Origin of the sequence: Streptohalobacillus salinus (assembly GCF_003201605.1) — a bacterium.
In the GTDB taxonomy this organism is placed as follows: domain Bacteria; phylum Bacillota; class Bacilli; order Bacillales; family Amphibacillaceae; genus Streptohalobacillus; species Streptohalobacillus salinus.
In genome coordinates this window covers 1-56,659 of the sequence record NZ_QJJR01000016.1, presented here as the reverse complement: position 1 = coordinate 56,659, position 56,659 = coordinate 1, and the positions used below count along the sequence as shown (strand labels likewise).

General features: G+C 40.7%; 50 protein-coding genes. 27 read left to right on the top strand and 23 right to left on the bottom strand.

Annotated features, from left to right (window positions below):
- The 5 genes from DES38_RS10805 to DES38_RS10785 form a co-directional block, all read left to right on the top strand.
- Nucleotides 1-474 (top strand): HAD-IC family P-type ATPase (locus tag DES38_RS10805; RefSeq protein WP_146206379.1); only part of this gene is annotated, 474 nt, incomplete at its 5' end.
- Between the two features lie 273 nt (nt 475-747).
- Nucleotides 748-1,446: a response regulator transcription factor gene (locus DES38_RS10800; RefSeq protein ID WP_110252121.1), complete on the top strand. Its 699-nt coding sequence runs from the start codon at nt 748-750 to the stop codon at nt 1,444-1,446.
- Between the two features lie 2 nt (nt 1,447-1,448).
- Nucleotides 1,449-2,450 carry a sensor histidine kinase gene (locus DES38_RS10795; RefSeq protein ID WP_110252120.1) on the top strand — a complete coding sequence of 334 codons (1,002 nt, stop codon included), beginning with the start codon at nt 1,449-1,451 and terminating at the stop codon, nt 2,448-2,450.
- Nucleotides 2,451-2,541: 91 nt separating this feature from the next.
- Nucleotides 2,542-3,309, top strand: a complete 768-nt coding sequence (locus DES38_RS10790) for an ABC transporter ATP-binding protein (RefSeq protein ID WP_110252119.1) — start codon at nt 2,542-2,544, stop codon at nt 3,307-3,309.
- Nucleotides 3,281-5,167 (top strand): ABC transporter permease, encoded by a 1,887-nt coding sequence (locus DES38_RS10785; RefSeq protein ID WP_110252118.1) that lies wholly within the window; start codon nt 3,281-3,283, stop codon nt 5,165-5,167. Before DES38_RS10790 ends, DES38_RS10785 begins: the two co-directional genes overlap by 29 nt.
- Nucleotides 5,168-5,265: 98 nt before the next feature.
- Here DES38_RS10785 and DES38_RS10780 read toward each other — a convergent pair whose 3' ends face one another.
- Complete coding sequence (locus DES38_RS10780; RefSeq protein WP_110252117.1) at nt 5,266-5,607, bottom strand: nucleotide pyrophosphohydrolase; 342 nt, start codon at nt 5,605-5,607, stop codon at nt 5,266-5,268.
- Nucleotides 5,604-7,250, bottom strand: coding sequence for a DUF2075 domain-containing protein (locus DES38_RS10775; protein ID WP_110252116.1), 1,647 nt, complete (start codon nt 7,248-7,250; stop codon nt 5,604-5,606). The genes DES38_RS10780 and DES38_RS10775 overlap by 4 nt, the downstream gene beginning before the upstream one ends.
- Before the next feature lie 236 nt (nt 7,251-7,486).
- Here DES38_RS10775 and DES38_RS10770 point away from each other — a divergent pair, with 236 nt between their 5' ends.
- Nucleotides 7,487-8,230, top strand: coding sequence for a sulfite exporter TauE/SafE family protein (locus DES38_RS10770; protein ID WP_110252115.1), 744 nt, complete (start codon nt 7,487-7,489; stop codon nt 8,228-8,230).
- 189 nt (nt 8,231-8,419) lie between these two features.
- Nucleotides 8,420-8,551, top strand: a complete 132-nt coding sequence (locus DES38_RS12200) for a hypothetical protein (protein WP_281267689.1) — start codon at nt 8,420-8,422, stop codon at nt 8,549-8,551.
- Nucleotides 8,552-8,731: 180 nt separating this feature from the next.
- Here the strand turns inward: DES38_RS12200 and DES38_RS10765 are convergent, their stop codons facing one another.
- Genes DES38_RS10765 through DES38_RS10755 form a run of 3 tightly spaced genes read right to left on the bottom strand, consistent with a single transcriptional unit; the run spans nt 8,732 to nt 13,477 of the window.
- Nucleotides 8,732-10,528: an ABC transporter substrate-binding protein gene (locus DES38_RS10765; protein ID WP_110252114.1), complete on the bottom strand. Its 1,797-nt coding sequence runs from the start codon at nt 10,526-10,528 to the stop codon at nt 8,732-8,734.
- A gap of 41 nt (nt 10,529-10,569) precedes the next feature.
- Nucleotides 10,570-12,048, bottom strand: coding sequence for an ABC transporter permease (locus tag DES38_RS10760; protein ID WP_245882010.1), 1,479 nt, complete (start codon nt 12,046-12,048; stop codon nt 10,570-10,572).
- A gap of 16 nt (nt 12,049-12,064) precedes the next feature.
- The gene (locus DES38_RS10755) at nt 12,065-13,477 is read right to left on the bottom strand and encodes an ABC transporter permease (protein WP_245882009.1); all 1,413 of its coding nucleotides are present in this window, start codon (nt 13,475-13,477) and stop codon (nt 12,065-12,067) included.
- 124 nt (nt 13,478-13,601) lie between these two features.
- On the opposite strand from DES38_RS10755, the gene DES38_RS10750 reads away from it, so the two are divergent.
- Entirely contained in the window at nt 13,602-15,308 is a 1,707-nt protein-coding gene (locus tag DES38_RS10750) for an ABC transporter ATP-binding protein (protein ID WP_110252111.1), read from the top strand.
- Between the two features lie 81 nt (nt 15,309-15,389).
- Nucleotides 15,390-16,064 carry an NAD(P)H-dependent oxidoreductase gene (locus tag DES38_RS10745; RefSeq protein ID WP_110252110.1) on the top strand — a complete coding sequence of 225 codons (675 nt, stop codon included), beginning with the start codon at nt 15,390-15,392 and terminating at the stop codon, nt 16,062-16,064.
- Nucleotides 16,065-16,235: 171 nt separating this feature from the next.
- On the opposite strand, the gene DES38_RS10740 is transcribed toward DES38_RS10745, so the two are convergent.
- The 4 genes from DES38_RS10740 to DES38_RS10725 all read right to left on the bottom strand — a co-directional run bounded on the left by DES38_RS10740 (nt 16,236) and on the right by DES38_RS10725 (nt 21,791).
- Nucleotides 16,236-17,705, bottom strand: a complete 1,470-nt coding sequence (locus tag DES38_RS10740; RefSeq protein WP_110252109.1) for a methyl-accepting chemotaxis protein — start codon at nt 17,703-17,705, stop codon at nt 16,236-16,238.
- Nucleotides 17,706-18,093: 388 nt separating this feature from the next.
- On the bottom strand, nt 18,094-19,905 hold the full coding sequence (locus DES38_RS10735) for a M3 family oligoendopeptidase (RefSeq protein WP_110252108.1): 1,812 nt from the start codon (nt 19,903-19,905) through the stop codon (nt 18,094-18,096).
- Between the two features lie 54 nt (nt 19,906-19,959).
- Nucleotides 19,960-20,682, bottom strand: coding sequence for a YebC/PmpR family DNA-binding transcriptional regulator (locus DES38_RS10730; protein ID WP_110252107.1), 723 nt, complete (start codon nt 20,680-20,682; stop codon nt 19,960-19,962).
- An 800-nt stretch (nt 20,683-21,482) separates the two neighbouring features.
- Nucleotides 21,483-21,791 carry a hypothetical protein gene (locus DES38_RS10725; protein ID WP_110252106.1) on the bottom strand — a complete coding sequence of 103 codons (309 nt, stop codon included), beginning with the start codon at nt 21,789-21,791 and terminating at the stop codon, nt 21,483-21,485.
- A 478-nt stretch (nt 21,792-22,269) separates the two neighbouring features.
- Here DES38_RS10725 and DES38_RS10720 point away from each other — a divergent pair, with 478 nt between their 5' ends.
- Nucleotides 22,270-23,457: an IS110 family RNA-guided transposase gene (locus DES38_RS10720; protein WP_245882011.1), complete on the top strand. Its 1,188-nt coding sequence runs from the start codon at nt 22,270-22,272 to the stop codon at nt 23,455-23,457.
- A 56-nt stretch (nt 23,458-23,513) separates the two neighbouring features.
- On the opposite strand, the gene DES38_RS10715 is transcribed toward DES38_RS10720, so the two are convergent.
- The gene (locus DES38_RS10715) at nt 23,514-24,371 is read right to left on the bottom strand and encodes an alpha/beta hydrolase (protein ID WP_110252104.1); all 858 of its coding nucleotides are present in this window, start codon (nt 24,369-24,371) and stop codon (nt 23,514-23,516) included.
- A gap of 306 nt (nt 24,372-24,677) precedes the next feature.
- Here DES38_RS10715 and DES38_RS10710 point away from each other — a divergent pair, with 306 nt between their 5' ends.
- Nucleotides 24,678-25,577, top strand: coding sequence for a glycine betaine ABC transporter substrate-binding protein (locus DES38_RS10710; RefSeq protein WP_110252103.1), 900 nt, complete (start codon nt 24,678-24,680; stop codon nt 25,575-25,577).
- Between the two features lie 309 nt (nt 25,578-25,886).
- Here DES38_RS10710 and DES38_RS10705 read toward each other — a convergent pair whose 3' ends face one another.
- A complete protein-coding gene (locus DES38_RS10705) occupies nt 25,887-26,309 on the bottom strand; it encodes an organic hydroperoxide resistance protein (protein WP_110252102.1) in 423 nt (140 codons plus the stop codon).
- A gap of 106 nt (nt 26,310-26,415) precedes the next feature.
- Here DES38_RS10705 and DES38_RS10700 point away from each other — a divergent pair, with 106 nt between their 5' ends.
- The 3 genes from DES38_RS10700 (at nt 26,416) to solA (ending at nt 28,594) form a co-directional block, all read left to right on the top strand.
- The gene (locus DES38_RS10700) at nt 26,416-26,868 is read left to right on the top strand and encodes a MarR family winged helix-turn-helix transcriptional regulator (RefSeq protein ID WP_110252101.1); all 453 of its coding nucleotides are present in this window, start codon (nt 26,416-26,418) and stop codon (nt 26,866-26,868) included.
- A gap of 35 nt (nt 26,869-26,903) precedes the next feature.
- Nucleotides 26,904-27,356 (top strand): ASCH domain-containing protein, encoded by a 453-nt coding sequence (locus tag DES38_RS10695; protein ID WP_110252100.1) that lies wholly within the window; start codon nt 26,904-26,906, stop codon nt 27,354-27,356.
- Nucleotides 27,357-27,451: 95 nt separating this feature from the next.
- The gene (gene solA, locus DES38_RS10690) at nt 27,452-28,594 is read left to right on the top strand and encodes an N-methyl-L-tryptophan oxidase (RefSeq protein WP_110252099.1); all 1,143 of its coding nucleotides are present in this window, start codon (nt 27,452-27,454) and stop codon (nt 28,592-28,594) included.
- Nucleotides 28,595-28,744: 150 nt separating this feature from the next.
- Here solA and DES38_RS10685 read toward each other — a convergent pair whose 3' ends face one another.
- Nucleotides 28,745-30,172 (bottom strand): MATE family efflux transporter, encoded by a 1,428-nt coding sequence (locus DES38_RS10685; RefSeq protein ID WP_245882008.1) that lies wholly within the window; start codon nt 30,170-30,172, stop codon nt 28,745-28,747.
- A gap of 435 nt (nt 30,173-30,607) precedes the next feature.
- Between DES38_RS10685 and DES38_RS10680 the strand changes: the two genes are divergently transcribed.
- Both DES38_RS10680 and DES38_RS10675 read left to right on the top strand, forming a co-directional pair.
- Entirely contained in the window at nt 30,608-31,165 is a 558-nt protein-coding gene (locus DES38_RS10680) for a LemA family protein (protein ID WP_211305863.1), read from the top strand.
- A 5-nt stretch (nt 31,166-31,170) separates the two neighbouring features.
- Nucleotides 31,171-32,871 (top strand): DUF2207 family protein, encoded by a 1,701-nt coding sequence (locus DES38_RS10675; RefSeq protein ID WP_110252098.1) that lies wholly within the window; start codon nt 31,171-31,173, stop codon nt 32,869-32,871.
- A 137-nt stretch (nt 32,872-33,008) separates the two neighbouring features.
- Here the strand turns inward: DES38_RS10675 and DES38_RS10670 are convergent, their stop codons facing one another.
- Nucleotides 33,009-34,019, bottom strand: coding sequence for a hypothetical protein (locus tag DES38_RS10670; RefSeq protein ID WP_110252097.1), 1,011 nt, complete (start codon nt 34,017-34,019; stop codon nt 33,009-33,011).
- A gap of 327 nt (nt 34,020-34,346) precedes the next feature.
- On the opposite strand from DES38_RS10670, the gene ald reads away from it, so the two are divergent.
- The 3 genes from ald to DES38_RS10655 all read left to right on the top strand — a co-directional run bounded on the left by ald (nt 34,347) and on the right by DES38_RS10655 (nt 37,238).
- The gene (ald, locus tag DES38_RS10665; protein ID WP_110252096.1) at nt 34,347-35,468 is read left to right on the top strand and encodes an alanine dehydrogenase; all 1,122 of its coding nucleotides are present in this window, start codon (nt 34,347-34,349) and stop codon (nt 35,466-35,468) included.
- A 291-nt stretch (nt 35,469-35,759) separates the two neighbouring features.
- Nucleotides 35,760-36,230, top strand: coding sequence for an LURP-one-related/scramblase family protein (locus DES38_RS10660; protein WP_110252095.1), 471 nt, complete (start codon nt 35,760-35,762; stop codon nt 36,228-36,230).
- Between the two features lie 162 nt (nt 36,231-36,392).
- Nucleotides 36,393-37,238 (top strand): VOC family protein, encoded by an 846-nt coding sequence (locus tag DES38_RS10655; protein ID WP_170114391.1) that lies wholly within the window; start codon nt 36,393-36,395, stop codon nt 37,236-37,238.
- Nucleotides 37,239-37,287: 49 nt separating this feature from the next.
- Here the strand turns inward: DES38_RS10655 and DES38_RS10650 are convergent, their stop codons facing one another.
- On the bottom strand, nt 37,288-38,544 hold the full coding sequence (locus tag DES38_RS10650) for a DUF4317 family protein (protein ID WP_110252093.1): 1,257 nt from the start codon (nt 38,542-38,544) through the stop codon (nt 37,288-37,290).
- A 38-nt stretch (nt 38,545-38,582) separates the two neighbouring features.
- Nucleotides 38,583-39,308, bottom strand: a complete 726-nt coding sequence (locus DES38_RS10645) for a MurR/RpiR family transcriptional regulator (protein WP_110252092.1) — start codon at nt 39,306-39,308, stop codon at nt 38,583-38,585.
- A 231-nt stretch (nt 39,309-39,539) separates the two neighbouring features.
- Between DES38_RS10645 and DES38_RS10640 the strand changes: the two genes are divergently transcribed.
- Nucleotides 39,540-40,967, top strand: a complete 1,428-nt coding sequence (locus DES38_RS10640; RefSeq protein WP_110252091.1) for a 6-phospho-beta-glucosidase — start codon at nt 39,540-39,542, stop codon at nt 40,965-40,967.
- 86 nt (nt 40,968-41,053) lie between these two features.
- Here DES38_RS10640 and DES38_RS10635 read toward each other — a convergent pair whose 3' ends face one another.
- From DES38_RS10635 to DES38_RS10625, 3 genes are read right to left on the bottom strand one after another with little or no spacing between them, the layout of a single operon-like run.
- Nucleotides 41,054-41,758: a hypothetical protein gene (locus DES38_RS10635; protein WP_110252090.1), complete on the bottom strand. Its 705-nt coding sequence runs from the start codon at nt 41,756-41,758 to the stop codon at nt 41,054-41,056.
- Entirely contained in the window at nt 41,751-42,629 is an 879-nt protein-coding gene (locus DES38_RS10630; RefSeq protein ID WP_342767381.1) for an ABC transporter ATP-binding protein, read from the bottom strand. Before DES38_RS10630 ends, DES38_RS10635 begins: the two co-directional genes overlap by 8 nt.
- Complete coding sequence (locus DES38_RS10625) at nt 42,626-42,991, bottom strand: GntR family transcriptional regulator (protein ID WP_110252089.1); 366 nt, start codon at nt 42,989-42,991, stop codon at nt 42,626-42,628. Before DES38_RS10625 ends, DES38_RS10630 begins: the two co-directional genes overlap by 4 nt.
- Before the next feature lie 253 nt (nt 42,992-43,244).
- On the opposite strand from DES38_RS10625, the gene DES38_RS10620 reads away from it, so the two are divergent.
- The 3 genes from DES38_RS10620 (at nt 43,245) to DES38_RS10610 (ending at nt 45,820) form a co-directional block, all read left to right on the top strand.
- The gene (locus tag DES38_RS10620) at nt 43,245-43,796 is read left to right on the top strand and encodes a glutathione peroxidase (protein ID WP_110252088.1); all 552 of its coding nucleotides are present in this window, start codon (nt 43,245-43,247) and stop codon (nt 43,794-43,796) included.
- 102 nt (nt 43,797-43,898) lie between these two features.
- Nucleotides 43,899-45,056: a YibE/F family protein gene (locus DES38_RS10615; RefSeq protein WP_110252087.1), complete on the top strand. Its 1,158-nt coding sequence runs from the start codon at nt 43,899-43,901 to the stop codon at nt 45,054-45,056.
- A complete protein-coding gene (locus tag DES38_RS10610) occupies nt 45,044-45,820 on the top strand; it encodes a YibE/F family protein (RefSeq protein ID WP_110252086.1) in 777 nt (258 codons plus the stop codon). The genes DES38_RS10615 and DES38_RS10610 overlap by 13 nt, the downstream gene beginning before the upstream one ends.
- A 57-nt stretch (nt 45,821-45,877) precedes the next feature.
- On the opposite strand, the gene DES38_RS10605 is transcribed toward DES38_RS10610, so the two are convergent.
- The 4 genes from DES38_RS10605 to DES38_RS10590 all read right to left on the bottom strand — a co-directional run bounded on the left by DES38_RS10605 (nt 45,878) and on the right by DES38_RS10590 (nt 50,495).
- Nucleotides 45,878-46,480 carry a hypothetical protein gene (locus DES38_RS10605; protein ID WP_110252085.1) on the bottom strand — a complete coding sequence of 201 codons (603 nt, stop codon included), beginning with the start codon at nt 46,478-46,480 and terminating at the stop codon, nt 45,878-45,880.
- Between the two features lie 298 nt (nt 46,481-46,778).
- Nucleotides 46,779-48,305, bottom strand: coding sequence for an alkyl hydroperoxide reductase subunit F (ahpF, locus tag DES38_RS10600; protein ID WP_110252084.1), 1,527 nt, complete (start codon nt 48,303-48,305; stop codon nt 46,779-46,781).
- A gap of 14 nt (nt 48,306-48,319) precedes the next feature.
- Complete coding sequence (gene ahpC, locus DES38_RS10595) at nt 48,320-48,886, bottom strand: alkyl hydroperoxide reductase subunit C (RefSeq protein WP_110252083.1); 567 nt, start codon at nt 48,884-48,886, stop codon at nt 48,320-48,322.
- A 724-nt stretch (nt 48,887-49,610) separates the two neighbouring features.
- On the bottom strand, nt 49,611-50,495 hold the full coding sequence (locus tag DES38_RS10590) for a DUF1002 domain-containing protein (protein WP_425450542.1): 885 nt from the start codon (nt 50,493-50,495) through the stop codon (nt 49,611-49,613).
- 196 nt (nt 50,496-50,691) lie between these two features.
- Here DES38_RS10590 and DES38_RS10585 point away from each other — a divergent pair, with 196 nt between their 5' ends.
- Both DES38_RS10585 and DES38_RS10580 read left to right on the top strand, forming a co-directional pair.
- A complete protein-coding gene (locus DES38_RS10585) occupies nt 50,692-51,330 on the top strand; it encodes a cyclase family protein (RefSeq protein WP_110252082.1) in 639 nt (212 codons plus the stop codon).
- A gap of 54 nt (nt 51,331-51,384) precedes the next feature.
- Complete coding sequence (locus tag DES38_RS10580; RefSeq protein WP_110252081.1) at nt 51,385-53,172, top strand: DUF4153 domain-containing protein; 1,788 nt, start codon at nt 51,385-51,387, stop codon at nt 53,170-53,172.
- 128 nt (nt 53,173-53,300) lie between these two features.
- Here the strand turns inward: DES38_RS10580 and DES38_RS10575 are convergent, their stop codons facing one another.
- Entirely contained in the window at nt 53,301-54,479 is a 1,179-nt protein-coding gene (locus tag DES38_RS10575; protein ID WP_110252080.1) for a pyridoxal phosphate-dependent aminotransferase, read from the bottom strand.
- 185 nt (nt 54,480-54,664) lie between these two features.
- Between DES38_RS10575 and DES38_RS10570 the strand changes: the two genes are divergently transcribed.
- On the top strand, nt 54,665-55,750 hold the full coding sequence (locus DES38_RS10570; RefSeq protein WP_170114390.1) for an iron-containing alcohol dehydrogenase family protein: 1,086 nt from the start codon (nt 54,665-54,667) through the stop codon (nt 55,748-55,750).
- 14 nt (nt 55,751-55,764) lie between these two features.
- A complete protein-coding gene (locus DES38_RS10565; protein ID WP_110252078.1) occupies nt 55,765-56,538 on the top strand; it encodes a carbon-nitrogen family hydrolase in 774 nt (257 codons plus the stop codon).
- Nucleotides 56,539-56,659: the final 121 nt, after the last annotated feature.

Genomic DNA, 56,659 nt, shown 5'->3' with positions numbered 1-56,659 from the left:
CTGACTGGTGATAACCAACAAGTTGCCGATTGGGTAGCTGAACAGTTAGGTTTAGATGACGTCTTTGCGGAAGTGTTACCGCACGAAAAAGCAGAAAAAATTAAAGCGATCAAACAACAAGGCTTGAAGGTCGCCATGACTGGCGATGGTGTCAATGATGCCCCAGCGCTCGCCAATGCGGATTTAGGGATTGCGATTGGTGCCGGGACTGACGTTGCGATGGAAACGGCTGATGTTGTCTTAGTCAAAAGTGATCCCAACGATGTTGTTTCGATCTTGTCACTATCAAAAGCAACCTACCGGAAAATGATTCAAAACCTGTGGTGGGCAGCGGGTTACAATATTGTAGCCTTACCGTTAGCGGCCGGGGTGCTTGCGCCCATCGGCATTATCCTAAGTCCAGCCGTAGGCGCGGTCTTAATGTCCTTAAGTACAGTCATTGTCGCGGTTAACGCACGGCTGTTAAAAGCATAATCCAATTAGAAGTACATCCAGAAGTTTAGTGGATGTGCTTCTTTTTTTTCTGTGTGAGCAATTGTTATGCGTGGGTATTAAACATAGCGTTCACTTGGTTGAATATAGCTATGAAGGTGTCGTTATACAATGCATGCGGTCATTGCCTTTAAAAAACATCAGCGGATTGAGAAAGGTAGACAAATGAAGCAGAAGATAATCACAAAGCTTAATGCAGTATGATAAGATGAAAGGAAGAGAGGTACCAAAAAATGAGTCAAGAGGATGACTAAAATGAAGAAAATTATGATTGTAGAAGATGATGAAAAAATCGCGAATTATTTACGAACGTGTATTGAAAAATATAATTATCAGGTAATTGTTCAGAAGAACTTTGACGATGTATTGACTACGTTTAATAGCGCAATGCCTGACCTGGTAATATTAGATATTAATTTACCTCAATATGATGGTTTTTATTGGTGCCGCCAGATTCGCAAAACCTCGATTTGTCCTGTATTATTTCTGTCAGCACGTACAGGAGAGATGGATCAGGTGATGGCGCTTGAGAATGGAGGGGATGATTACATTACCAAACCCTTTCATCCTGATGTGGTCATCGCTAAAATTCGTTCCCATCTGCGTCGCGCTTATGGGGAATATGCCTTGAGTGGGAAGGAACGTGAGGTTAGCATTTCAGGACTTGTCTTATTTCCTGAACGTTTTGAAGTGAGGTTCGGTGGTGAGACAATTCACGTTACACAGAAAGAATCTGCCATTATTGAAGCGTTGATTGAGCGTTATCCGCGGGTGAAAAGTCGCCAAGATTTACTTGAGAAATTATGGGATGATGAAACGTATGTAGATGAGAACACATTAAACGTAAATGTGACCCGCGTGCGAAAAAAACTTCAACATTTGGGATTGAATGATGTTATTGAAACAATTCGTGGAAGTGGTTACCGACTTGTTGTAAATTGGAAGGATGATTAACGATGGCAATATTCTTTAGAGAACATCTCGGATTTGTTTGCTTTCAGTTGTTGCAGCACGTGACGTTATCAAGTTTACTGCTATTAGCTGGGTTTGATAATACGGGGGTCTTGCTTTATATTAATTTGCTGCTGTTAGTCTTTTTCACTGCTTTTATAGTTTATCGCTATTTCAGTCGAAAACAGTTGTATCATCAACTTTCTGTGCCACTTAAACAGTTGGAGGAGGTACTTGAACCAACAGGATTTACGCCATTAGCTTTAAGTATAAATCAACTGTTAGTGTCCCAATACCGCATCTATCAAGCAGAAATCGCTGATTTAGAAACGCAACAAATGGAACACTTGCTATTTATCGATCGCTGGGTTCATCAAATGAAAACACCGTTATCGGTATTAACTTTAGCGGCAGAAGAACTTGACGAACCTGAGTCATCAAGTATTCGGGAAGAAGTTGACCGCATGCGTCAAGGGTTATCAACCGTTTTATATTCAGCAAGGTTACGAACAATCGAAGAAGATTTTCAAATTGAGTCAGTCAACTTAATCGCTATGGTTCATGCGGTTAATAAGGAACACCGACGGTATTATATACGTCACCGGATTTACCCGAAACTTACGGCAGATAAACAAGCATTTAAGGTGACCACCGATAAGAAGTGGTTGTTTTTTATTTTGTCACAGCTTATATTGAATGCGGTGAAATATTCAGCTAATCATCATGATACGATTGAGATTAACATCGAAGAGCAGCATCACGAAGTACACCTTCGTGTTCGTGATTACGGGGTAGGTATCCCTGTCTCAGATCAAAAACGTGTCTTTGATAAGTTTTTCACCGGTGAAAACGGGCGGATTTTTAAAGAATCCACGGGTATGGGATTGTATCTCGTAAAAGAAGTGGCTGAAAGACTTGAGCACGGTGTTCGCCTGACTTCTGAAGTAGGTAAAGGTACAATGGTCACGTTAATCTTCTCAGAAACGCAAAACCTTACACAAGTGTAAGGTCCTTGAAAGCTATTTCGATGGTTTGTTTAGTTAGCGTTTCGTATACTTAAATGAGTAACCAATCGAAAGTTATAAAGGAGAAGGTATGATGTTGACGTTGAATAAAGTAAGTAAAATATATGAAGGAAAAGTACAGTACCGCGCCTTAACAGATATTGACCTGGAAGTAGAGAGCGGAGAGTTTGTAGCGATTATGGGCCCATCTGGGAGCGGAAAGACGACACTGTTGAATCTTATTTCAACAAACGACCACCCAACGACTGGAAAGATCTATCTAGACGATAAAGAGCCCCATAGCTTAAGTAAGCATGAATTAGCTACCTTTAGGCGAACGGCGTTAGGCTTTGTTTTTCAAGACTTTAACTTACTACACACCTTGACGGTTGAAGAGAATATTGTTTTACCGCTCACTTTAGAAGGGACGCCGGTAAGAGAAATGAAAGAGAAAGCGGCAGCGATTGCGAAACGCCTTGGCATCAGTGAAATGATGACGAAACGAACTTATGAAATCTCCGGCGGCCAAGCGCAACGGGTTGCAATTGCTAGAGCAATGATTCATGATCCCTCTCTCTTACTTGCTGATGAACCAACAGGTAATTTAGATTCAAAAGCCTCAAAAGATGTTATGGAACTCTTAATGGACCTAAATAAAGAGGAGAAAACAAGCTTATTGATGGTGACGCACGACCCGCAAGCAGCAAGCTATTCTAATCGCGTCGTTTTTATTCGTGATGGTAAATTCCATGCTGAAATTAACCGTGGAGATAATCGCCAAGCTTTCTTTCAGAAAATCATCGATATGCTGTCATTGATGGGGGGCGACGCAAATGAGCTTTCGTCGATTCGCCTACCTTAATGTAATGCGGAATAAACGGTTGTATATTGCTTATTTCTTAAGCAGTATGTTTACCGTGATGGTTTTTTTCACTTTTTTGCTCTTTGCTTTTCATCCTGCATTTACAGGGATTAACCCAAATGTGATTACGGGTATTCTAACTGCGGGCGCGATTATTTATGTGTTTTCCTTTTTCTGTATTTTATATTCGATGAGTAGCTTCTTGCAATCACGGAAGAGAGAGTTCGGTCTTTTAATGATGCTGGGTGCATCGAATCGACAAATTAAAGCGATGGTTTTTTTTGAAAATATAATCATTGGTGTCTTTTCAACTATAGGTGGAATTAGTTTAGGCCTGTTATTTGCTAAAGCAATATTATTAGTGGCAGAAAACGTTTTAATCATTGAGGAGTCTTTGTATTTCTACTTCCCAATACAAGCAATTCTAATAACACTAGCAAGTTTTACGTTGTTATTTCTATTCATTTCATTATTTGTTGCGTTTATTCTTCGGACCACAAAGCTGGTCGATTTATTAAAAGGCAATGTGCGCTCTAAAGGTGAACCAAAATCAAATTGGATATTATCACTTCTAGGAGCAATATTATTAATCACTGGTTATATAATAGCTCTGATGGTAAGAGGGACTGAGGTTATTATTGCCCTTGTCCCTGTGGTGATTATCGTGATGATTGGCACTTACTTTTTCTATACGCAACTTAGTGTGTATGTTGTACGCTTATTAAAGAAAAACCGGTTTATCTTTTGGCGAAAAACAAATCTGTTGTTGTTTTCGGACTTATCATACCGGTTAAAAGATAATGCACGAACTTTTTTCATGGTAGCAATGATTTCTACGGTCGCCTTTAGCGCGATAGGCTCGCTATTTGGCTTCCATTCGTTTATAACGAAAGGCGTAAATGACTCGAGTCCATATGCTATGAATTATTTGCCGCATCGCGGGGATGAACCCGAAGCCGTTAGTCAAGATATTGAGAACATTAACACCTTATTTGCAGATGAAGGCTTGGATGTTGAACACGAAGTTGTGGATTTAGCATATGTAAATATTGGAAGTGACGATGCAGTCATATCCGTTATTCGTTCGAGTGATTTTAATCGCTTGGCACACTTGATTGATGCTGAGTTAGTCACACCAACAACCGAAGAAGCAATCGTTATCGAGCCAACAGATGTTCTGATAAGTGATGGATCTAGGGTAAGTAAGCGTCTATTAAATGAGACGGTTTCAACGTCAACGGGTGAGGTAATTCAAGCGACATCAGCGATGGGTTCACCAGTGATTGATTCGCCAAATGGTGCATTCGTCGTTCATGACGATGTGTTTAGGACACTGGAAAATATTGAGTGGACAGAAAAAAATGCGATGTGGATGCTAGGTGATTTATCGACTGAGACGGTCGTACGCCTTGGAGAGGAACTGGAAGAAATCGCTAATCAACGGATGTACTTTCCTGACTATACGATTTTCCAAATTGAAAAGGGCTATGGTCCAATATTGTTCATCGGTTTATTTATTGGTTTAGTCTTTTTTGTTTCCGCAGGTAGCTTTTTATACTTCCGGGTATTTACTGACTTTGATCAAGAGAAGTTGAAATTCAAAGCGATTACTAAAATAGGCTTAACAGAGTCAGAGCTAAAACAGGTGGTTACTCAACAACTTGCCATCTTGTTCTTTTCACCAATTGTTGTCGCACTTGTGCATGGAGCTGTGGCTTTAACGGCGCTTTCACACTTCTTTGACTATAATTTACTGATGGAGTCTACACTTGTGTTAGCTAGTTTTGGTATGATTCAATTGATCTATTTCCTAATGGCACGTCATTTTTATCTTAAACAAATCATGCGGATCCTTTAACTTTGTGATGTTATTACCACGATTGCAGTACTTGATAGAGATAACCCCCTAGATAAAGATATCTAGGGGGTTATCTTATGGATAAAAGTGTTATGTCACTACTCGAGTGTCGTATACTTATCTTTTTTACCGGTACTTTTCTTCACAGGGTATTTCATGTTGTTTTGATCAAGTTTCTCTTGGATAATCGTGGTGACGTCAAGCGATAAATCATCTGCTAACATTAAAGCGTAAATAAGCACATCGGCCAGTTCTTCTTTCATTGCTTGCTGATTGGTAGCAAGTGCTTCCTGACTAGTCTTCCACTGAAAGGTTTCCAGTAGCTCGGCACTTTCTAATGATAAGGACAGTGCCAAATCTTTTGGATTGTGAAATTGTCGCCACTCGCGTGCCTCTCTAAAATCATTAATTGCAGCAATTAGCTGCTTCACCTCACTCATCGTTTTCCCTCCCGTTCAAGTTCAAGTAACTTCTCGCGTAGTGCTGGATCGGTCGCATACAAATAAAGCCCATGAATGCCACGTTTCATTAAAACATTCAACGAATTTAAGATAATATTAATTTTTAATTGGTCATGTTCTGTCTTCGTTAGGTCTGAACGTTTTCGGTAAGCTTCGGTATCTTTATATTTTGCAGGGTCAATCACGAGTTGATCTGTTGCGTGATCATAACGGACGGAAGGACCAATGACAACACCAACATAATTCAAATCAAAGCCTTGTACGGTATAGATTGAACCAACTTCTTTTACGGTTGCGGCTTCCTCAGCCCAAGTTGTCTTTGCGCTTGTTTGATTCCAGGGTAGGTTAATACCATGCTCATCAACCATGTATTGATTTCCATCTTTTTTATGTAAATAATCGAACGTCGATACGAGTCGTGATAAACCTACCGTCGCATTTTTTTCGAAGATGGCTTGTTTAATCGCTTCCCCGTTTTTGAATACCTTGAACTCAAAACCTGCCGTTTCCTTCGGAATCGGCAAAAAGCGTCCCTGGATAAATTGATCAATCCAGTCGGGGACCTGTTGACTTGCTTGGATCCTGAATTGGTCAGTTAAGTGATAAAGTTTCGGCTGATACGGGGCCACGATCTGTTGGATGGTCTCGTCATTCCAATAACTTTTGAGTTTGAGAACTTGTTTCGGATCAAAAATAACGACCGTGACCTTACTGCGTTTGATGATCTCTTCCAGTTGATTATCATAATTAAAATTGTTGTAAGCATCAGCTTTACTGAGAAGCAAGTGGGCTTCGTCTACTAAAACAACATCAGCATGTTTAATGGCGCCACTGTCGACTTTATTAATGAAGCTGGTTGGCTTTAAAAAGTTTTTCTTTTTAAGGTTAGGTAAGCTCTCGGCAATGCTCTCATATGTTTTAATCATCTCACTATGATTCACAAGTAAATAATTCTCAGCCTGGTAAAGCGTGGAGCTTTTGTCATGGGCATAGTCTTGTAAAGTATTAAATAATGAGCTAAGGACAACACTTTTTCCTGTCCCCGCCTCACCTTTAATTAAGAAGACATGCTGGCCGGCTTGTGTGATATGTCGCGTGCAGTAGTCTAGAATTTCATTTTTGACATGAAGTTGTGATGCGGATAATGATTTATAAGGTGAGAGCTTAAATACATCACGATTTTCTAGTACCTCAATGTCTTGCTGGACAATCTGTTTGGTTTTTAACCCTTGCCAGATGTCTTTAAACACTTCACGATGGTAATAGGCTTTGTCGTAATAGTTATGAATTTGACTGACGGTTGTTTGGCTAACGTTTTGTAGTTGGTACCTCTTCTCAGCGATAAAGTAATTGATTAAATTTGATTCAATATTATAAGTAGCGGATTGATTGAACTTTTCATAACCAATCACTAAGATTTGGTTTAAACGTTTTCGTTTAGGGTCTTTTAGGTGTTGGTACATCCGTTGTTTGGCATGAACCGTCTGTCCGATGTAAGCCGTCGGCTTGCCTGTCTCACTATAAATAATATAGACAACTGGATAGTCATCAATAAAGGGGCCCTCAAGCTTTCTTAATGCTTCTTTTGTGAAGGGTTGTTTTTCAAAATAAATCTCTCCCATATGAGCAACTCCTAACCAAATATTCTCATTCTTATCATAGCACAGCTTGACCACCTGATGCATGAAGAAACCGATAAGGAAACAAAAAGCGATTAACTTTAACACGCTTATATTAGAGACACTTAAGCAATCCGTCGAGGTATGCTATAGTAACGAGAGACGTTACATTTAGTAAACCGTTTGTCGTTGAAAGAAAAAAGTGAAGCGATTATATCAACAAAAAGGAAGTGAAAGAAATGCCGGAGTATCAATGGATTGAATGGGTGGTCTTAATCATCGCAGCGATTGGCATTGGCTTTGCCAAAACAGGTATTCAAGGGTCGACAATTCCGGTTGTTGTCCTTATGGCCATTACCTTTGGTGGGCAACCTTCAGCAGGAATGATGTTGTTGCTGTTAATGATGGGAGACGTATTTGCTGTCCGGCATTATGGCAAAGAAGTCAGCATTAAGGATATTGGACATTTAATGCCAGCGACACTCCTTGGGGTTATCGCAGGTGTCGTCTATGGGCACGTCATCAATGATCAGCAGTTCAAGTGGACGATTGGCGTCATTGTTCTTGTCTGCATTGGTCTGTTGTTCTATCGTGAACGCTCCACCCGGCCAATTACTTTCACCAATAAAACGTTTGTTGCTTCTTTGGTCGGGGTACTCAGTGGATTTTCTTCAATGGTTGGAAATGCGGCGGGACCAATTTTTTCTGTCTACATATTAAGCAAACGCATTGATAAGCGTAAAATGATTGCAACGACAGCCTGGTTCTTTTTAGTGACAAATATGATTAAACTACCGTTTCACATCTTTATTTGGGAATCAATTGATGTGAGTAGCTTACGATTAGCGCTAGTATTGTTGCCGGTTATCTTTATCGGCACGCGATTAGGTATTTTGGTTATTCATCACATCGAGGAGAAGACTTACCGTTCCCTGGTTTTCTTTACGACAGTGGTCTCAGCTATTTACCTCTTTCTGTCGTGACATGCGTAAACGTTCTGGGTTTGGTCATCATTTGTCTAGAGGCCTGAAAAAAATCATTGAATTGACATACTTGGGGAAATATACGAACGATAAAGCTTATTGCTGGAGAAATGTCTATCTCTTTCTCCTCATGCCTTTCAGGGGAGAAGTAAGCGCCAGGATGAGCGATAAAAAAGGCGTGTGGTTATTGTGACATTTACTAAACGTGATGGAGTGTTTCTGATTTGTGCTGTAGTTAGCTCACTGATCATCTATATCGTACGTCATGATAAATTACCTGATTTATTGGTTGTTGCAATCATTGGATCCATCGGTGTGTGATTAGGCACATTAAGTAAAGGGATCAAAAATGAATCATCCAAAAGAGAGAAAAGGTAGTGGAAGAAAGAGGATGTACCTGTGCCATAAGCATAAAAAAACGGGAATAGCCAACGCTATTCCCCGGTAAAAAACCAGCGATGAGCCCCAATCAAAATAGGGCTTGTCGCTGGTTTCGTTTAATCATTCATCTTGTTGCCATTCATTCAATAAACGTTGCGCTTCTTCTTCATCAGCCTCGTGAGTAAGTCCGGTATCAACAAGTGGTGTGACTGTTGATACAGTAGCCATCTTATTGCCTTGATAGAAAGAGATAAACGCTTCTGGGTCAATCGATTTCAGAACAGCTTGACGTAAGTCTAAGTTGTCTGCAAGTACCCCATCACGCGTGTTCATCGCAAGGTAAGTCACGCCGTTACTTTCATTTTGTTGTAAGGTAAGCGATTCATCTTCAATCACCGTGTCATAACGCGTTTCACTCACACCATTTAAAATGTGAATCTCGCCATTACGCAAGCTTGATAGCGCACTTTCACTGTCTTGAATAAATCTGACAATCACTGTGTTAATGTTCGGCTCGTATGCAGTGTCAGGCATATAACCCGGATTTTTAACGAAAGTTGCTTCATAATCATTTTTACTTGTCATAATGTAAGGACCACTTGCGTATAAGGTGTTTTCATAATCAGAGCCTTCAGTGACGGTACGTTGATCACCATAGGCGATATCGGTATTGACATCATAGTCCTCTACGTCAAATGTATTGATGCTTTCAACTTGTGTTTTTGAAACAATTCCCGCTGACTGGTGTGCTAGATAGTTGAGCACTTGTGGGAATGGATTGGTCGTTGTGACCTTGACAACTTGATACGTGCCATTTGCATTAGCTGCCTCATTTTTATCAGATGTTAAGCTATCAATCGGTGTTGAGAGATCAGCCTCAAGTGCTGCTTTAATTGTTTCACCAGTCGCTGTTGTTACGTCAAGTGCACGAACATCATCAACAATTTCAATTGTTTCCATGCTTTCATGCAAGCTGTAAGTCCGGTGGTCAGGCACAGCGTTACGATCTCTAGCGCGGTCGAGTGAGAATTTCACATCTTCAGCTCCGACACGTTCGCCAGTATTGACGACCTCACCTTCAGAGACAGCGGCAAAAGATAAATCGTCGCGTAAGACGAAGTAATAGTCAGTATTGCCTTCGGCAATCGCATGACTGTATGATAATGACCCGTCAGAGACCACTTGGTCATCGTCTGTTAAGTTTACTAAACGGACATACATATTTGTATTTAATGTGTTAATTGATCCATCATTACCTTTAATCGGATCAAGAGAGGTTAAATCGCCAATGGGTTGGTGCACAATGACTGGCTGCGTATCACGCTGCGATTCATCATTGAAGTCATACGCTTCCCAAACAGCTGCTCGAGACTTAGGTAAGCGGACCGTTGATTCATCAAGTACTTCATGATTGACACCTTGCGCTTTATAAGAGACATAGATTGGCGCAATGTATGCTTGATCAAAGACAATATGTTGTTCAAGTTGACGATAAGTCTCTTGATAGTCTTCAGGTAGTTCTGTACTTGCTTGATTGATTAATTGATCCGCTGTTTCATCTGCGAATAAACTGTTATCTCCATCAGAAGTAAAGAGTGAGCGAACCGCATAATCAGGATTACCGGTTACGGTGGTCCAGCTCGTTAAGGCAAGATCATAATTGCCAGCTTCACGTTGCGTGGCAAAGCTACCATAGTCTGGTTGAATGTTTAAATCCACGTTAAAACCCGTTTGCGTGAGTTGGTCACGTAAAATATTTAAATCATCTTCACTTGTGCTCATTCCAAGTACTGAAAGGGTTGGCGCTTCACCATTTCCTTCGGCGTCATCGTTATCCCCTTGGTCAGACTCCGTACTAACACAGCCAGCTAATACCAACATGAGAACGACTAAACTACTTAATACTAATTTTTTCAATTTCTTTTCCCCCTTATCGTTTATCTTACTGTTTGAAACGGTTAATTAATTTTTGGATCAAGCGCATCCCTTAATCCATCACCAAGAAAGTTAAAGGAAAGCACCAGTAAAATGATGGCGAGTCCTGGAAAGATGGCAAGGTAAGGCTCTGTTTCTAAATACGTACTCCCAATGCGTAAGACGTTTCCCCATTCGGGAATATGTGGTTCGACCCCGAGCCCAAGAAAACTAAGGCTACTCGTAGCGATGACAGCAGTGCCAATGGTTAACGTTGCTCGGACAATCATCGGAGCGAGCGCATTAGGAATCGCATGTTTAACTAAAATAATAAAGTCGTGTTCGCCAAGCGCACGAGCAGCTTCAATGTATTCTAAGTTCTTGACCATTAATATATTGGCCCGCATGGTTCGGGCAAACATCGGAATGGAACCGACGCTTAAGGCAATAATTAAGTTAATGGTATTTGAACCGAAACTTGCGATAATGGCAATCGCTAGTAAAATACCAGGAATTGCATATAATGCATCAAGCACGCGCATAATGACTTGGTCAATAGCTTCATGATAATAAGCGGCGATAGCCCCTAATAACCCACCGATAATAAGTGGAATCAACGTGGTTAAGACCCCAATCATTAACGATATTCGTGCGCCAAAGACAATCCGTGAGAAGACATCGCGCCCAAAGTTATCAGTGCCAAATGGATAGCTTAAGGACGGCGGTTCTAATAAAAGATCATAATTATTAGCAATCGCAAACGATTCAACGAAGGTTAAAAAGCTCGTTAAAGAGAGCGACAAAATAAAGGTGATGAACAATAGGCCAATCATTGCCGTAAAGCTACGCATTAGTTTCAACCAAAAGAACTGCCACTGTTCCCGCTTGGTCCGATCACTGAGCACCCCATTCAAGAGCACGGTGTAAGCAAGTAATAAACGGAAGATATTTCCAGTCAAGCTGGTCACAATCAGAAAGCTGATAAAAAGGAGCGCACGCCGTTTGGATAGCGGTTGTTTTTGTCGGTGAAAATAAAGCAACCAACCTATATCGATGAGCAGTAAAGCAAGTAATCCCCCGGTTGTTAAAAGAAAAGAGTTAGCAACATAAGGCTTAAAGAGATTTAGCAGGGTAACAGCTACAATGAGAAAATCAGTCAGAAGAATATAATAGCTTAAGGTATAACTGATGCTATCGGTTTTCTTCAGTAACCGAAAACTAAAAGTCGCGATAAAAATGTTACCAGTAAGTAAACCAATAAGCTGCAACATCCCCAGCCGCTTCGTCCCCGTTGACAGGGTCGATGCCGTTAACAAATCACGTTTTAATCGCTTTAAGAGGACAAGTTGTAAACAAGCGCCGAGAAGATAGCTACCGGCAAAGAAGGCGAAGATTAAGTTCCAACTAAATGGGTCCGTCTCCATGCTATTCCATAAAAAAACGAGCGCTAAGCCACTTGTAACCACGAGGCTAAAGACACCGTGTTTGTACAAGTCACTCTGTTTGAAACGTTGATTCGACATGTTTCGTGCCTCCTTCCTAGTCATTTTTAAGTTGTGAGCGAATCCGTGGGTTTAAAACAGCATAGAGTAAATCAACAAGTAGATTAACAAGTGAAATGGCAATCGCAATATAGACAACCCCGGCTAAAATAGCTGGAATATCAGGAATAAATTGTTTATCGACGATATAACTCCCCAGTCCTTTAATATTAAAGACCTTCTCCGTAACAGCAGCTCCGCCCAGCATGACGCCAAATTGCAAACCAATGACAGTAAGAATTGGAATCCAAGCGTTACGTAACCCGTGGGTTAAGAAGATTTGTCGGCTATTTAATCCTTTGGCTTTTGCCGTCATCATGTAATCCTCATGCATAACTTCAAGGAGCGAAGATCGAGTCATCCGGGCAATGGAAGCGGCCAGGCCTGTACCTAACACAATAACTGGCATAATTAAGGAGAGCCAGTTACCAGGATCGTAACTTGATGGTAAGAGGTTGCCTTTAATAGAAAAGGTTAAAATAAAGATCAACCCTTGCCAAAAGCTTGGAATCGATAAGCCAATTAAGGCAATAAACATAAAGCTATAATCCCAGAACGAATTTACTTTTGCTGCTGAAATCATCCCGACCGGAACAGCAATCGCCACTGCCAATAGGAGTGACGAAAACGCGACAGTCAAGGTGACTGGGAAGCGATTTTGAATATCATTTAAAATTGGTGCATTGCCGGTAAAAGAATAACCTAAGTCAAAGGTGAGTAAGCCTTTTAATTGCTCAGATAACTGGACCCAATACGGTTCGTTAAGGCCGTACTGTTCATTAAAAGCAATGCGTTGTTCGATTGTAGCTGCTTCCCCTAAAATATTTGCGGCCGCATCTGTTGGAGAAAAGTAAAGAATCGTAAAGACAACGACAATGACACCAATAATGACAAAGACGGTTGAAAAGAGTCGTTCAAAGACAAACCGTAAAAATGGTTGATGATATAAGAAATAAAAGCTGTAGAGCAGTAGCCCTGGAATAAACGTCAGACATAGGAATAGTGGCTCGGTTAGTTTTTTTTCATAGAAATCTTGATAACTAATCGGCTGGTTTTCTTTGTGCGCAAGTTGTGTTTTAGCTTTAAGTGTTAACGCATCATCGACTTGCCTATTAATGAGCCGCTGTTTTTTCGTGGCAGTCGCATCTTCATTGAAGTAGGCGAGCTTCTTAGCGTACTGATTGCTGTATTTTTCTTCGAGTTCCTGCTTTAATGGAGAAGTACGTAACTGTTCAATCGTTTGTTTTAGCTGGACCTGATAGGTTTCACCCCGATGCAACAAACGAAAACTAAGATATGTAAATAGATGGACAAGTATACCAAGCGTCCAGTTTATCCATCTCAAGTAGGGAAAACGGTTGACATACTGATAACCTGTCAAGAGGCGATTATGTGTTTGATTAGCTGTCATAAGGACGCTTCCTTTCATTAAACTTGATAATCCCGAGTAATCTAGTATAGAATAGCTTAAAGAGAATTATAGAAGTGTCTACAGTATTTGTCAAACTATAAACTTTACAATTGGAGTAATGTATATGAAATCACTACTAAACTTAGAAAATGTTTCGGTTCGCTTTCAATCCACTGATCGTTCGATAGATGCCGTCAAATCGATTTCCTTTCAGGTAGGGCCAGGGGAAACCCTCGGTATTGTTGGAGAATCAGGTTCGGGTAAAAGTGTGACAGCCAAAGCGATTATGCAGTTATTGCCCCTACAGGCAGAGGTTGAGGCAAAACAGATCAGTTATCAATCAGAAAATCTTCATCAAGCGTCGAAGAAGAGGATGGAAGATATTAGAGGTAAAGAAATCAGCATGATTTTTCAAGATCCGATGAGTGCCTTTAACCCGATTATGAAAATCGGGAAACAAATTGATGAAATGGTGATAAAACACCGTGGTCTATCAGGAAGTGAAGCGAAGGCAGAAACGATAGAGATGTTGACGCTAGTCGGGATTACCTCGCCGGAAGAACGCTACCATCAGTATCCGCACGAGTTTTCCGGTGGGATGTTGCAACGTGCAATGATTGCGATGGCACTCGTTTGCCGGCCAAAACTGTTGATTGCAGATGAGCCGACCACAGCACTTGATGTTAGAATTCAAGCACAGATTTTACAATTAATGAAACGGCTGCAACAACAATTTGATATGAGTATTATTTTAATTACACACGATTTTGGTGTGGTGGCCGGGATGTGTGATCGGGTAATTGTCATGAAAGAAGGCGAAGTGGTTGAGCGTAACTCAACTGCAGCCATTTTCAAAACGCCGCAGCACCCCTATACAAAAGCTCTATTAGCAGCACTTCCACGTATCAATCAACCTAAAACCATCCGTGCCAAAACGCATCTAGCTGAAGGCCCGGCAATTGTGGAAGCATCAGGATTAAAGAAACACTTCACCTTAAAAAGTGGGGAAGTTGTTCGGGCAGTCGATGGAATAGCTTTTCATATTAAGCCAGGCGAAACCCTCGGTCTTGTTGGTGAATCCGGTTCAGGGAAGTCGACGACCGGCCGGTTGTTGTTACAACTCATGGAACAAACAGAAGGGGAAGTGCTCTATCAAGGGATGGGGATTCATCGCTTTAACCGGAAAGAACTTAAAGCGTTACGTCGCGATATACAGATTATTTTCCAAGATCCAAAGTCGGCGCTCAATCCACGGATGAAAGTATTGGACATTGTGGGGCAACCGCTTGATATTCATAAGCTATCTCGGACCAAGAAAGAACGACGGGAGCGGGTAGAAGCGCTTCTTGAACAAGTAGGTTTAGATAAAGAACATGCGGATCGTTACCCCCATGAATTCTCTGGGGGACAGCAACAGCGGATTGGGATTGCTCGCGCGCTAGCGGTGAATCCCTCGCTAATCGTGTGTGATGAGCCACTATCAGCACTTGATGTCTCGATCCAGTCGCAAGTGGTGGATTTATTAAATGATCTACAGCAACAATACGGTCTGACATACTTATTCATCGCTCATGACTTAGCCATGGTGAAACACTTGTGTGATCGGGTCGCCGTGATGCATAATGGGAGAATTATTGAAGTTGCTCCGTCAGAAGAGTTGTATGATCATCCGCTTCATCCTTATACGAAGGCGTTACTGGATGCAGTGCCCGTACCTGATCCTGAGATAGAACGCCAAAAGATTGAACACTACGATGCTGCTTTATCAACATATGTGTTTGAACATAATCTTTTAGAAGAACAACGTCCTGAGCACTGGGTACTTACTTAATCGCGAGGGCCGTGAAGTGACAAATAGTCCCTCGCTCGTTAGACTAGAGGGACTACAATGATAAATGGAGGTTCAGTAGTGATGAGTGATAGTCAAAAAAGAGAAGCACTGATTCATGCCCATGAGTTTCGTCATGCGACCAAACAGTTTGATACGAGTAAATCGATTGACCAAGCAGATTTTGAGACGATTTTAGAGGTGGCCCGGTTATCACCGAGTTCTGTTGGTCTTGAGCCTTGGCGTTTCTTAGTGATTGAAAATAAAGCGTTGCGTGAAAAGATCAAACAGACGTCTTGGGGGGCAAAAGATAAAGTGATGGATGCCAGTCGATTTGTCATTATCCTTGCCCGGACAGCAGCTGATGTCCGTTATGATGCCAACTACATCAAGACGCATTATCTGGATACGCTCGGTTTTAAACCGGAGCGAGTCAGTGGTATTAGACAGATGCTTGAACATTTTCAGCGCGATGATTTTAAGCTGCTTGATGATCCCCGTTACCTAACAGACTGGGCAAAGCGACAAACCTATATTCCGCTTGCGAATATGATGACTGTAGCGGCAGAAATGGGGATAGACTCTTGCCCGATTGAAGGGTTTAATGAGCTGGAAATTAATCAGTTGTTGGGAGCGGAAGGTTTGCTGGACGGCGGTAACTTCACAGTATCGGTGATGGTTGCTTTTGGCTACCGAGTAAATGTGCCTTATCCAAAAACACGTCGGCCAGTAACTGATGTTGTTCAATGGGTCGAGTAACGCATAAAGAGGATCAGTCAATTTATGCTAACGAATCAAAAGCAGCTGTTGCGCGGGCTAAGAAATAGATAAAGTGAAAAGCACCCCATCCACTTAAACATGGATGGGGTGCTTTTTCTACCGGACTTGGCTGATGTTTATCGCGAGCCAGCTTGACGAAGGGTATTGCTTTTAGTCAACGAGTTGCTTAGCCGTCGCTTCAGTCTCAGCCATTTCATTTGCTAGGGTTGTGTTTTGCTTATTCAATGTTTCAATTGTCGCACTCATTTCTTCTAGACTTGCTGAAGATTGTTCAATAATCGCGGCCAATTCATTGGTTTGGAAACTAACTTGGTTGGTGTTGTTTTCAACTTGATGCGCCATTGACTCAAATTGCGCAAACTGTGTGTTTAAACTGTCTAAGTAGTTAGCAAGTGAACCAAAGGCTTGGTCGACAGCATTGGCACGGGTAAGGTTTTCTTCACTCATTGTTAAATTATGCTGCATTTGTTCTAAAGTAAAGTGATGCGTTGTATTCACGTCATTGAGGTTGGTTGTGATTTTTTCGGCAGCACCATTGGTGCTCTCCGCTAACTTTCTGATCTCATCAGCTACAACCGCAAAGCCTTTACCTGCTTCGCCGGCGCGTGCTGCTTCAATCGATGCGTTTAAAGCGAGTAAGTTGGTTTGTTCACTGACCTGAATGATACTTTCTGAGAAGGTATTTGTTTCTTCGATTTTAACAGACAGTTCGTTAAAGGCCGTGTGCATTGTTTTAAAATCAACCAGTAATTGTTTTGTGTTGGCAACGAGTGCTTGCAGCAATTGATTGCCTTCACTGGCCGTGTTCGTTGACTGTGCTAAGTTGTCTTTTAAAACACCTGTTTCTTTTAACATTTGTTGTGATTCATCGAGTGTCTCTTTTGCGAAGTCACTAATGTCGATGATTTTTTCGCTTTGGTCAGTACTGCCTGTTGCGACTTCATTAATGGCAATTGCGATTTCCTCTTGTGAGGTGAGATTCGCTTGAATGTTAGTGTTCATCGATGTTAGATGCCCGACAATCATTTCAACTTGTTGTTCTAATTGGTTACGCGACGCTGCTTTTTCTGCTGCGTCTTCTTCAGTCCGTAACAGTAAGGCCTCGACAGTTTGCTGTTGTTTATTATTTAAGTAAATCAAGATAAACGCAAGCATACCCGACAATAAATAGGTCGCGAGCGCTAAGGTTAAATTGTCAGTTAAGAGGGCTAATGAGGCATCCGCATAACTAGCATTTAAGTAAATCCCGGTCACGCCACCAATTAGCGCAAAGACAAATAAAGATTTCATTAAAAAGATGGTTGCTAAAAAGAGCAAGAAGAAAAAGATTAAAGTAATAGAAAGTGTGCTTTCAAATAAAAAGATACCAGTAATCGTATACAAATAACCAGCTACGATCAAGATGTAAGGGTAAAGATGATCTTTTTTGAAGGCGTGTTTAAAAACAAAATATAAAACGAGTAATACAACAATTTCCGAACCATAAAATAACGCTTTAAATGTTTCACCCGCTAAAAAAGCTAAAGCGAAACCACTGACCAATGAGATTAAGAAAGCAACGAGCGCTAACTTATTCTTTGTTTTTAAATCATTTAACTTCATTTCTTGAATGGCATGCATAAAATGTTTCCTCCGTTTTAATCATTTCAGTAATAGATAGTAAAGTATTTAGTTTAAAAACTAATACCACCTATAGTATCGGCAAGTATTTCGCAAATGTAAAGGTTTGTTGTAGCATTTTTCGGTAAGTGATGATGCGTCATTTAAAACCAATACATGCAGTTTATGAACCTAATAAAACTCACAAAATGAATGAGGATTTTTTGATCTAACGATTGTAATCGCAGTGCAATATTTTGCTGCATTTAAGGTGTTGACGACAAGGGTCTTTGTTCTTTTATCGATGAATCACGCTTGTTTAAGTCATTAAAGAACACCTACCCCTGTGATAAACGTCCATCAAGGGGCAGGTGTTCTTTAGTTTTGTAAGCTTAGTCGCCGGTAGCGTCTATTTTTTTAATTGATTCGCCAGCGTAATAAATTGTTTAACATCATTGACCATGAGTTGTATCCCGTTTGCCCAAAAGTTGACATCCGTTAAATCAACATCTAGGTGTTTCTTCGCTAAGTCTTCAACCGTCATCGCCCCTGTGTCTTTCAGTAAAGCAATATAGGTGTCTTCAAACCCATCTGGTTGCTCAGCATACTTGCTGTAAATACCGAGACTAAATAAGAAGCCGAAAGTATAGGGGAAGTTGTAAAAAGGCACATCGTCGATAAAGAAGTGTAATTTACTTGCCCAGAAATGCGGGTGATAATGGCTAAGTGCATCACCAAAGGCTTGTTTTTGGGCAGCTTCCATCATTTGGTTCAATGTCTCTTCGGCTACAACACCTTTTTGCCGTGCTTGATAGAATTGATCTTCAAACAAGAAGCGGGCATGGATATTCATAAACATTGCCACAGCGCCTTCAAGTTTTGTGTTTAATAACATCAATTTCTCTTGATCGGAAGTCGCTGCTTTAACGGTTGCATCAGCAATGATCATCTCTGCGAACGTACTCGCCGTTTCAGCCACATTCATCGCATATTGCTGGTTAGGGTAAGGTTGATCGGTAAGCACATGACTGTGAAAAGCGTGACCGAGTTCGTGTGCAAGCGTACTTGTGTCCGACGTTGAACCGGTAAAGGTCATGAAGATCCGGGATTGATCATCTTCAGGTAAGCTCGTGCAATAGCCGCCGGGTCGTTTTTGGTCACGGTCTTCAGCCTCGACCCAGCCTGCTTCAAGGGCGTGTTTTGTAAAACCGGTTAATTTAGGTCCGAAGTTTTCAAAGTGTTTTAAAATAAAGGCGCACGCCTCGTCAAAGCTAAACGTCGTTGCCTTTGCTTTTGAAAGGGTGAGCGGCGCGTCGACATCTTCCCAGCCTAATTGCTCTTTACCGAGTAGCTCCGCTTTTTTCATTAAGAAGTCAACAAATGGTTGTTTTGCTTGATCGACCGCTTTCCACATCGCCGCTAATGTCGCAGCGGACATTCGGTTATATTCGAGCGGTTCTTCTAAATGATCGTTATACGCGTGGCGTGCCTGCAAGGTAATCCGGTAGCCATCTAAGTGGTTTAACACATCAGTTAGAATGGGTGCTTGTTTGGTCCATGCGTCTTCCCAATTGTTGAAGAGTTGTTGCCTTACGTTAGGATCAGCGTCGGCATGCATGCGGTTCATCGCTTGGCCAACTGAGAGTGCCGTCGTCTCTCCGTCAGGCCCTGTAAAAGGAATGGTCATCGTCGAGACAATCGTGTCATAGACACTGCTCCAACCGCTTAGACCATCATTATTTAAATCGGCAATTAACGCTTCTTCTTTGTCAGATAGTAAACGCCGTCCGATCTGTCTACGCTCATTTAAACGAAAAGCGATTGGTTTAAGGATGGGATCTTTGATAAGAGAGTCCCATTCTGCTTCTGTTAGGGCTACCAATTGCTTCGTCACCAAATTATCTTGTTTTTGAAGTTGGGCATACAACGTCATCACTTGACCTTTAACGACGGTTGCGTGCGGGTCGGATGTATTAGCGTCGTGGCACATCTGGACGAATACAGACGCTTGTGTTAACGCTTTTTCAAGCGTAGCCTCCTCGTCAATCAGTGCCTTTATTTTCGAAGCTGTTAAGACATCAGTTGAGGTGGTCTCCAGTTTCTGTTGAAATTGGTCGAGTGCTTCTTTGGTTGCCATTATTTTTTCTTGAAGCGCGGCGGAGCTCGTTCCGCCTAGAAAAATCTCATCAAGGTTCCATCTGTCTGGGTAATGGGTGGTCATAGTTATCCTGTCCTTTCTTATTCGCAAAGAAAAAGACGACAGTAAGGATTTCCCTTACGCGTCGCCTAAATCTACATTATGATAGACGTTCTGTACATCTTCTAATTCGTCGAGTGCATCAATCAGCTTTTCAAATTGTTCAAGATCGTCCCCGGTAAGGGTCACTTCATTTTGCGGCAACATCGCTAGTTCAGTTACGGTGAATGTTTCAACACCGATCGTTTTTAATGCTTCTTGAACGGCATGGAATTGATCAGGTTCAGCATAAATAATGACTGCACCATCTTCATCAACCACATCACGCACGTCTAATTCTTCTTCCATCATCAGTTCAATGATTTCATCCACTGTTTTATCTTCGACGCCAAGGACAGCCGTATAATCAAACATATAGCTGCAAGAACCGGTCGTCCCCATGTTGCCACCATTTTTACCATAAGTCATGCGCACATCAGCAGCGGTGCGGTTAACGTTATTGGTTAAGGTATCGACAATGACCATTGAGCCACTCGGTCCAAACCCTTCATAGCGAAGTTCATCAAAGTTCTCTTCACCGCCGCCTTTCGCTTTTTCGATCGCGCGGTCAATGATGTGTTTAGGTACGCTGTAAGTTTTTGCACGTTCTAAAACAAATTTTAATGCTTGATTGGAGTCAGGGTTCGGTTCCCCTTGCTTAGCTGCTACATAGATCTCACGCCCGAACTTCGCATAAATACGACTCGTACTTTTATCTTTGCTAGCCTTTTTTTCTTTAATGTTGTTCCATTTACGTCCCATTAGGTCACGCTCACTTTCTTCTATGTCGTCGTCTTTTATTTAATTGCTCTCTTATTATACACTAATTGAAATCAACGTGTGGATTTGTATGAATAAGTCTAAGTATAAATTAATGATATTTATCAATCATTAACTCCCTTTTCAATCAGAGGATTTGGCTCTCCCTTTGCATTAACCAGCTCAGTTCTCCGCGCATCCATTCCTAAAAAAAGAGACCATGAGTGTGGGGCAAAACTTTGCCCAAAAGGCGAAACAACATCATCAAGTCAAACGTTTTTCAAGATGTCACAGAAACGCACGATAGCCTGGATATCCCGATTCCTTCGTTATAAATTATCGGGCATCCAGGTTCTAAAGGTCAATGTAAAAGAAAGTTACTAAAAAGGGGGGAAGTAATTGTTTATGAAGTCAATTACTTCTCCTATATCGTTCATTTACATTGATTGAATAACTATAAGTATAATGCTAATGAAAATTAAAACGTAATACCCAAATCTTTGACTCCTTATTAACTTCGAGTTTTCAATTAGCTGTTGCAACAACACAACAATAATTAGACTTGCTTTATGGATAGTATTAAATCCAATTTAAATACCTCCCATCTTATTTAGATGCTGCCTAACTGATAATAGGCTTCTTTCATCTATGATTTTGCAGATTTACTACTATATATTGTTATAGCTGCTACACCTGCGGTGCCAGCAGCTGCCAGACACTCTATTGCGGTATACCAAGTAATGACAGCGCCACCAATTGCCCCTATTATAGTTGGGGAGCAAAGTACGCGATAAGTGTTGCCATTATCGTTCGAAAAATGTTCCTAAATGCTTTTTATTGTAGCGGAAAATATAAAAAATTAACGGTAAGACGACAACTAAGTAAAGGATGAAAAAAGAATTGGCGCTGAGCCAACCGTATTCCGTCGCAAAGGTGAAGATGAGAAACAGGGAACCTAAACTGAAAAAGGGCAAGAACAAGCCTTTTTGGTAACGAGTACGACGCGCATCTGGTAACTGTTTTGCTTTTTTACCTAAGAAAAGCTGAGATGCTCGTGCGTGACTTAATGCATAAACAATAAGAAAAACAGCAATGAAAATTTGTAAGAACATAGGACACTTCCTTCTTTAAGTAAATGGTTAAAATGAAATCGTGCTGCTTAAATAGTTATCTAAGAAACGTTGAACCCTGAAGCGGTATTCGGCTTTATTTGTGACATAGCTATAAGCATGCTTGGCCCCAGGGACGATGTATAACTCCTTGGGTCCCGGCATGGCGTGAAATAGCTCGTAGGCCATCTGCGTGGGAACGAAGTGATCACTGTCGCCATGAATAAACATACTAAGATTAGTAGTGTAATATCCACGACGGTGGATTTACACTACTATTTTTTTTATAGTAGAAAGTGAAGAAGAGGCCGTCAACGTTATAAGACCATAGAGTCTGTACAATAAACTGGCCCCTTCACTATCCTTAATTGAATCAGTTTGTAGTATGTTGGTCCTTGAGACCGTGTATAGGAAATTGGAAGTGTTAAGGCATAGTAAATCGCTTCAAATCAATAAAAGGGAGGGGAATATATTGCGTGTTATGGCACTTGATATCAGTAAGGGAAAAAGTTACGTTGTTATTTATGATCAAGGAGAATGTGTAGATGAATGGGAATTAAAACACAATCAGAGTGGTTTTCATCAATTAAGAGAAAAGCTACGTGATTTTGATACAAAGGTTGTCTTTGAAGCAACAGGTGTTTATTCTTGTCAAATTGAGACTTTTCTTATATCTGAAGGTATTGCTTTTAGTAAATTAAATCCACTTTTAGCAAAAATGCAAACAGACGTGTTACGCGGAAATAAGACTGATAAAGTAGACGCTCATAAGTTGGCTCAATCACATTATCGTTTTGATAGAGAGTTAACACAACCTCAGACTTCTGTATATACGGAATTACATGAAGTATCTTCTTTATATAACGAAGTACATGAGACTTTAATGAAAGAAAAAAATTATTTACATGCGGGTCTACAGAAGGTTTTTCCAGAAGCTGAAAAATTATATTCTGAAAATTTATCTCAATTTACCTTAAATGTAATTGAGAAATTCGCACATCCAGCTTATGTATTAGAAATAAGTAAAACAAAAATTAAAAATCATATACTTGCTGGTACAATGAAGAAAATTTCTCAAGAAGAAGCGAAGCGTAAGGCTGAAGAATTAATTAAGATGGCCGAAGAGTCATATCCTTCAGTAAATAAAGATCATTTTGCTGTTACGAAGGTACAGTTTCGAATAAAAAGAATACGCGAACTTCTGAAAATGAAAGAAACACTATCTGCTAAAATGATTAAATTAACTGAAGAGTTATCTGAGTTTCACATTCTAGTAAGTATACCAGGAATAGGGCCTTTATCTGCAGCTTTACTCATCTCAGAGTTGGGAGATATTAGACGTTTTTCAACATCAAATAAAATAAATGCTTTTGTGGGTATTGATATAAGAACCCATCAATCAGGTACCATAACGAAAAAAGAGAGGATCAACAAACGTGGAAATGCGAGAGCTAGGATGATTCTGTTTTTTATTGTTCGTAATATGTTACGAACTCAAAAATCATCACCCAATCATATAGTGGATTATTATTATAAACTAAGAAAGCAACCTTATCATAAACGAGATAAAGTTGCCATGATTGCTTGTATAAACAAGCTGTTAAAAGTAGTTCATTTTTTAATCAATAAAAATGAACTATATGATTATGCTTTGTCCCCACACAGCTAATCAATCTATTTTTATTATACACACCTAGTTGTTTTTTTAAAAGTGAATAACTAGGTTTATTTGGAATGCTTATAAACCATAATCTTCTCAAATCTCAGACGAATAATAATTAAATACTGGTTATTTTTTATAAATATCACTTGACTACACGTAGGAAATAACGTTGGCGTCGTGCTTTTTTTAACTTGTTCTTCAGGTGCCGCTTCTTCAAAGGAGTAACCAACTTTTAATTTGGTTAATAAGCTAGTGAGCGGAATGAACGGATAAGCAGGTAGCTTATACATCGCTTTTATCTGATAGGCCAATTCTTTTGCGACCGAACTGTAACCACAGTCTTCAACGACGGCCTTCACGTTATCAGGTAAGCCTTCGCCGCTCACATTTAATACCGTGGCACCGCCCATGCTAATGCCGTATAAAACGATTTCACAATCCGTGCCAAAACGTTCAATCATTTTTCTGATCCAAATTAAATAATCTTTTCGTTCTGGCCATCCAAAACCGATATAATTTCCATCACTCTCACCATGACCACGGGCATCTGGTAATAAAATGTGAAAACCTAATTCATGAAAGAGACTTGCGAATGGTGCCATTTCGCGGTTGTTTCCGCTATAGCCATGTGCGAGAATTGCAACCTTTTTTGTAGGGGTTGTGTGTTCAATGAAGAGAGCAGATAAATTTAATGCGTCTGATGATTGAATCATGAGGATTTTTCGAGGGGTCGTTTGATACCATAGTTTTTCTTTTTCCCACGGATCATTAGCAACAACTTTAATTGGATCATAGTCATATTCAACAGGTTGTTCCGTTTTCTTAACGGCTTGTTTATAAAAATAGACCGAACTATATAATAAGGCACTAGTTGTCGCTCCAAGCGCACCAATTAAGCCAATCTTTGTTTTTTTTTTCATTTTAGACCCTCATTTCTCGTGATTGATTACCTGTCTTTAGTATACCGCATTTAGCTAAGTGATAGTGACTATTCGACCTGGGAATTAGTTGGGGTTTCGTTGTTAAAGATGAATAAAGCAGTATTTAGAAGCAATATGACGAAAGTGAATAAAAAAGAGTAGTCAAACAGACGAGAGGATAAAAAGCTAAAGGCAATGAGGGATTAACTCAAAATATCATATTTGAATGGGATACCCGATTAACGATATACTTATGTATAAATATGCGTTAAGTTTTTAAAACAGAGAAAAACAGGGGGAAATACAATGTTAAACTGGAAAAAAATATTGTTAGCATTAACGATTTTCACGCTCGTTCTCATCACAGCTTGCGGAGAAGAAAGTGAAGAAAGTGAAAGTGAAAGTGCCCAAATGGACTACACAATTACAGGAATAGAGCCAGGGGCTGGTCAGACTGAACTCAACGAGCAAGTGATTGAAGACTACGATAGTTTTACGGGTTGGAGTCAACAAACCTCTTCAACAGGAGCTATGTTGACCGAGCTTGATAATGCGATTCAAAACGAAGAACCTATTATTTTCACAGCGTGGTCACCACACTATATGTTTGCTAAATATGATTTAAAGTTTCTAGAAGACCCAGAAGGAATTTTTGGCGAAGGTCAGTACGCTGCAAAAATCGCGCGTCTTGGCTTTGAAGAAGATTTCCCGATTGCTTACGAGATTCTTGATCGTTTTGAGATGGAAGTCGGTGTGATTGAAGATGCATTACTTTTAGCGCAAGAAGAAGAACTTGATATGGAAGAACTAGCAAATCGTTGGGTAGAAGGGAATCGGGATTTTATTGATGTATACACGGAAGGTTTAGATCCCGTCGATGGAAAATCTATTGAAATTTTAACGACACAATGGAACTCAGAATTATTCATTTCATATGTTACGTCTGAAATCCTTACAGAGCACGGGTTTGACGTAACAGTTACTTCTGTTGATCCGTCGATTTTGTTTGAGGCTATTGCTTCTGGCAGTGGCGATGTAACAACCTCACCTTGGTTACCGAGTACACACGGTGAACTTTATGATAGGTATGAGGGTGAGTTTTTAGACTTTGGTATTGTATATGAAGGATCTAGGATTGGGTTAGCTGTTCCAACCTATATGGAAGTTGATTCACTTGAAGATTTTGAAGCAAATCCAAATGAATAAAGCTTGTGCAGCATAAAAAAGGAGAAGGATTATTGCGCTTCTCTTTTTTTGTGCCGTTAAGTAAGTCGTCTGTATAGGGACAGTAATCCTAAACGATATGTCTGCGATGTTGTCTAATATCTGAACTGCACTTTGAAAACAGAAGAACAAGAAGGACTAACACTCATCAATAAGGTTGCACCAACAGAAAGGGTATATTTTCTCGCTTGCTTTATCAATCGTATCAGTCTATACCATTGCGCCGCTGCAACCTTTTTCAATAATTGATGTCGTAATTTTGACAGAGATTTTGAAGTCAAAAAGATCTTCTTACTTCGCAATCGCTTTTTTCTTCACCGTTACATTGCCTTCAATTGCACGTGAGTAAGGACAAACCGCGTGTGCTTTATGCATTAAATCTTCTGCTTCCGTCTGTGTAACACCTTCCATTTCAGCGATTAACTTTACGCTTAAACCAAAACCTTTTAATTGTTTTTCAATGCTGACTTCAGCGGTAACTGAGGAAGTGATTTTTTTCTTTTCTTTGCCTGCGACTAACTGTAAGGCACTATCAAAACAAGCAGCGTAACCGAGTGAGAAGAGTTGTTCGGGATTGGTTGTGCCCGCTTGTTCGGAACCTCCAAGTCCTTTCGGAAGCGATAGTGAAAGTTCCATTGACCCATCTGCCGTTTTTGTGGTTCCTTGTCGTCCACCTGATGCCGTTGATTTTGCGGTATAAAGGGCTAACCCCATTGCATGCATCTCCTTTTCGTTTCGTATTATAGTTTTGAACAATTTAATTGTACACAATTAAATTGAAAAATGCAAATACGCATGCTTATGTGGTAAACTAACGTTAATGAATAGAGGGGTGATTGAGGTGACAAAAGAACAACTGAAGTTGGACAATCAAGTTTGTTTTCCTTTGTACGCAACAACGCGAGAGATGACGAAACGATACCGTCCGTTGTTAGACAAGTTAAAGTTAACCTACCCGCAGTATTTAGTTTTACTCGTCCTCTGGGAAGTGAAGGCAATATCTGTGAAAGCGTTAGGGAAACGGTTGTATTTAGATTCAGGGACATTAACGCCAATGATTAAACGGATGGAAGACCATAACTTGGTTAGGCGTCAGCGTTCCAAAGAAGACGAACGGGTCGTCAATGTATCTTTAACTAAACACGGTGAGGAAATGGAAGCATTAGCTGAAGACATTCCCTTAAAGTTTGTGGAGGGTACGAATCTTTCAGCAGAAGAGGTCAGTCAACTTAAAACCATTTTAAATAAAATGTTAATACAAATGGATGACTAATAATCAAAAGCATGAAGTGAATGGAGCGAATAATCATGAATAAACAATCAATCGTATTGTTATGGAATACCTTTAAGGCTGAGCATCCAGGTGTTGACGGAGACTATCAAGCATGGGCATTTGGTGATTCTGAACAAATGGCCGATCAACTTGCGGAGCTGGTAGTGAAAGGGATAAAAACAGCAACGGCATCGAATCAACTGCTTTATCAACACGAGGAGGAGCCGCTTCCTGAAGTAGGGCAATATAATATTATTTTAGATGGCAAAGGCATGGCGGTAGCCATCGTCGAAACCACGTCAGTTGAAGTGGTTCCATTTCGTGAAGTAACTGCAGCCCACGCGTTTTTAGAAGGCGAAGGGGATAGAAGTCTTGCCTTCTGGCGCGAGGTCCATGAAGACTTCTTTCGTCGTGAATTGGCGGAAGTAGGGCTAGCGTTTAACGAAGATATGCCCGTGGTTTGTGAGCGTTTTGTGCGTGTCTTTTAGAAGCTTCCACTAACGATAAGTAAGGGGAGACAATGCGCTTTCAGATGAACGGAGGGTGTGAAGGTTTAATGAGAAATGAAGGAGGCGAACAATAAATGAAACAGGAAGCGGTTTATGATGTTGCGGTAATTGGTGCAGGGACGATGGGGATGGCGACAGGTGCCTGTTTAGCTGGACAGGGCGTAAATACCCTACTCATCGATGCGTTTGATCCGCCCCATCATCATGGAAGTCATCACGGGAGTACACGAATGATGCGTCATGCCTATGGTGAAGGAAGAGAATACGTTGCATTAGTTAAACGTGCGCAACAATTATGGGAAGAGTTGGACCAACAAAGCGCTGCGAAGATTTTTGAGAAAACGGGTGTGTTAGGATTAGGTGATAAATCCTCTCCTTTTTTAAAAGAGACCATCGCTAGTGCTGAAACGCACCAGTTACCCCTTGAGGTTTTAACGAGTCAAGCGGTGCAACAAAGATGGCCGGGTTTTTCTGTGCCAGAGCATTTTATCGGCTGTTTTGAAGAAGATGCGGGTATTATTTATAGTGAGGAGGCCATACTGGCCTATCGCGAATTGGCGGTTAAACACGGTGCCCATTTAATCACGAACACACCTGTCACGGACATCCGTGAACAAGATGAACAGACAATCAAAATTGAGACCGAGGATCAGGTCTATTTTGCACATAAGGTGATTGTTACGGCCGGTGCCTGGGTTGGAAAGCTGTTAAAAGAGCTGCAGTTGCCATTGCAACCCACCCGTAAAGCGTTTGGCTGGTTTGAAGCGCCGGCAATCTATGATCTCGCTAATTTCCCGGCCTTTTATATTGAAGAAGGAGACCGGATGTGTTACGGGTTTCCTGAGCAGGCAGGACAAGGCTTGAAAATTGGGCGCGCTGAAGTGGGGCAATCGATTGATCCTGATCAACATAAACAGAACTTTGGTGCGTATGGATCAGATGAAGCAGATTTAAGGTTCTTCTTGACGCGTTATTTACCAGAGGCAAACGGCGAACTAAAAGAAGGAAAGACATGCTTATATACCAATTCACCCGATAGTCATTTCATTATTGACCAGCACCCGACACTCAATCGTGTCATACTGGCAGCTGGCTTTTCCGGTCATGGCTTTAAATTCAGTAGTGTGATGGGCGAGGTACTAAGTCAACTCGCTTTAGAAGGCACCAGTGATTTTGATTTGTCGTTATTTTCACTGGCACGATTCAATCAAGCATAAGTAAGGACGATAATAAGTGTGGCGCAACAGTTAAAAAACGAGACAGCCTAAATAAGCGGCACCCAAGTGAAGGGAATCACTTGGGTGCCGCTTGTTTCAAGAGAGGATCTAAGTAGTGAGTGTTTCAGCGACTTAGACATGTGTATAAAGTTATGCCTGTTCCTCGTTAGTGTTTTTCATCAGTTGTGCTTGCCGGTATACATGTTTAGAACCAAGCGATAAAGCGAAGTCTAATTTTGTTGGCGCTTGATGTAACAATATTTTCTGGGTGAAATAAACAGAAATAATGAGCGGTATTGCCGCACTTACCCACGCTAGTGGGTTTGACATAACAGCGCCGCTAAAGCCGAAGAATTCACTTAGAATGAGCGCGCCAATAACACGCGCAGACAATTCTAACACACCAGCAATGGTCGGAACGAAACTATTGCCAAGCCCTTGAATCGCAGGGCGCAAGACTAACACCAGTGCTAACAACATAAAAAACGGCGACTGGATGTTAAAGAATTGTTCGGATAAATCGAGCACGCTTGTGTTGCCTGCTTCCACAAAGAATCCTGCGAGAAAGCGACCAAAAAGAAGGCCAAGTACGCCGATAAAGATAGCATAGCCTAGCGCAACAGCCATGCCGCTTTTAATTCCTTGTTTAATCCGGTCAAATTCACCAGCCCCGAAGTTCTGAGCAACATAGGTGGACATCGCAATTCCCATCGTATTGAGCGGCATCGTGAGCAATTGTTCAATTTTTGAGGACGCGGTATAGGCGGCCACGGATGTTGCACCTAATTGATTTAAGGTAATTTGAATGGCAATCGCCCCAATGGCAATGATGGAATACTGGAACCCATAGGGCAAACCAATCCGTAAATGTTCTTTATATTCCGTTTTATCTGTGGTCCAGTCCTGCTTTTTGACACGAAGGATACGGACACGTTTTTTAATGTAAATCAGACAAAGAATCGATGCGATCAATTGTGAAATAACCGTCGCATACCCAGCTCCTGCGACATTCATATCAAAGCCAAGAATAAATATATAATCAAGAATGACATTTAACAGCGAGGTCACAATCAGAAAGAGTAAAGGTGTTCGAGAATCGCCAATGGCACGTAAAATATTTGATAAAAAATTAAAAATGACCGGTGCGCCAATCCCTAGAAAGATAATAAATAAATAATCATAAGCTTGGTCAATAATCTCTGGCGGTGTCTGCATTAACTCTAAAATGTTCCGCGTGTTAAGGGTGGCAACAATCGTTAAGATAATACTAACAACGACCACAATGATTAAACTCACGCCTAAACTACGTCGCAAGGCTGCTTCATCTTTTTTACCGAAACGTTGCGCGGTGAGGACCGCAAGTCCGGCTGTTAACCCAATCGCTAACCCTAAAATTAAGAATAATATACTACCTACCGATCCAACTGCTGCTAATGCATCCATTCCTAGTGTTTGTGATACAATAAATGTATCCGCCATCGAGTAAAACTGTTGAAAGACGTTACCTAAAAGCATCGGTAAGGAAAAGAAGATGATTAGTTTCAGTGGATGTCCTGATGTCATATCTCTACCCATCATCCATCACTAACCTTTCTATCGCTTAAATTATAAGTTGACCACCAACGGTGTTTTTTTGTCGTATTTCTTAGAAGAAAACGCTATATATTTTATAGTCTTTGAATAGTATAGTCTTATTTCAACAAAATGCAAGGTGTAAGGTTAAGTTTTTTAATTAAATTTTTAAAGTAGATACAGCTAGAATTAAAGTTACGAATAAACGAAAGAACTGGCGCGATTCACTCAACCCATGACTTAAAGAGGTACTAAAGCAGTGCTACGTGACGGATGGCAAGCACTAATTAGCACTATATTAAAGGCACTGGTTAGCGGGGCTGTTCATGGTTGATAAGCAAGGGATGAGGAGATAGGATTTTTCAACGGCAAAGATGAAAATTTGCTATAATGAAGAGGTTAAGTCACATCATTTACAAGTAAAAAAGAGGAGGCATTTTTATGACAGGTTGGATTATTGGAGGCGTGGTTGTTTTAGTCATCATTATTTTAATTGGCTGGGTTATTTCTACATATAACCGGTTAGTGAGCACGCGAGAGTTGGTTGAGAATGCAATGGGACAAATCTCGACACAAATTGAATCGCGCTGGGATGCGCTAAAAAGCATGATTGATGGCACAAAACGCTACGAAAAACACGAAGCGGAAGTTCTAGAAGGCATCACCGAAAAGCGTTCGCAAATTGGTAAAGGGGCAGAAGTATCCGATGTTAATCAGGATGATCAATTGTTTAACCAAGCCCTCGGTCGTTTAATTGCGGTCGCAGAGAACTATCCAGACTTAAAAGCGTCAACGGTCTATCAGGACACATTGAGAAACATTGACAAATATGAAAATCAAGTGCGTCAATCACGGATGATTTATAACGATACCGTGACCAAGTATAACCGGATCATTCAAATGGTACCTTCAAACATCATTGCTGGTATGTTCAACTTTACCAAGCGTGATTACTTTGAAGGCACTCAAGAAAAAACTGAAATGCCAAGTTGGGGTTGATAGCAATGAAAAAAATAGTCGTCGCATGGTTAACACTAGCGTTGTTTTTCGGGTTAGCGACCGTCGTCTCCGCCAATGAGATGGAGACGTTGGATTTAGAAATTGAGCTTCATCCAGACGGTTCAGGGACAGTAACTGAAACAAGAGACATGACATTAGATGAAGGCACAGAGATGTATATTGTGATGGAAAACTTAGGAGGCGCGCGTATCACTGACTTTCAGGTCAGTGACGCGGGAGAACCACTCACGTTTGTTGAGGACTGGGATTTGGATTGGAGTCGTGAACAAAAGGCAGGCAAGTATGGCATAGTTGAAACGGACAATGGGCAAGAACTTGTTTGGGGGATTGGTGCGTATGGTCAGCATCTCTATACCGTCACCTATACGTTAACCGATATGGTTCGCCAACTGGAAGACGGTCAAGGGATGAACTGGCGCTTTTTTAATGGGTCCGGCAACATTAACCCAGAAAAAGTCTCAATCGTTGTTTCGGGACCGGTTGCTTTTACCGCTGAAAACACAAAAATATGGGGATTTGGCTTTGAGGGTGAAGTTTATTTGCAAGACGGTGATTTGGTCGGTTGGTCAAACGAACCGATTCGTGATAATGGCCATATTACCCTACTGATGCAATTTACAGAACCATTATTTTCACCAACAAGCAATCAAGAGCTAACACTTAGTGAACAAGAAGCAAAGGCGAAAGAAAACAGCAGTTACAACAGTGGTAGCCAAGGAATGAGCCCTACTGACATCGTGCTAGCAATTGTGTTTGGTAGCGTGGCTTTACTTATTGTTGCTTTCATTGTAATGGTTGTTGTGCTTCGTCGTCGTGCAGTCAAAAAAGCAGAACCGCTCGTTGTCGGAAAAAACCGCGAGCAAATGAATGAAGGTGCGTATTATCGTGAGGTGCCTTATACGAAGGGGCCGATGAAAAATGTTCATTTCTTACTTCAAGAAGTAAATATGGGTAGCTTTGAAGATTACTTTAGTGCCTATATATTGAAGTGGCTTAAAGAAGGGCATATCACACACCGAACTGAAACGACAGGGAAAATCTTCAAAAGAGACAATGATCAATTTGTCTTAGCAACAACAAAACTAGCCAAAGATGTCGATGCGCTTGAGCGAAGATTTTTCAATGTTGTTGTCGAAGCGGCTGGAGATGATGGTGTACTTGAAGATGATGAAATTAAAAAATGGTCAAAAACAAATTACAAAACGTTAGAAACGTTAAAGAGTGACTTGAAAACAACATCGAAAAAATATCTCTTTGCTGAAGGTTATCTCTATCGTCAAGAAGTGAAGTTTATGGGTGGTTTAACAGCCATGGTTACAAAGGGAACTGAAGAAGGGGAAAAATTATTTGATCACCTCGTTCAGTTTAGAAACTACCTAAAAGATTTCTCTTTACTTGATGAACGGGTCGTTAAAGAAGTAAGCCTGTGGGAAGATTTGTTGATCTGGGCTAGTCTTTACGGCATTACTGAAGAAGTAGCAAAGCAATTGGAGACCTTTTATCCAGAGTTTATCGAACAAAGTCAGATTAGCTTCACTGATATTTATGTCGCCCACTTATTTATCTCGAGTATGAATAGTGGTTATTCGAGTGGCGTGTCAGCGGCCAGTCGCGGTGGCGGTGGAGGAACAAGCTTTGGTGGCGGTGGCGGTTCTTTCGGTGGCGGTGGCGGCGGTGCACGTTAGGGTGCAACTGTCATGGCTGAAACCATGAAAATAGCTCTTGAATAAATAGGAAATCATGAAAAAGCGTACCTCCCTTGAGTGGAGGTGCGCTTTTTATTGCGGATCGAAGGGGTATATCCCTAATAAAGAAGTGTGATTCATTCATGCGCTTCCGATAAGTAAGTGGATTTTCCGTACCTTCCGTGGATATACAATGTGATGAGATGATACAAGTCAGTAAAGCCTTTAACACTTAGGACGGAACCAAAAGCTAGTGTTCCGAGTTTTCCGCCTGCATTTTCAAGAAAGGGTGTACTGAAAATAAGCAGGGTTCCAGCAAATAAACTAGCAAGCAGATAAAGGAGGACGTGAGGCAAATGGTGTCGTTGTGTCATCCCAACAAATGACCCACACATAGCGGCAGCAATGTAAATGTGCGAAAAACTTCCTGATTCGAGATAGACACTAAAGGTGATCAAAAGGGTTACAACACTTGAAGCGAAGACAGGGTTTTGATTAAAGGTAGCTCTGATAAATAAGGTGATGGAACAGCCAATCAAACTAAAGAGAATAATCATCAGCCCAGTCCCAAGACCAGGGAAAGGTGATGAAAAAGGAAAGTGTCCCATGACTAACCCACTTAAAAGGGTGCCCAGTAAACTTAAGGTGCCGAGTTTACCACCAAAGCCTTGATAAGCAGATTGCCCCCAAATAAATAAAAGGCCGGTGATGATGAGTGCTAGACTAACACAATACAAATCAGGAAGAAAGTGAAGGTGGGTCATCCCAACAAAACTTCCGGTATAGATGGCTACGCAGTGTTTAGTGAACATGAGCGTGCCGATTAAACCAACAGTCCCGGAAGCCATGAAGCCACCAAAACCAAACGGATGATTTAAGCTAAAGGTGATCACTCCAGCTATGAGGATAATAATTAAGGTTTGTAGGTCGGCTTTTTTATGCTTAAAGGGTGTTTTAAAACGGTCATTAAAAAAACGAAAGGCTTGGCCGTGTAAGGTGAGTGTCATAGAAAGGATCACTAAGATAAACAATAAGCTGAGGGGAATCAACTGTGTGCGAAGGACAATTTCGATAAAGCTGGCGGTAAACAAGACAATACTTATGAGAGCAAGTGGGAGGTAGCCAAGGATTAAGATAAGTAAGGACATAAGACGCGCCTCCTTTGTCGAAGTGATTGGGCTAGCATGCCTTATTCATCTCTACCCGATTTTTAAGTAACTGATCACACGTTGAGCCCATAAAATATGACCGTTCGATGAACATGCGCGTGTCGTCATGTTTGAAATGACAAAGCGATAAGCCGTCCTTTTCATTCATCTTGTTTTTGCATAAAACCAATCACTTTAGGGTATGTATTTATATTAGACATTTAAATGAAAACCGACCGCGATTGGTGAATGAAGCTTTTAGCAGCTGAATGAATACATGCGTGAAAGATGCAAGTTGGTTTAGAAAAAACAAGGAGGCTGACGCATATGCGTATTGGGGTACCGAAAGAAATTAAAAATAATGAATTTAGAGTTGCGATAACGCCGTTAGGGGTGCAATTACTCGTGACACAAGGGCATGAAGTATTTATTGAAACCGGTGCAGGTGAGGGTGCGGGATTTGAAGATGAACGCTATCAAGCAAATGGAGCGATCATTGAACAAAAGGCGGTAACTGTTTGGGCTAGTGACATGGTCATGAAAGTGAAAGAACCACTCGCTTCGGAATATCACTATTTTCGAGAAGATTTAATCTTATTTACTTATCTACACTTAGCAAATGAACCAGCCTTAACAAAGGCATTAATGGAAAGTAAAACGACCGCGATAGCATATGAAACGATGGTCGGTGTTTCAGGGAACTTACCGATGTTGCAGCCAATGAGCGTGATTGCAGGCCGGTTATCGGTTCAAGTTGCGAGTCATTATCTACAGCGGCCTAAAGGTGGTGCCGGCGTATTAATCGGTGGGGTACCCGGTGTGAAAAATGGTAAAGTAACCATTATTGGTGGTGGTGTTGCTGGACAAAACGCCTTGCAAATTGCTCAAGGCTTGGGCGCACAAGTGACACTGCTTGATGTGAAGCCAGAGGTGTTAACCCAAGTAGAAGCGGATTATGGTCATCATGTGGTGACGTTGATGTCAAATGAAGTGAACATAAGTGAGTCAATTAAAGATGCAGATATTGTTGTCGGTGCAGTCCTTATTCCGGGAAGAAAAGCACCAACATTAGTCAGTGAAGCGATGGTTAAGGCGATGAAACCTGGATCGGTAATTGTGGATATTGCGGTCGATCAAGGTGGTATCTTTGAAACGGAAGATCATGTCACGACGCATGATGATCCGGTGTATGTTAAACATGGCATCTTGCATTATGCCGTAGCAAACATGCCAGGAGCAGTGCCGCGGACGTCAACGGTAGCTTTAACGAATGTAACGATTCCACATGCGCTACAACTTGCAAATCTGGGCGTGGAAATAGCGGCGACAAAAGACCACACGTTATACACCGGTATTAATGTGTATAATGGAAAAATCACCAATGGTCCTGTTGCAGAAACATTTGGTTATGAATATCATGATTTTGCAGAATTATCAGCAGTTAAATAATTAGCTGATGTTTATCATGAACACGTACCCTTTCAAAGTCAGTGGTGTTTTTACTGGAAAGGGTACGTTATTTCTATGTGGCCCTCTATAAAACGTAAATAATTATGATATAATAGGGAAAAGAAGGAAATGTTTGCGTTGGGAAGCAGCTGATTTTCTAGCGTGCACTTGTCACTTGAGGAGCTAAGGTCGTTAGATGTAGAGCTTTTTGTTAGGTGGTTGGCTAGGTAAAGTGAGCTGAACAGTAAGCCGAAAAGTAAAACTAATTTTGAATGAAATGAGGGAATGTCGATGCGTCAATTGTACATGCGTCAAAAAGTTTTTAGTTTAGGTGAGAAATTCACCATTACCGACGAACACGAACAACCAGCATATTATGTGGAAGGTAGCTTTATGCAAATTCCGAAAACTTTTACGATTCTAGATAAAGCAAACCAACCGGTAGGTGAAATCACAAAAAAAGTGATCAGCTTTATGCCAACCTTCTATGTTGAGATTCCGGGTTTTCAGTCGATTACCATTCAAAAAGCATTCACTTTTTTTAAAACGCGGTTTGATATTCGGGCGGAAAATATCAGCATTAACGGTGACTTCTTAGATAAGTACTTTGAAGTGCAAGCGAAAGGCGACGTTGTTGCATATGTCGAAGAAAAATGGCTTACGTGGGGGGACACCTACAAGATGGAGATCATTGATCCCCGTTTTGAAGCCCTCGTTGTCGCCCTTGTTGTGGCTGTTGATTTCGCAAAACAAGAGTCATAAACAATAGGTCGAAGCTGATGATTCATTCAGTTTCGACCTTTTTCGGTGGGTAATCTTTTATTTTGAATTCAAGATAAATAAGGTTTATAATGAGCATTAACAGACCACTAGCAATAAATAGCTTCAGGCTTGGAAAATAAAAAAATGGCGGGGGTTATAGAGGTGAATTTTCATAATCAACCAGCAACACATGTAAGTCGCATTGAACTTGAGGTTAAAGATTTAAAGGCATCTCGGCGGTTTTATGTGGATGTTTTAGGCTTTAAAGTGTTATTAGAAACGGATGAAGCATTGCAACTATCTGTTGATCAAACAAAGCCAATGCTCACACTGATTGAAAAGAAAGCTAAGCAGCAAAAAGCGAGGCGCGTTACGGGTCTCTACCATGTCGCAATTTTACTTCCAACGCGAGCAGATTTAGCTAAGGTAATGGTGCAGTTAATTAAGCACGATATTGAAATGGGGGCAGCGGATCATTTAGTGAGTGAGGCCATTTATCTTGATGACCCTGATGGTCATGGCATTGAAATATACCGTGACCGTGATCCAGAAGATTGGTCGTGGCGAGAAGGATTTGTCGATATGGCCGTTGACCCACTTGATGCTGAGGCGATTTTAAATGAAATCAATCAGGATACATCATTCGCTGGCTTACCAAATGATACGGTTCTTGGACATATCCATCTTCATGTGAAAGATTTACAAGAATCAGAACAGTTTTATACGGAATTGTTAGGATTTGAAGTGGTCAGTGCCCTTGGTAACCAAGCGTCATTTCTATCAACAGAGAAGTACCACCACCATATTGGTATCAATACTTGGAATGGAAAAGAACCCCCAGCAAACGATGCGATTCAAATGAAAAGCTTCACGATAACCTATCCATCTGAGCAAATACGTGAGCATCTGCTGGAAGCGTTGAAACAAGCAGGTGTAACTGTAGCAGAAGCAGAAGATATGCCTTATCTTTATGATCCACAAGGCATTCAGATTTATTTAAGTATATAAAAACAGGCGAACCAGCTAACTTTTGGTTCGCCTGTTTTGTGTAACAGATCTACATACGAGCATCATCGTTTTTAGCCTCTAAAGAATCAGAGGGATTATTTTCTATTGCAATCGGTGATTCGGCTGCTTGTTTTTCACCGAACACTTCAGGAATCATGGTAAAACCATCAACAACTGTTTCTTCATCAACCTCAATCATCAAGTAACGCCGGCCAAACATTTGTGTTTGTTTGACGTAACGTAAGTCTTCAGGACTGACTTTTACGTCAGCAATCTTTGTGTTGATTTTGATTGATTTTGATTTATATTTCGGGACGATGTTTTTAGCTTTTAATTGATAACCGTCGTCATCAATTAAGTCATGAAGCGCTGTTTTTACCTGCTCAGGTTCAACGTGCTGAACGCCATTAGCGGTTAACAGTTCGGAAATATCTTTATAGTCAAGCGTTGGAATTTCATCTTCCGCCTCGGCTTCTTCGACACGCTTATAAATATCTCCATACATACCAGCTAACGTGTCAGTTCCGATTTGGTGCCCAACAGTTCCGCGTACGACGCCTTCAAAAATCGCTTTATCTTCTTGCTGGGTGACTGTTTCTTCTGCATTTAAGACATCAAGAATATAAGCCTCATCAGGTTCGTTGGCTTTTGGTGCGGCATAAAGGATATGATTAACATCAGCCGCATGTTCGGTGAAACAAGGGAATAAAAAGCCACCAATCGGTGCTTTAATATTGATGACCGGGTCAACAATGACTTGATATTTAAATAGTTTTTCAACGTAGTCAAATAGTAAATCTTTTGGAGGGTCCTGTGTCTTATTGACAGTCGAAAGAATAAACTGATGGTCATAAGCTAAATCGTTTTTATGTTCAAAGTCATCATCGGTGTCTTTTTTCTTGGTTGGTTTTAGGTAATCCCCCTTGATAAAGGTGATGACAAGGTCGTGCTCGTATTCCCTTACCTCAAGCATTTTATCGACAATGATCAGCATTAATTCTTTGAAGCGAGCACGATCTTCGGTGATAAGTGCTTCATTTAACAACAGCTGCGTGCGGTCATCGCCCTCTTGTTGGAACTTTAATTCAAACAGTTTTTCATCCAGGTTACCAGTTAACACCTTTTTAAAATTGGTGTGGAAAAGCTCTTGTTCATCATCGTCCAAAATACTAAAAGGACGACTAATTTCATGATAGATTTCGCGCGTTTCTTTCGTTACATAAACTGACAGGATCTCTTGGATGTGTAGCAAGTCATTTTCCCGTTTGAATTGTTTTCTAATATCAGCAATATCTTTTTTATTCATGATCTTATGTATCCCCCTAAAGCACGAAGGTTTAGCCTTTATGCTTGTTCATGTTGATTTAATGTGCGTGCCAATGTTTCTAAAATATAAATGACTGGAACTTGTGTGGTAATATTGGTATCTTCATAATACTCTTCAGTCATGTAATATGCGATATTCACATCACTCATTTTTGCGATGGTGGAATGCTTGTGATTGGTGATACTGATAATCTTTGATCCTTCTCGTTTCAATTTATTGATGTGTTTAATTGAAAAACTATTTTCGCCAGAAACGGATAAAACAATTGAGACACTGTTTTTTTGGAGACGATTGTGGATCGGATAAGAAAAGTCTTTAATATACATCGAAAATTTCCCTAGACTCGAGAAGTAACGCGCACCGTATTCCGCTAAAATACCGGAACTACCTATCCCAAGAAATAACACGCTATCTGCGGCGGTCAATAAGTGAATGGCGCTATCAATCAATGCCTGCTGATCACTCGACAACGTGCGTTCGAAAAACTCAAAAACAGCATGGTCACCAGACTTTACCGTTTGATTACGACCTGCTAAATCGATCTTTAACGTGGTTTTAAATTCAGAGAAGCCTTCGCAACCAACCTTCTTGCAAAAACGAAGGATTGTTGCCGTGGATACATGCGTTTCATCAGCTAGTTCTCGAATCCGCATATAAGTAACTTCTTTTTCATGCGTCACGATATAATTATAAATATCTGTTTCTAAATCATTCAATGAGGCAATGACTTCACTCGTGAACATCACACCAACCTCCTCTCGTCCCTACATTCATCGTATATTAAATGCTATGTTAGTATAACATATTTCTGTTTTTGAAACATGGTGTAACCGATATGTTACATGCGACAAACGGAGTGACTTACAACAAGAAGAAAAGAGATGCTCGTCAAAGCGATGGGATTGTTTTAAAATAAAAGGATAAACAAACAAGATCATGTTAAGGAATGTAGGGAAAATAAGGAGGCAGATAAAATGGGCTTTAGAAAAGACTTTTTATGGGGTGGAGCAACAGCAGCCAACCAATGTGAGGGTGGTTATAATGCAGGTGGGCGAGGTCTCGCGAATGTAGACGTCGTACCGGTAGGCGAAGATCGTTTTCCAATTATAACAGGCCAAAAGAAAATGTTAGACTTTGAACCAGGCTATTTCTATCCAGCGAAAGAAGCCATTGATATGTATCATCACTATAAAGAAGACATTAAGCTATTTGCTGAGATGGGCTTTAAAACCTATCGTCTATCCATTGCATGGACCCGGATCTTTCCGAACGGGGATGAAGCTGAACCGAATGAACAAGGCCTGGCCTTTTATGAAGATTTGTTTAAAACGTGCAAGTCCTACGGGATTGAGCCATTAGTAACCATCACCCACTTTGATTGCCCTATCCACTTAATCAAAGAATATGGCGGTTGGCGTAACCGTAAGATGATTGATTTCTACGAAAACTTGGTTCGAACACTTTTTACACGGTACCAAGGCTTAGTGAAGTATTGGTTAACCTTTAATGAAATCAACATGATTCTCCATGCCCCGTTTATGGGGGCAGGTCTCGTATTTGAAGAAGACGAAGATGAGACGCAAGTAAAATACCAAGCGTCACACCATGAATTGGTGGCAAGTGCACTGGCGACAAAGATTGCCCATGAAATTGATCCGGAAAATCAAGTCGGTTGCATGTTGGCGGCAGGTCTTAACTATCCTTATTCATGTAAGCCCGAAGATGTTTTTGCAGCACAAGAAAAAGACCGTGAGAATTATTTCTTTATCGATGTGCAGTCACGTGGAGCATACCCGAATTATGCGCTTAAACAGCTGGAGCGTGAAGGGGTCAAGATTGAGATGACTGAAGAAGATTTAGCATTATTAAAAGCACACACGGTTGACTTTATTTCTTTTAGTTACTACGCTTCGCGAGTTGTTACAACCGATCCTAAACTTAATGAGCAAACAGAAGGAAACATTTTTGCTTCGGTAAAGAATCCTTATCTTGAAGCAAGTGAGTGGGGTTGGCAAATTGATCCGCTTGGTTTACGTACGACGATGAATGCTTTATATGACCGGTATCAAAAACCACTCTTCATTGTTGAGAACGGGCTCGGTGCAGTCGATACCCCAGATGGAGAAGGTTACGTTGAAGACGATTACCGAATTGATTATCTGCGTGAACATATTAAAGCAATGAAAGATGCAGTTGAATTAGATGGAGTCGATTTACTTGGTTACACATCTTGGGGCTGTATTGACCTAGTTAGTGCGGGAACAGGTGAGATGAAAAAACGTTATGGGTTTATTTATGTTGATCGTGATAACGAAGGAAAAGGGACATTAAAACGTACAAAGAAAAAATCATTTGATTGGTATAAACAAGTGATTGCTTCCAATGGCGAAAATTTACGATAATAAAAAGGGTAAGCATGCCTCGGCATGCTTACCCTTTTAAATATGGTGCTTAAGCTAAGCGTAATTGGTGACGCTCAGTGTGTAAATTACCGAGTCGAAGCTGCTTTTGTTGGTGCCTGCTTAATCAATAACCAATTCGGGATAAATGTAAACAAACTAACGAAAAGGATCACGAGGAAATTAAAATCCACCTTTGTGTAATCAATCGATAAGAATAAATCAGCCAGGAATTGTCGTGATTCCGGCAAAATAATTGAGATGATGACAACAGCCAACCCAGAAAATCCACCGATTAAACCGAAACGGTAAAACAGTGAGCTCAACAAAAACCCGAGTGTTAAGAAGAGAAAAGAGAGAACGGCGTTTGTGAAGAACTCATGGTACCAGGTTTGACTTAGTGTTGTTAGTTCGGTAGTAAACATGACGCGGAAGTTGGCAACGTCAAAGAGTCGTGAAATGTAATTAAACAGATACGTACTAAGCATAGCGAGTAACGACATAAACATTGCTAAAAGGACATTAAAGACGAGTGCGACGATAAGGAAATTTTTTCTTGTGGAGCTAAATTTTAAAAAGTAAGGCAATGTTTCTTTGGTCATTTGGAAACCAGAGATGGCACAGAAAATATAGATGACAAGCCCAAATGCTAAATTTGATTGCGAGCTTGGAATGGACCAAGAAAGGAGCATCAATAGCAGTGACGATGCAAATAAAATCGACCAAAAGATCATTAAGCTGTAGCGAAAATCGATCAACATGTATTGTAAGCCTGCTTTTAATTGTTTAGTCATGTGTACGCACGTCCTTTTTTTCAGTTAAATACACCATCAGTTTTTGTATATTCGTCTCTTCAACTTGAAACCCACGTTGACGTAAATCGGCAACATCGTAAACGTCATTAAATAATAAGACCGTTTTGTTTCCCATCATTTCTGTTGCGTGAATGACCTGCTTGCCTTTTGTGTAGTGATCAATTGCTTTTGTCGGACCACTCAGTTGTAAACTTAACTGAAGCAAGGCATCTTTATTTTGTTTTAGTAAAACCTCCCCCTCATCGATGATGATGACTTCTTCAAATAAATTGCTAACCTCATCGATCAAGTGCGTAGAAAGAATAATTGTACGTGGTTCTTTTTGATATTCCTCTAATAAAATATCATAAAAGCGATACCTCGCAGAAGCATCCAAGCCGATATAAGGTTCATCAAAGATTGTTACTTTGGTTTTACTTGCTAAGCCAATCACAATACCTAGCGCGGAAGCCATCCCTTTTGATAGCTTTTTTGTTTTCATCTGTCGATCAAGCTCAAAATCGGCTAGTAACTTATCCGCGGTTTCTGTGCACCAGTTCGGATAAAATAAGGCGCCTATTTTTAGTACGTCTTTAATTTTTAAGTTGTTCTTAAAATTGTTGCTTTCATTTATTAATGAAATCTGTGACAATAAGGTGCCATTCTCAAATGGGTCCTGACCACCTACTTTAATCACGCCATGTGATTGGCGCTGCTGACCGGCTAATATTTGCATGAGGGTTGTTTTTCCAGCCCCGTTTCGCCCTAACAAGCCGTAAATTTTGTTAGCTTCAAACAGTAATGATACATTGTTTAAAGCTTTTGAAGCACCATAGGTTTTTGAAAGATTGCTGATTTCAACGTTCATCATTTCATCGCTCCTTTTAGTAAATGGATAAGATCCTCGTCTGTTAACCCTAACTTCACTGCTTCTTGCTTTAAAGGTAAAATATAGTCGTGAAAAAAACGACTTTTTCGTTTAGCTGAGATAATCGTTGGTGCACCTTCGGCAACAAACATACCAATGCCTCTTTTCTTGTAAATAATGTCTTCATCGACAAGCAAATTGATGCCCTTTGCGGCCGTCGCTGGATTAATTGCATAAAATTTAGCGAATTCATTGGTAGAAGGAACCCGTTCCCCTACTGCAAGCGTGCCTTCAAGGATGCTGGATTCGATCGTGTCCGCTATTTGTTGAAAGATTGGTTTGTCCTCGTTTAAATGAAATGTCATGTACACACCCTCTTTGTTGGTTCATTACTTATGTAACTAACCATATAACTTAATTGAGCATTTGTCAATCTTAAATGAAAAAAATAGGGTGTAGGGTGGACTGAGAGCGGTCGTTGGTTTTTGTTTTTGAAGGAAGAGCTAATCAGCTATGCGTCTAAAGATATATGCCGGTCATGAGCAAAATATACCACTATTTTGTATAACTGTTGTATAATTAATTCCGCACAATATTTTGTTAAGGAGGAAGGGGAAAATGACAACAATCTATGATTTTGAAGCTTTAACCGCTCAGGGCGAACCAGTAGCACTCAATACATTTGCAGGGGATGTTTTCTTGGTCGTGAATACGGCGAGTAAATGTGGATTCACCCCACAATTTGAGGATCTACAAAAGTTATATCACAAATATAAAGATCAAGGCTTCACTATTTTGGGGTTTCCGTGTAATCAATTTAATGCGCAAGAACCAGGGACAAATGAAGAAGCGGCGGCATTCTGTAAGAAGAATTACGGCGTTGAGTTTCCGGTTTTCGGTAAGGTCGACGTGAATGGACGTAGATCACATCCGATTTTTCAGTTTCTCAAACAAGAAAAACCATTTCAAGGCTTTGATGAAACAACCATGAATGGAAAACTCATTAAGAAAATTGTTACTGATCGATACCCGGAGTGGGTAGTCGGTGATGATATTAAGTGGAATTTCACTAAATTCTTAGTTAATCGTAACGGTGAGGTTATCAAACGGTTTGAGCCGACAGATGAACCCATGGATTTTGAAAAAGATATTCAAGCAGTCTTATCCTAAGCGATGGCGTATCTGTGATTACTATGCAGATACGCTTTTTTATCTACTTCAAAATCCGTGGTATAATGGGTTAATGAAATTTGAACGAATCGAGGTGGATCAATGTACCCGTTTAAAGCGATGAGACGACGCCCCTTAAGTATGCTTATTGCCATGGTTGTCTTAGCATGGGCTGGTATCTATTTGATGTTAAATAGTCCGAGTTTTTATGATGAACCTTTAGCAGTTATTATTAACCAAACACAATTAGATCAAGAAGTTATTACTGATGAGACGGAATCCGTTGATACCATTTACCGAAACGAGATTAACGTACGGTTATTAAATACGGCTTTTAAAGGAGAACAATTAACCCTGATGTATCAGTACAGTGATTCTAAAGTCTATCATGATGCGTTAGCGGTTGGTGATGAGGTGTTTATAAGTTTGCGAGAAACAGCTGAAGGTCTTTCGGGGGAAGTGGTTGACGAGAAGCGTGATCAGCCAGTGCTGTTTTTATTGGTGGCTTTTCTGTTAGTCATGATTGTCATTGGTAGAAAAGAAGGTTTATTCGCAATGGTTAGTTTAGCGTTAAATACAGCCATTATGGCGATGTTAATTTGGTATTTTGTTGCGAATGAAGGATCGTCATTGTTAGCTTTAATGGGCATCGCCGTAATACTAATGACGGTTACCTCTCTGTTTTTTGTGAGTGGGATAACGTATAAGACGTGGGCAAGTGTTTGTGCAACCTTATTAGGGACAGGCGTAATGCTTTTGATTAGTCTAATTGTGCTTGATGCAACACATCATGCCGGACTCCGATTTGAGGAGATGGGCTTTCTTACCCGTCACCCAGAAGCTGTATTCACCGCCGGTATCTTAGTTGGTGCGTTAGGAGCAGTGATGGACGTAGCTGTGACGATTAATTCGTCCTTGTTCAGTTTATATCAACAAGATCCGACAATTTCCTACCGGCAGCTGAGAAAAGCTGGGCAAGCAATTGGCGAAGACATCATGGGAACCATGACGAACATCATTTTCTTTGCCTACATTAGTGGAACGATTCCGACATTGCTGATTTATTTATTAAATGATGCACCGCTTGGTTTTGTGCTCGAGATGAACCTTTCTTTAGAACTTGTTCGTGCCCTTAGTGGGGGAATTGGTATTGTGCTTAGCATTCCGATTAGTTTATCTGTGAGCTTATTGTTTATCCGTTTTATGAGAAAGAAACAATCCGCAACAGCTCATGAGGAGGTGAATACTTGGACACATTAGTTGTCTTGTTGATCATTTTGTTTGTGTTGATGGTGCTAATCGGTCGGAAAAAAGGCTTTATTTCATTTGTCACGCTTTTTATTAATTTTGCGATTGTCATGGTGACTGTTTTTATCATGATGGATGACGCCGTAAGTCCAATTTTTGTCACTTTAATTGCCTGTGTATGCATTAGCCGCATCACGCTATTCTTTATCAATGGTGACAACAAAAAAACACGTGTCGCTTTTTATGCAACGCTAATGACGACGGCGTTGTTATTAGTCATCATCCAGGTGGTTGTTGATTGGACGGGTGTCGGTGGGTTTAGTACCGAAGAAGTTGAAGAATTAGCAATATACAACTTTCATTTTGGTGTGGATTTCACGCAAGTAGTTAGTGCGGTTATTTTGATGAGTACAATTGGTGCGATGACCGATGAAGCGATTTCGATTGCCTCGCCGATGTATGAATTTTATTTGCACCGGCCGACGCTTACTTTAAAAGAACTCGTTGAGCTTGGGATGGGTGTAGGGAAAGATTTACTCGTAACAAGCGCAAACACACTATTCTTCGCATTTTTCGGCGGCTACCTAGCGCTGTTTGTCCGTTTCTATGACATGGATTATTCACTATCTGAAGTGATTAATGCGAAAGTATTCGCAGGTGAAGTTGTAACGATTATTTTATCAGGGACAGGTATTATTTTAATCATCCCAATGACGGCTTACCTAACAGCTTTTGTGCTGACTAGAAAAGAAAAAGATACTGAAAAAAGCGATTGAAAAAGAACAAAACCTCAGTAAAAAATTTGAGGCTTTGTTCTTTTTGTTTGGTTTATTTTAAAAGGTGGCATCAACGGCTTTTTGTGACGTATAGCCAACATAAAAGACGTGACTGATGACGAGGATGCCTAATCCAACGAGGAAATAATCGATGTTATTTAGTTGGATTTGAAGATAAAATATTTTGGTGACAAAGATGGCATAGAGCAGTTGATCGAAGATATCTACTAAGAGACTCATGATTATAATGATCCAGCCTATGCGTTTTAATACATAAACACTGTCCAAAGTAAATGGTGAATGGTTGGTTGATATGGCATGTAACATATGGGTGAATAATTTAGTGATGTAACCAACCACCGTTAGGTAAATAATGATGGTGAATAACGAGACAATAAACAACCCCTTTGCGCTGGCTTCTGGAGACTGGAGATGCGCAAGTTTACCTGTAGATATACTGGTGAATAAGGTAATCTCCGAGATAGGATAGTTGACACGCCAAATTTCTAAGCCTTCCTCAATGGAAAAAGCTGTCCTAGGCGAGAACGTTGCACCAATTAACGTAATTATACTGATGCTAGCGAATAAGCAAATAAGCAAAAACGTAAGTTTAAAAAATTTCTCCGCACGATGAATCGTCTTAAGTCGCGTATCTTTCACGTGATTCACGCTCCATTTTTATCTATATTTTGTAAAAATTATAACATATTTTAACGGAGATACAAACTAATTTATCTAAATATAGACGAGAACCCCTACAAATCAAACAACTCGTAAGCGCGTTAAGGGGTGGGTAGTTCAAAAGGATTAACACTCCTTTTTCTAAGTTAGAAGGAGGAACGCCGCGAATGAAATAGGCGATCTGTTGCAGGTTGACTTGATCACCAGCAGGAAGCCAAACAAAATAGCCGCTTGCTACTGTGAGGTAGCAAGCGGCTATTAACAAGGTTGGTGTCAATTAGTTGCGAATCATGTAATCAAATGCGCCAAGGGATGCAGTTGCACCAGAGCCCATTGAAATAATGATTTGCTTGTAAGCTTGATCGGTACAGTCACCTGCAGCAAAAACACCCGGTAGACTGGTTTGACCATGTTTATCGATAATGATTTCACCCATGCGGTTACGCTCAACAGTATCACCTAACCAATCCGTGTTAGGGACAAGGCCGATTTGAACGAAGACACCGGCAAGTTCAACATGGTGTTCTTCTTCGGTAGCACGGTCTTTGTATGTGATGCCATTAACTGTTTCGTCACCTGTTATTTCAGTTGTTTGAGCATTTTTAATCACCGTCACGTTTGGTAGGCTGAATAAGCGATCTTGTAACACTTTGTCAGCTTTTAGTTCGGGTAAGAACTCTAATACCGTGACGTGTTGAACAATACCGGCAAGGTCAATCGCAGCTTCGATGCCGGAGTTACCGCCACCAATAACAGCGACATGTTTGCCTTCAAATAATGGACCATCACAGTGCGGGCAATACGCAACCCCTTTGTTTTTAAACTCAGCTTCTCCAGGTACGCCAACGTTTCTCCAACGTGCGCCAGTGGAAAGAATGACTGTTTTACTTTTTAGGACTGCTCCGTTTTCAAGCTCAACTTCAAACAGTTCATTTTTGGTAAGATTCGTTGCTTGTAAGCTCTTCATGATGTCAACGTCGTATTCATTTACGTGTGCCTCAACATTGCCCATCAATTTTGGACCTTCTGTATAAGGCATCCCAATAAAGTTTTCGATCCCTAAGGTATCCATCACTTGACCGCCAAAACGATCAGCAACTAAACCTGTGCGAATCCCTTTACGCGCAGCGTAAATCGCTGCACTACCGCCAGAAGGACCCCCACCGACAACGAGTACATCAAAAGGCTCTTTTTGATTGATTTCTTCAGGGTCTTGACCATCGCCAACCAATGCTAATAAATCATCCATCGTCATGCGACCTGACTCGATAAATTCACCGTCTAAGTAGACAGAAGGAACAGCCATAATGTTTTCAGCTTCTACTTCTGTTTTAAAGGCAGCGCCATCAACCATGGTGTGGGTGATATTTGGGTTTAAGACACTCATAATATTAAGGGCCTGGACAACATCAGGACAGTTATGACAAGAAAGACTAACATAAGTCGTGAAGTTAAGCGATTTTGAAATGCCTTTAATCTGTTCAACTTGACTATCATCAATCTTAGGTGCCCGACCGCTGACTTGTAGTAGAGCCATGACTAGTGAGGTGAACTCGTGTCCAAGTGGCACACCAGCAAAGGTAATGCGTGCCTCTTCACCTTTTTTGGCCACGGTAAAGCTCGGTGTGCGATTTAGTTTTTTATCTGCAACGGTAATCATTGAAGACATAGAAGCTAATTCATCAACAAGTTCTTTCATTTCAATTGAGTGCTTATCATCAGCTAAGCTGACGTTTAAAACGATATCAGACTCAAGCAAAGCAAGGTATTGCTTGAGCTGTTCTTTTATTTGTTGATCTAGCATGCGTATCAGACTCCTTAAATTTTACCTACGATATCTAGGCTTGGTTTTAGTGTTTCTGAACCTTCTTCCCATTTCGCTGGGCAAACTTCGTTTGGATGCTCGCGAACATATTGCGCAGCTTTTACTTTATTAATGATTGTCGATGCATCACGGCCAATACCGCCTGCATTAATTTCAACGGTTTGGATGACGCCGTCTGGATCAATTAAGAATGTACCACGGTCTGCAAGTCCTGCTTCTTCGTCTAATACATCAAAGTTGCGTGAAATCGTCTGTGATGGATCACCAATCATTGTGTATTCAATTGAACCGACTGCATCTGAATGTTCGTGCCAAGCTTTGTGTACGAAGTGTGTATCTGTCGATACAGAGTAAACTTCTACGCCTAGTTTTTGTAAAGCTGGGTATTCTTTTTGAAGATCTTCAAGTTCTGTAGGGCATACGAATGAAAAATCCGCTGGGTAGAAACATACAACGCTCCATTGTCCTTTTAAGTTTTCTTCAGATACCTCGAAGAAATCCTCGCCTGCTTTAAATGCTTGTGCTGTGAATGGTAGTACTTCTTTACCTATTAGTGACATAAATTGTCATCCTCCTTTAAATTTATAAGAAATTACTATCGTGAATCAATATATGGCTAACAAGTGATTAACGATAATAATTCTAATTCGATATAAGTTATTATAAAGTATCTATTTTATATGTCAAGCAAAACGAACATATGAAAAAAGCTAAAAAACCTTATTTAACAATACTTAGTGAAAGAAATAATAAATCAATAAAAAATAATATCAAACAAAAATTCTCTTTATCTTACATTCCTTTATCGTTTATTCTGGTTTTGATGATAATATACAAGGTATAATAGCAACCACTCCTATTCATACCCTAATTGAAAGTATTTTACACGTGTTTTAAGGGTTGATTCATTTTTAATGACGTTTTAGGGGGAATTCAATGTCACCAATTACCAAGAAGAGCAGATAAAGGTTCAAGGTCAAGTGGGGTTTACTTGCTTTAGTCAATCGATACGTGATGTAACGACGAAAGGTGTGGAAATAACTAGCGGTGAAAAAATACTGATCCGGTGTCTCTAGTGATGCAGACAGATGTGGTTCGTCTATACCTAGAAAAGAAAAAGGTGTTTCTCTATTCGCTAATGAAACCCAATAAACTGAAAAGACGTTCCGCAAATGGAAACGTCTTTTGTATCAGGTATCATTTTTAATAATCTGGCATTTCTGGATGTAAAAGAGTATCCCCTTTCAACTAAAAGACGACATAATTATTTCTAGTCGTGAGTTATTACTCTTCGGATTGAAAGACGGATAAGAACCAATCCCAAATCGCACGGAAGAAATCTTTGACAGCTTGAACAATCCCTTGTCCTTCTTCAGACTCAGCAAAATCCGAGATCCAGTCTCTTGTGTCGTTTAAGGTGTTATTGACTTTGTCCCAGTCAATGTTTAACCCTTTCAATTTGTTGAAAAGATCAACGAGTTGTTCTAATTGTCCATCTGATAAAGTGATGCCCATTTCTTCAGCCAAACGACTAATCAAGGCACGTAATTCTTCAGTTGTTTCGGGGTTTTCTTCTTCAATGGCTTCTTTAATTTGATTGATAAAATCGACAGCTTCATCATCGGAGATGTCTTCATCCCCAGCGAGTTCCGCAGTAACGACCATTTCCTCATTCGCTGCCTTTTTCAAGTCCTCATTAATAGCTTCACCAGTTGATTGTTCGTAAGCTTTTAAGATACCAGTGAGCGCACCCGTTCCAGAAACGTCGAAAGGTGCAGTGACATATATTTCAGCCCCAGTCACACCAGCGGTAGCAAGGGCGTTCGAATACATCTTGCCAGTGATGTAGGTGATGTTTTCAGTCGTGACCATGATCCCTGAGTTATCATCACGCATTGAAATTTTCGCTGATGAAATGGCCCGTGTACCAATTTGTTCGCTCGGTACAACATCGCCTAGATAGTTGTGTTCTTCACTATTTGATACGTAAATAATTTGTTCGTCTGCTAAATCCGTTGCATCCATTTCAGCTAACATGGCTTGCTGTTGGTCAGCTGATAAATCTTCGCCAAGCGTCACGATGACGTCGGTGACAGCATCTGCAAAGACAACGGGCTTGAAGCTACCGAAAGTAATCAGTAACGCAAGTAGAAGCATGGATCCTTTTATGAACCATTTTTTCAATGTGTTCGCCTCCTAATTTATCTGTAACATAAAACATTACCCTCCTATTTTACGCTAAAACCTAGCATTTGTCGCTCCGGAAATATACGCATGACTATTCACCCTTACAGACAAGTTTATTATTATCCGTTACACTAATAGAAAGACGTGAATATGTTAACGATTTTGAGGAGGAAAACGAATGACCAACCAATGGCTCGATATTTCAATGCCCTTAACAGACCAACTTGCCCCTTTTCCTGGTGATAAACCGTTTCATTATCAACTTAGCTACACTAAAGCAGAAACGGGTGCGTGTAACATTGGTGAACTCACAACGAGTTTGCATAACGGTACGCATTTGGATGCACCCTTCCACTACGATAACAGTGGACAGACCATTGATGAGATTGACCTTGATGTAGGGATTGGCCCATGCCTCGTTCTTAATCTGACGAATCAGCAAACGATTACTGTTGCGCTGTTAAGATCGGTTGTCCCGTTCGGGACAACGCGACTATTGCTTCACACAATGACACGTACGTCCTATCCATTTCCAAGGGAATTCCCACTGATTGCCCCAGATGTTCCTGCTTTTTTAAAAACACAAGGCGTTCGCTTACTCGGCATCGATGCGCCGTCGGTTGACCCAGAAGACTCAAAGACGTTGCCACGGCATCATGCGCTTTATCAAGAGGGAATTTATATTTTAGAGAACCTTGTTTTAAATGACGTTGTCCCCGGACGCTATCAACTTTTTTGCGCACCATTAAAGATAATTGGAGCAGATGCAAGTCCCGTTCGTGCGTTATTAAAACGGTCCGATGATTTAAACACGTAAAGAAATGGGTATAGTAAAAGTAAGCAATAATTTATGAAAAGTAGGTGAGCGAGGATGAAATTTATTGAGAAGATTAAACAACGTTTTGAACACGTGTTGACGGCAATGGGGCGCTATCCGTTAGCATTTGTATTTATTATGAGCTTAACCGTCGTTAATATGGTGATGATCTATACCGAGTCTGACGACTTATATCGCTTTAGTTATACGTTCGCGATTGGTTTTTTATTCAGCTTAGTTGCCGAGCATATTTATGAGCGTTTCTTTATTCAGATGCGCATCCGATTTATCTTAATGGGTAGTGCATTAGTGCTGACCTTTCTTTATCTATTCTTACAAAACTGGACAGACTTTGTCTCGCTACAAATTGGTATTCGGACAGGGGTTCTTGCCTTAATTTCTATCCTATTATTCATTTGGTTACCATCGATTCAAAGTAAATTACGTTTTAGTCAGAGTTTTTTTGTTGTCTTTAAAGTGTTCTTCACATCTGTCTTATTTTCGATTGTTTTAGGTATTGGTATAAGTTTAATTATTGGCATTATTAATCTCTTGTTGTTTTCTACAGATTATACCTTGATGTTACATGTCACTAATGTGATTGCTTGTTTATTTGCCCCCGTCTTCTTGCTATCAATGATGCCGTATTACTTTGGCGAAAAAGACGAAGACTTACCACGAAGCCAGTGGTTAAAACGTGATGAAAAACTAACTAACCTGACAGAGACCACACCAATATTTGATAATTTATTAAACTATGTAATTGTGCCAATTACCTTTATCTATAGTGTGATTTTACTGTTGTATATTGCGATAAATATGACGGGAGAATTATGGACAGAAGCCTTACTCGAACCCTTACTCGTCTCGTTTACTGTTGTGGTGCTGTTCGTCTACATTTTAGCGTTAGAAGTTGATAAGAAACTTGCGGAACTGTTCACGAAAGTGTACCCGAAAGTACTTCTCGTTATCGTGTTATTCCAAACCATCGCCTCCATTGTTAAATTGGCGGATACAGGCGTTACGTATGGTCGGTATTATGCGATTATTTTCGGTGTGTTCGCGACAATTATGGCACTTATTTATGGCTTTTTAAACAAAACGAAAACAGGCTGGATTGCCCCCGTGTTCTTAGTCTTTGGTTTAATCTCAATCACACCACCAATTGACGCATTCAGTGTCAGTCGTTATTCACAAACACAAGCGCTCGAACAAGTGTTAGTTGAAGAAGAAATGTTAGCTGATAATGAAGTGATACCAAGTGAATCGGTAAGTGAAGATGCTCAAATTGAAATCACACATCTGGTTTACTACTTGGATGAGATTCAAGCCTTAGACGAAGTGACTTACTTACCAGAGGGCATTATGAACCAACAACAATTTGAGCGTACCTTTGGTTTCAGTCCGACTTATGATAACCAACAGCCAGACCCAAGGTTTCAACGTTCGATTTATGTCAACCACGAAGAAGCTGAACCGATTCAAACAGCTGAGGGTAGCTGGCTGTTAGTTGAACGGATCAGCAATGAACAAGGCTCAGCGGACAAGCAAGTCACCTTAGAAGCAAATGGAGCAACTTATCAATTAGATCGAACCGTTGCAACAGATCGTTTCAGTTACCAACTCTCTGATGAATCTGATCAAGTCTTGATGACGTTAACGAGTGATGAACTCTTTGACGCATGGGGGATGGAAGACTCAACCAATCAAGAGCTGTCACAGGAGGAAGCAACATTTGTCAAAGAAAATGATGATGTTATGTTGACTGTAGTCTTACAAAATCTAAGTCTCTATGACGATTCACTTTATGTTTCAAGTTATCTATTCATCACCATTAAATAGAACGGTTGTTAAACATGGTGAAAAACATAGCTAAAAAAACAGCCAAACACAAAGGGGAAACCTAAGTGTTTGGCTGTTTTAAATGAAGGCGCAGCATGCTTAACAAACATAACTGGAATAACAAAGTCTTACTTTTTGAATATATCGAGTGCTCCGAGACGGCGACACGCTTCTTCTAAACGTTCAACGTTAGTAAGGAGCGCAACTCTAACGTAGCCTTCGCCATGCGGACCAAAGCCGACACCTGGCGCAACAAAGACATGTGCGTGCGCTAACAAATAATCGCTAAAGGAAACCGAATCAAAGCCGTCAGGCACCTTGAGAAAACAGAAAAACGTACCTTTTGGCGCCGTAACATCCCAGCCAATTGCACGGAGGCCGCTAATTAAGGTGTTGCGTCGAGTCTCATAAATCGCAGTAAGTGCTTCAACGTCAGTTTGAGGACCATTTAAAGCTTCTTTGGCAGCATCTTGTATGGCGCCAAAGAGACTCACATAATAATGGTCTTGGATATCTTCTAACATGGCAATGATTGAAGGGTTACCAACAGCAAAACCGACGCGCCATCCCGCCATATTATAGGCTTTTGATAAGGTGAACATTTCGATACCGATGTCTTTTGCCCCCTCAGTCATTAGAAAGCTCGGTGCTTTTTCACCATCGAATTGCATTGTATGATAAGCGAAGTCATGACAGACGGCAATGTTGTTCGCTTTAGCAAATTGAACGGTCTCGTCAAAAAAGTCAGGCGTTGCTGCTGCGGCTGTAGGATTATTTGGGTAATTTAAAAACATCAGCTTGGCTTTGTTTCTAGTATCAGAGGCAATCGCTTGATAATCCGGTAGAAAGTGATTGTCACTTGTAAGTGGCATATAGGCCGCATGCGCGGATTGAACACTTATCCCTGACATGTAATCCGGATAACCTGGGTCAGGTACAAGGCAGGTATCACCAGGATTAAGGAGACATTGACTAAGTTCTACGAGTCCTGTCTTCGTTCCGGGTAAGATGGCGACTTCTGTGTTAGGGTCAAGCGTAACGCCGTATTCTCTTAAGTAATAGGCACTAACAGCTTCCTTCAAATCGTGATGCCCACGAAAGGGGGAATATTTATGATTCTCGGGATGGTCAACCCCTTGTTTTAAAGCGTCGACGATACGTTGTGGGGTGGGCAAATCCGGGTTTCCTTGGCCCAGGTTAATAACGTCATAACCTTGTGCTTGATAAGTCTTTAGTTTTTCTACGAGCGTTAAGAAAAATTGTGTAGGTAACTGCTCGATGGTACGAGAGGCTTGAAACTCTACCATGTGATCACTCCTTTATTTAGTGGAACCGTTGCTTGGTTTAATGTGCAGTAGCTTTATCTTAGGGAATTTATCGGAATTTGTAAAGTTAAGTTGTAAAACAATTTTGAATCTTGACATTTTTAAGACGGACAGGGAAAATGATAGACACCAGAAGAGAAAAAGATAATGACTAAAGGAGGCAGATGATGACAACGATTAAAGTTCAAGGAAGCCCTAACATTTATCGGCACCATGAGGGTGCACTGGTTGAAATGAAACAAATTATTTTGAGGCAAGGGTTTAATCAAGGCTTGTTAGTGACCGGAGAAAAATCATGGCAACAAGCCGGTCAAGAGATCGATGCCTTGGATTTACCGCTAAAAAAAGAAGTCTATCGCGGTGAATGTTCACGGACAGAAGTCGAACGGTTAAAACAAGTGGCGATAGCGATGAATGCCGATTATTTACTGGCTGTTGGTGGCGGGAAAGTGATTGATGTCACGAAAGCAACGGCAGCTTCACTCGGTCTTCCTTATGTGATTGTACCAACGCTTGCTTCAAACTGTGCTGCGTTTACGCCACTAAGTGTGTTTTATACAGATGAGGGCGTCTTTACTGATCATGTGGTCTTTGATCAAGCTGCCTTTATGGTTGCTGTTGAACCCCGAATTATTTTAACAACACCAAAGGATTATTTACGAGCTGGGATTGGTGATACCCTTGCCAAGTGGTATGAAGCCAAACCACTCGTCGAAGCACTAGAAGAATACCCCGTTGCGGTAGAGATTAGTCAATACGCGGCAAAATTATGCCGTGATGTTTTAATTGATTTAGGAGAAATTGCTCGGACGGATCATCATGACGGTAAAGCAACAGCTGCCTTTACAAAAGTGGTTGATACGATTATTATGGCGAGTGGCATGGTGGGTGGTTTTGGTGAGCATTATGGTCGTATTTCTGGTGCGCACTCGATCCATAATGGTCTTACCGTTCTTTCAGAAACACATGCGCATTTGCACGGAGATAAAGTGGCTTACGGCATTTTAGTACAGTTGGCATTGTTTGAAGCGTGGGAAGACATCGATGCATTGCTGCCTTTTTATCACGCGCTCGGTTTACCCACCGCGTTTAGCGATTTAAATATCGGTGGTGATTTGCTTGAGAAATTTAATGCAGTCGCAGTACATGCAACAAAACCAGGTGAATCGATTCATTTACTAGGTGTGATAGATCACGTTAAATTAGCGGATGCGATGCATCAGCTTGAAACGTACGTTCAACATACGGATTAAGGGAGGACAGCTTGATGCATGTACATTGTCTACAAATCGATATTGCTTTTGGCGATGTTGAGAAAAATATAACGAAGGTAAAACAATTGATGGCGACGTTGCCTGAGGAAGTCGATACCGTTATCTTACCGGAACTATGGACAACAGGCTATGCGTTAGATGCATTGTCACAGCTAGTCACACCAGAGATTTTTGACACATTAAAAAGGTTAGCAAAACAATACCATGTTGATTTTATTGCAGGTTCAGTCGCAACAGAAACAGAGGGGCAATTTTTCAACACATTCGTAGTGATTAATAAAAAGGGCGAATTGGTGCACCGCTATGATAAAGTTCATCTGTTTCGCTTGATGGATGAGGAAAAGTATTTAGCCGAAGGAACAGGGATGGGTACCTTTAACTTAAACGGTATCGAACAAGCGGGTGTGGTTTGTTATGACATCCGCTTTCCTGAATGGATCAAAACGCAAATGCTTCACCAAGCAAAAGTTCTCTACGTGGTTGCCGAATGGCCGAAAAAAAGGATTGATCACTGGCGCACGTTATTGATCGCCAGAGCGATTGAAAATCAAGCGTATGTCGTCGCATGTAATCGTGTTGGAGAAGATCCAGCCAATGTCTTCGGCGGCCACTCAATGGTGATTGGACCTTGGGGTGACATACTTGCTGAAGCAGGCGAAACCGAAACAACATTGACAGTCGCATTAGATTTAACTGAAGTTGACCGGGTGAGAAAAAATATCCCTATCTATGAGGATCGACGACCGAATTTATACCGGTATGATTAAGTGATTAATTGTAATAATGCAAAAATGGTCTGTTGTAAAATGAAATGCATAATCCCATTAGATATTAAAAAAGCCATGTAAATGCGCTATACTTATGAGTGACTAAACAAATAAGTTAGGA

Coding starts and splice junctions, on each gene's coding strand:
- DES38_RS10795 (WP_110252120.1), top strand. CDS start 1,449: ATGGCAATATTCTTTAGAGAACATCTCGGATTTGTTTGCTTTCAGTTG.
- DES38_RS10640 (WP_110252091.1), top strand. CDS start 39,540: ATGGGCTTTAGAAAAGACTTTTTATGGGGTGGAGCAACAGCAGCCAAC.
- DES38_RS10770 (WP_110252115.1), top strand. CDS start 7,487: ATGCCGGAGTATCAATGGATTGAATGGGTGGTCTTAATCATCGCAGCG.
- DES38_RS10750 (WP_110252111.1), top strand. CDS start 13,602: ATGAAATCACTACTAAACTTAGAAAATGTTTCGGTTCGCTTTCAATCC.
- DES38_RS10680 (WP_211305863.1), top strand. CDS start 30,608: ATGACAGGTTGGATTATTGGAGGCGTGGTTGTTTTAGTCATCATTATT.
- DES38_RS10730 (WP_110252107.1), bottom strand. CDS start 20,682: ATGGGACGTAAATGGAACAACATTAAAGAAAAAAAGGCTAGCAAAGAT.
- DES38_RS10755 (WP_245882009.1), bottom strand. CDS start 13,477: ATGACAGCTAATCAAACACATAATCGCCTCTTGACAGGTTATCAGTAT.
- DES38_RS10615 (WP_110252087.1), top strand. CDS start 43,899: ATGTACCCGTTTAAAGCGATGAGACGACGCCCCTTAAGTATGCTTATT.
- DES38_RS10620 (WP_110252088.1), top strand. CDS start 43,245: ATGACAACAATCTATGATTTTGAAGCTTTAACCGCTCAGGGCGAACCA.
- DES38_RS10705 (WP_110252102.1), bottom strand. CDS start 26,309: ATGGGGTTAGCCCTTTATACCGCAAAATCAACGGCATCAGGTGGACGA.
- DES38_RS10745 (WP_110252110.1), top strand. CDS start 15,390: ATGAGTGATAGTCAAAAAAGAGAAGCACTGATTCATGCCCATGAGTTT.
- DES38_RS10725 (WP_110252106.1), bottom strand. CDS start 21,791: ATGTTCTTACAAATTTTCATTGCTGTTTTTCTTATTGTTTATGCATTA.
- DES38_RS10760 (WP_245882010.1), bottom strand. CDS start 12,048: ATGTCGAATCAACGTTTCAAACAGAGTGACTTGTACAAACACGGTGTC.
- DES38_RS10695 (WP_110252100.1), top strand. CDS start 26,904: ATGAATAAACAATCAATCGTATTGTTATGGAATACCTTTAAGGCTGAG.
- solA (WP_110252099.1), top strand. CDS start 27,452: ATGAAACAGGAAGCGGTTTATGATGTTGCGGTAATTGGTGCAGGGACG.
- DES38_RS10710 (WP_110252103.1), top strand. CDS start 24,678: ATGTTAAACTGGAAAAAAATATTGTTAGCATTAACGATTTTCACGCTC.
- DES38_RS10685 (WP_245882008.1), bottom strand. CDS start 30,172: ATGATGGGTAGAGATATGACATCAGGACATCCACTGAAACTAATCATC.
- DES38_RS10720 (WP_245882011.1), top strand. CDS start 22,270: ATGGCACTTGATATCAGTAAGGGAAAAAGTTACGTTGTTATTTATGAT.
- DES38_RS10740 (WP_110252109.1), bottom strand. CDS start 17,705: ATGCATGCCATTCAAGAAATGAAGTTAAATGATTTAAAAACAAAGAAT.
- DES38_RS10780 (WP_110252117.1), bottom strand. CDS start 5,607: ATGAGTGAGGTGAAGCAGCTAATTGCTGCAATTAATGATTTTAGAGAG.
- DES38_RS10585 (WP_110252082.1), top strand. CDS start 50,692: ATGACCAACCAATGGCTCGATATTTCAATGCCCTTAACAGACCAACTT.
- ald (WP_110252096.1), top strand. CDS start 34,347: ATGCGTATTGGGGTACCGAAAGAAATTAAAAATAATGAATTTAGAGTT.
- DES38_RS10675 (WP_110252098.1), top strand. CDS start 31,171: ATGAAAAAAATAGTCGTCGCATGGTTAACACTAGCGTTGTTTTTCGGG.
- DES38_RS10775 (WP_110252116.1), bottom strand. CDS start 7,250: ATGGGAGAGATTTATTTTGAAAAACAACCCTTCACAAAAGAAGCATTA.
- DES38_RS10645 (WP_110252092.1), bottom strand. CDS start 39,308: ATGTTCACGAGTGAAGTCATTGCCTCATTGAATGATTTAGAAACAGAT.
- DES38_RS10630 (WP_342767381.1), bottom strand. CDS start 42,629: ATGATGAACGTTGAAATCAGCAATCTTTCAAAAACCTATGGTGCTTCA.
- DES38_RS10715 (WP_110252104.1), bottom strand. CDS start 24,371: ATGAAAAAAAAAACAAAGATTGGCTTAATTGGTGCGCTTGGAGCGACA.
- ahpC (WP_110252083.1), bottom strand. CDS start 48,886: ATGTCACTAATAGGTAAAGAAGTACTACCATTCACAGCACAAGCATTT.
- DES38_RS10670 (WP_110252097.1), bottom strand. CDS start 34,019: ATGTCCTTACTTATCTTAATCCTTGGCTACCTCCCACTTGCTCTCATA.
- DES38_RS10700 (WP_110252101.1), top strand. CDS start 26,416: ATGAATAGAGGGGTGATTGAGGTGACAAAAGAACAACTGAAGTTGGAC.
- DES38_RS10790 (WP_110252119.1), top strand. CDS start 2,542: ATGTTGACGTTGAATAAAGTAAGTAAAATATATGAAGGAAAAGTACAG.
- DES38_RS10565 (WP_110252078.1), top strand. CDS start 55,765: ATGCATGTACATTGTCTACAAATCGATATTGCTTTTGGCGATGTTGAG.
- DES38_RS10575 (WP_110252080.1), bottom strand. CDS start 54,479: ATGGTAGAGTTTCAAGCCTCTCGTACCATCGAGCAGTTACCTACACAA.
- DES38_RS10650 (WP_110252093.1), bottom strand. CDS start 38,544: ATGAATAAAAAAGATATTGCTGATATTAGAAAACAATTCAAACGGGAA.
- DES38_RS10635 (WP_110252090.1), bottom strand. CDS start 41,758: ATGACTAAACAATTAAAAGCAGGCTTACAATACATGTTGATCGATTTT.
- DES38_RS10785 (WP_110252118.1), top strand. CDS start 3,281: ATGAGCTTTCGTCGATTCGCCTACCTTAATGTAATGCGGAATAAACGG.
- DES38_RS10800 (WP_110252121.1), top strand. CDS start 748: ATGAAGAAAATTATGATTGTAGAAGATGATGAAAAAATCGCGAATTAT.
- ahpF (WP_110252084.1), bottom strand. CDS start 48,305: ATGCTAGATCAACAAATAAAAGAACAGCTCAAGCAATACCTTGCTTTG.
- DES38_RS10735 (WP_110252108.1), bottom strand. CDS start 19,905: ATGACCACCCATTACCCAGACAGATGGAACCTTGATGAGATTTTTCTA.
- DES38_RS10625 (WP_110252089.1), bottom strand. CDS start 42,991: ATGACATTTCATTTAAACGAGGACAAACCAATCTTTCAACAAATAGCG.
- DES38_RS10570 (WP_170114390.1), top strand. CDS start 54,665: ATGACAACGATTAAAGTTCAAGGAAGCCCTAACATTTATCGGCACCAT.
- DES38_RS10580 (WP_110252081.1), top strand. CDS start 51,385: ATGAAATTTATTGAGAAGATTAAACAACGTTTTGAACACGTGTTGACG.
- DES38_RS10660 (WP_110252095.1), top strand. CDS start 35,760: ATGCGTCAATTGTACATGCGTCAAAAAGTTTTTAGTTTAGGTGAGAAA.